The sequence below is a fragment of the Hufsiella ginkgonis genome (assembly GCF_009834915.1).
Classification (GTDB): domain Bacteria; phylum Bacteroidota; class Bacteroidia; order Sphingobacteriales; family Sphingobacteriaceae; genus Hufsiella; species Hufsiella ginkgonis.
This window is the reverse complement of the sequence record NZ_WVHS01000002.1, coordinates 1-57671: the sequence shown is the minus strand read 5'-3', so window position 1 is coordinate 57671 and position 57671 is coordinate 1. Positions and strand designations below refer to the sequence as shown.

52 protein-coding genes and 1 tRNA gene (1 of these 53 running past the window's edge) are annotated in these 57671 nt (G+C 49.6%); 23 read left to right on the top strand and 30 right to left on the bottom strand.

From position 1 onward, the window contains the following. Nucleotides 1-368: the final stretch of an alkaline phosphatase family protein gene (locus tag GS398_RS07025; RefSeq protein ID WP_160906068.1), read on the top strand. 943 nt of this gene lie to the left of the window's left edge; 368 of the gene's 1311 nt are visible here — the last part of the coding sequence; the start codon falls outside the window, past its left edge; it ends in the stop codon at nucleotides 366-368. Nucleotides 369-438: 70 nt separating this feature from the next. Here the strand turns inward: GS398_RS07025 and GS398_RS07020 are convergent, their stop codons facing one another. Further along, a complete protein-coding gene (locus GS398_RS07020) occupies nucleotides 439-1494 on the bottom strand; it encodes a ligand-binding sensor domain-containing protein (RefSeq protein ID WP_160906067.1) in 1056 nt (351 codons plus the stop codon). A gap of 152 nt (nucleotides 1495-1646) precedes the next feature. Next, the gene (locus GS398_RS07015) at nucleotides 1647-1886 is read right to left on the bottom strand and encodes a hypothetical protein (protein WP_160906066.1); all 240 of its coding nucleotides are present in this window, start codon (nucleotides 1884-1886) and stop codon (nucleotides 1647-1649) included. Nucleotides 1887-1988: 102 nt separating this feature from the next. Here GS398_RS07015 and GS398_RS07010 point away from each other — a divergent pair, with 102 nt between their 5' ends. Beyond that, nucleotides 1989-2879 carry a winged helix-turn-helix domain-containing protein gene (locus GS398_RS07010; RefSeq protein ID WP_160906065.1) on the top strand — a complete coding sequence of 297 codons (891 nt, stop codon included), beginning with the start codon at nucleotides 1989-1991 and terminating at the stop codon, nucleotides 2877-2879. A gap of 37 nt (nucleotides 2880-2916) precedes the next feature. Here the strand turns inward: GS398_RS07010 and GS398_RS07005 are convergent, their stop codons facing one another. Together GS398_RS07005 and GS398_RS07000 are read right to left on the bottom strand one after the other, a co-directional pair. Continuing rightward, nucleotides 2917-3684: an SDR family oxidoreductase gene (locus GS398_RS07005; RefSeq protein WP_160906064.1), complete on the bottom strand. Its 768-nt coding sequence runs from the start codon at nucleotides 3682-3684 to the stop codon at nucleotides 2917-2919. 10 nt (nucleotides 3685-3694) lie between these two features. Next, nucleotides 3695-4120, bottom strand: a complete 426-nt coding sequence (locus tag GS398_RS07000; RefSeq protein ID WP_160906063.1) for a helix-turn-helix domain-containing protein — start codon at nucleotides 4118-4120, stop codon at nucleotides 3695-3697. A gap of 850 nt (nucleotides 4121-4970) precedes the next feature. Here GS398_RS07000 and GS398_RS06995 point away from each other — a divergent pair. The 3 genes from GS398_RS06995 to GS398_RS06985 all read left to right on the top strand — a co-directional run bounded on the left by GS398_RS06995 (nucleotide 4971) and on the right by GS398_RS06985 (nucleotide 9010). Next, entirely contained in the window at nucleotides 4971-6416 is a 1446-nt protein-coding gene (locus GS398_RS06995) for a TlpA family protein disulfide reductase (RefSeq protein ID WP_160906062.1), read from the top strand. 261 nt (nucleotides 6417-6677) lie between these two features. Then, nucleotides 6678-8261: a sensor histidine kinase gene (locus GS398_RS06990; protein ID WP_160906061.1), complete on the top strand. Its 1584-nt coding sequence runs from the start codon at nucleotides 6678-6680 to the stop codon at nucleotides 8259-8261. Continuing rightward, entirely contained in the window at nucleotides 8258-9010 is a 753-nt protein-coding gene (locus GS398_RS06985; RefSeq protein ID WP_160906060.1) for a LytR/AlgR family response regulator transcription factor, read from the top strand. Before GS398_RS06990 ends, GS398_RS06985 begins: the two co-directional genes overlap by 4 nt. Here GS398_RS06985 and GS398_RS06980 read toward each other — a convergent pair. The 13 genes from GS398_RS06980 to GS398_RS06920 all read right to left on the bottom strand — a co-directional run bounded on the left by GS398_RS06980 (nucleotide 9007) and on the right by GS398_RS06920 (nucleotide 23471). After that, nucleotides 9007-10494 carry a TlpA family protein disulfide reductase gene (locus tag GS398_RS06980; protein ID WP_160906059.1) on the bottom strand — a complete coding sequence of 496 codons (1488 nt, stop codon included), beginning with the start codon at nucleotides 10492-10494 and terminating at the stop codon, nucleotides 9007-9009. The two genes, GS398_RS06985 and GS398_RS06980, sit on opposite strands and share 4 nt — an antisense overlap. A gap of 631 nt (nucleotides 10495-11125) precedes the next feature. Beyond that, a tRNA-Leu gene (locus GS398_RS06975) sits at nucleotides 11126-11205 on the bottom strand. 6 nt (nucleotides 11206-11211) lie between these two features. Next, nucleotides 11212-11742 (bottom strand): Fe-S protein assembly co-chaperone HscB, encoded by a 531-nt coding sequence (gene hscB / locus GS398_RS06970; protein ID WP_369410237.1) that lies wholly within the window; start codon nucleotides 11740-11742, stop codon nucleotides 11212-11214. Nucleotides 11743-11765: 23 nt separating this feature from the next. Beyond that, nucleotides 11766-13094 carry an RIP metalloprotease RseP gene (gene rseP / locus GS398_RS06965; RefSeq protein WP_160906058.1) on the bottom strand — a complete coding sequence of 443 codons (1329 nt, stop codon included), beginning with the start codon at nucleotides 13092-13094 and terminating at the stop codon, nucleotides 11766-11768. A gap of 20 nt (nucleotides 13095-13114) precedes the next feature. Next, a complete protein-coding gene (locus GS398_RS06960) occupies nucleotides 13115-14290 on the bottom strand; it encodes a 1-deoxy-D-xylulose-5-phosphate reductoisomerase (RefSeq protein ID WP_160906057.1) in 1176 nt (391 codons plus the stop codon). A gap of 2 nt (nucleotides 14291-14292) precedes the next feature. Beyond that, on the bottom strand, nucleotides 14293-15792 hold the full coding sequence (locus tag GS398_RS06955; protein WP_160906056.1) for a GH3 auxin-responsive promoter family protein: 1500 nt from the start codon (nucleotides 15790-15792) through the stop codon (nucleotides 14293-14295). Between the two features lie 95 nt (nucleotides 15793-15887). Next, nucleotides 15888-16889 (bottom strand): hypothetical protein, encoded by a 1002-nt coding sequence (locus tag GS398_RS06950; protein ID WP_160906055.1) that lies wholly within the window; start codon nucleotides 16887-16889, stop codon nucleotides 15888-15890. After that, nucleotides 16886-17854: a glycosyltransferase family 2 protein gene (locus GS398_RS06945; protein WP_160906054.1), complete on the bottom strand. Its 969-nt coding sequence runs from the start codon at nucleotides 17852-17854 to the stop codon at nucleotides 16886-16888. The genes GS398_RS06950 and GS398_RS06945 overlap by 4 nt, the downstream gene beginning before the upstream one ends. Nucleotides 17855-17929: 75 nt before the next feature. Continuing rightward, a complete protein-coding gene (locus tag GS398_RS06940) occupies nucleotides 17930-18880 on the bottom strand; it encodes a glycosyltransferase family 2 protein (protein ID WP_160906053.1) in 951 nt (316 codons plus the stop codon). A 14-nt stretch (nucleotides 18881-18894) separates the two neighbouring features. Continuing rightward, nucleotides 18895-19470, bottom strand: a complete 576-nt coding sequence (locus GS398_RS06935) for a DUF4199 domain-containing protein (protein WP_160906052.1) — start codon at nucleotides 19468-19470, stop codon at nucleotides 18895-18897. A 12-nt stretch (nucleotides 19471-19482) separates the two neighbouring features. After that, a complete protein-coding gene (locus GS398_RS06930) occupies nucleotides 19483-20151 on the bottom strand; it encodes a hypothetical protein (protein ID WP_160906051.1) in 669 nt (222 codons plus the stop codon). A gap of 3 nt (nucleotides 20152-20154) precedes the next feature. Further along, on the bottom strand, nucleotides 20155-21417 hold the full coding sequence (locus GS398_RS06925; RefSeq protein ID WP_160906050.1) for a dihydroorotase: 1263 nt from the start codon (nucleotides 21415-21417) through the stop codon (nucleotides 20155-20157). Further along, nucleotides 21417-23471: a BatA domain-containing protein gene (locus GS398_RS06920; RefSeq protein ID WP_160906049.1), complete on the bottom strand. Its 2055-nt coding sequence runs from the start codon at nucleotides 23469-23471 to the stop codon at nucleotides 21417-21419. The genes GS398_RS06925 and GS398_RS06920 overlap by 1 nt, the downstream gene beginning before the upstream one ends. A 237-nt stretch (nucleotides 23472-23708) precedes the next feature. On the opposite strand from GS398_RS06920, the gene mnmA reads away from it, so the two are divergent. The 3 genes from mnmA to GS398_RS06905 all read left to right on the top strand — a co-directional run bounded on the left by mnmA (nucleotide 23709) and on the right by GS398_RS06905 (nucleotide 27817). Next, on the top strand, nucleotides 23709-24797 hold the full coding sequence (gene mnmA / locus GS398_RS06915) for a tRNA 2-thiouridine(34) synthase MnmA (protein WP_160906048.1): 1089 nt from the start codon (nucleotides 23709-23711) through the stop codon (nucleotides 24795-24797). A 178-nt stretch (nucleotides 24798-24975) separates the two neighbouring features. Further along, entirely contained in the window at nucleotides 24976-27396 is a 2421-nt protein-coding gene (gene topA, locus GS398_RS06910) for a type I DNA topoisomerase (protein ID WP_160906047.1), read from the top strand. 16 nt (nucleotides 27397-27412) lie between these two features. Beyond that, nucleotides 27413-27817, top strand: a complete 405-nt coding sequence (locus GS398_RS06905; protein ID WP_160906046.1) for a hypothetical protein — start codon at nucleotides 27413-27415, stop codon at nucleotides 27815-27817. Nucleotides 27818-27831: 14 nt separating this feature from the next. Here the strand turns inward: GS398_RS06905 and hemF are convergent, their stop codons facing one another. Both hemF and GS398_RS06895 read right to left on the bottom strand, forming a co-directional pair. Next, entirely contained in the window at nucleotides 27832-28728 is an 897-nt protein-coding gene (gene hemF / locus GS398_RS06900) for an oxygen-dependent coproporphyrinogen oxidase (RefSeq protein WP_160906045.1), read from the bottom strand. A gap of 19 nt (nucleotides 28729-28747) precedes the next feature. After that, nucleotides 28748-29995, bottom strand: a complete 1248-nt coding sequence (locus GS398_RS06895) for an MFS transporter (RefSeq protein ID WP_160906044.1) — start codon at nucleotides 29993-29995, stop codon at nucleotides 28748-28750. A 294-nt stretch (nucleotides 29996-30289) separates the two neighbouring features. Between GS398_RS06895 and GS398_RS06890 the strand changes: the two genes are divergently transcribed. The 4 genes from GS398_RS06890 (at nucleotide 30290) to GS398_RS06875 (ending at nucleotide 32566) form a co-directional block, all read left to right on the top strand. Then, nucleotides 30290-30745: a DUF4442 domain-containing protein gene (locus tag GS398_RS06890; protein WP_160906043.1), complete on the top strand. Its 456-nt coding sequence runs from the start codon at nucleotides 30290-30292 to the stop codon at nucleotides 30743-30745. A 30-nt stretch (nucleotides 30746-30775) separates the two neighbouring features. Next, nucleotides 30776-31399 (top strand): AlbA family DNA-binding domain-containing protein, encoded by a 624-nt coding sequence (locus tag GS398_RS06885; RefSeq protein ID WP_160906042.1) that lies wholly within the window; start codon nucleotides 30776-30778, stop codon nucleotides 31397-31399. Nucleotides 31400-31534: 135 nt separating this feature from the next. Further along, nucleotides 31535-31900 (top strand): hypothetical protein, encoded by a 366-nt coding sequence (locus GS398_RS06880; RefSeq protein ID WP_237488127.1) that lies wholly within the window; start codon nucleotides 31535-31537, stop codon nucleotides 31898-31900. 135 nt (nucleotides 31901-32035) lie between these two features. Beyond that, on the top strand, nucleotides 32036-32566 hold the full coding sequence (locus GS398_RS06875) for a ferritin (protein ID WP_160906041.1): 531 nt from the start codon (nucleotides 32036-32038) through the stop codon (nucleotides 32564-32566). On the opposite strand, the gene GS398_RS06870 is transcribed toward GS398_RS06875, so the two are convergent. From GS398_RS06870 to GS398_RS06860, 3 genes are all read right to left on the bottom strand, one after another. Beyond that, entirely contained in the window at nucleotides 32567-32833 is a 267-nt protein-coding gene (locus GS398_RS06870) for a (2Fe-2S) ferredoxin domain-containing protein (RefSeq protein ID WP_160906040.1), read from the bottom strand. A 70-nt stretch (nucleotides 32834-32903) separates the two neighbouring features. After that, the gene (locus GS398_RS06865) at nucleotides 32904-34157 is read right to left on the bottom strand and encodes a DUF2130 domain-containing protein (protein WP_237488126.1); all 1254 of its coding nucleotides are present in this window, start codon (nucleotides 34155-34157) and stop codon (nucleotides 32904-32906) included. Nucleotides 34158-34192: 35 nt separating this feature from the next. Then, nucleotides 34193-34561, bottom strand: a complete 369-nt coding sequence (locus tag GS398_RS06860; protein WP_160906039.1) for an MmcQ/YjbR family DNA-binding protein — start codon at nucleotides 34559-34561, stop codon at nucleotides 34193-34195. A gap of 122 nt (nucleotides 34562-34683) precedes the next feature. Here GS398_RS06860 and GS398_RS06855 point away from each other — a divergent pair, with 122 nt between their 5' ends. Further along, nucleotides 34684-35886, top strand: coding sequence for a DUF763 domain-containing protein (locus GS398_RS06855; protein WP_160906038.1), 1203 nt, complete (start codon nucleotides 34684-34686; stop codon nucleotides 35884-35886). Nucleotides 35887-35912: 26 nt separating this feature from the next. Here the strand turns inward: GS398_RS06855 and GS398_RS06850 are convergent, their stop codons facing one another. From GS398_RS06850 to holA, 3 genes are all read right to left on the bottom strand, one after another. Then, nucleotides 35913-36176, bottom strand: a complete 264-nt coding sequence (locus tag GS398_RS06850) for a hypothetical protein (RefSeq protein WP_160906037.1) — start codon at nucleotides 36174-36176, stop codon at nucleotides 35913-35915. 90 nt (nucleotides 36177-36266) lie between these two features. Continuing rightward, nucleotides 36267-36866 carry a DNA-3-methyladenine glycosylase gene (locus GS398_RS06845; RefSeq protein WP_160906036.1) on the bottom strand — a complete coding sequence of 200 codons (600 nt, stop codon included), beginning with the start codon at nucleotides 36864-36866 and terminating at the stop codon, nucleotides 36267-36269. Further along, entirely contained in the window at nucleotides 36863-37879 is a 1017-nt protein-coding gene (gene holA / locus GS398_RS06840; RefSeq protein WP_160906035.1) for a DNA polymerase III subunit delta, read from the bottom strand. Before holA ends, GS398_RS06845 begins: the two co-directional genes overlap by 4 nt. A gap of 91 nt (nucleotides 37880-37970) precedes the next feature. On the opposite strand from holA, the gene GS398_RS06835 reads away from it, so the two are divergent. Beyond that, nucleotides 37971-38432 (top strand): type I restriction enzyme HsdR N-terminal domain-containing protein, encoded by a 462-nt coding sequence (locus GS398_RS06835; RefSeq protein WP_160906034.1) that lies wholly within the window; start codon nucleotides 37971-37973, stop codon nucleotides 38430-38432. A gap of 7 nt (nucleotides 38433-38439) precedes the next feature. On the opposite strand, the gene GS398_RS06830 is transcribed toward GS398_RS06835, so the two are convergent. Beyond that, the gene (locus GS398_RS06830) at nucleotides 38440-39102 is read right to left on the bottom strand and encodes a hypothetical protein (protein ID WP_160906033.1); all 663 of its coding nucleotides are present in this window, start codon (nucleotides 39100-39102) and stop codon (nucleotides 38440-38442) included. Nucleotides 39103-39223: 121 nt separating this feature from the next. After that, nucleotides 39224-41938: a valine--tRNA ligase gene (locus GS398_RS06825; RefSeq protein WP_160906032.1), complete on the bottom strand. Its 2715-nt coding sequence runs from the start codon at nucleotides 41936-41938 to the stop codon at nucleotides 39224-39226. 416 nt (nucleotides 41939-42354) lie between these two features. Between GS398_RS06825 and GS398_RS06820 the strand changes: the two genes are divergently transcribed. The 4 genes from GS398_RS06820 (at nucleotide 42355) to mnmC2 (ending at nucleotide 47342) form a co-directional block, all read left to right on the top strand. After that, a complete protein-coding gene (locus GS398_RS06820) occupies nucleotides 42355-44403 on the top strand; it encodes a M13 family metallopeptidase (protein WP_160906031.1) in 2049 nt (682 codons plus the stop codon). Nucleotides 44404-44514: 111 nt separating this feature from the next. Beyond that, nucleotides 44515-45264, top strand: a complete 750-nt coding sequence (locus GS398_RS06815; protein ID WP_160906030.1) for a DNA-formamidopyrimidine glycosylase family protein — start codon at nucleotides 44515-44517, stop codon at nucleotides 45262-45264. 24 nt (nucleotides 45265-45288) lie between these two features. Continuing rightward, a complete protein-coding gene (locus GS398_RS06810; RefSeq protein ID WP_160906029.1) occupies nucleotides 45289-46656 on the top strand; it encodes an MBL fold metallo-hydrolase in 1368 nt (455 codons plus the stop codon). Continuing rightward, nucleotides 46653-47342: a tRNA (5-methylaminomethyl-2-thiouridine)(34)-methyltransferase MnmC2 gene (gene mnmC2, locus GS398_RS06805; RefSeq protein ID WP_202405986.1), complete on the top strand. Its 690-nt coding sequence runs from the start codon at nucleotides 46653-46655 to the stop codon at nucleotides 47340-47342. Before GS398_RS06810 ends, mnmC2 begins: the two co-directional genes overlap by 4 nt. A gap of 60 nt (nucleotides 47343-47402) precedes the next feature. On the opposite strand, the gene GS398_RS06800 is transcribed toward mnmC2, so the two are convergent. Beyond that, nucleotides 47403-49820 (bottom strand): alpha-ketoacid dehydrogenase subunit alpha/beta, encoded by a 2418-nt coding sequence (locus GS398_RS06800; protein ID WP_160906028.1) that lies wholly within the window; start codon nucleotides 49818-49820, stop codon nucleotides 47403-47405. Between the two features lie 283 nt (nucleotides 49821-50103). On the opposite strand from GS398_RS06800, the gene GS398_RS06795 reads away from it, so the two are divergent. Together GS398_RS06795 and GS398_RS06790 are read left to right on the top strand one after the other, a co-directional pair. After that, nucleotides 50104-50508 (top strand): DUF1573 domain-containing protein, encoded by a 405-nt coding sequence (locus GS398_RS06795; RefSeq protein ID WP_160906027.1) that lies wholly within the window; start codon nucleotides 50104-50106, stop codon nucleotides 50506-50508. A 67-nt stretch (nucleotides 50509-50575) separates the two neighbouring features. Next, nucleotides 50576-51772, top strand: coding sequence for a pyridoxal phosphate-dependent aminotransferase (locus tag GS398_RS06790; protein ID WP_160906026.1), 1197 nt, complete (start codon nucleotides 50576-50578; stop codon nucleotides 51770-51772). Between the two features lie 10 nt (nucleotides 51773-51782). Here the strand turns inward: GS398_RS06790 and GS398_RS06785 are convergent, their stop codons facing one another. Both GS398_RS06785 and GS398_RS06780 read right to left on the bottom strand, forming a co-directional pair. Next, complete coding sequence (locus GS398_RS06785; protein ID WP_160906025.1) at nucleotides 51783-53150, bottom strand: sensor histidine kinase; 1368 nt, start codon at nucleotides 53148-53150, stop codon at nucleotides 51783-51785. Beyond that, the gene (locus tag GS398_RS06780; protein WP_160906024.1) at nucleotides 53147-53830 is read right to left on the bottom strand and encodes a response regulator transcription factor; all 684 of its coding nucleotides are present in this window, start codon (nucleotides 53828-53830) and stop codon (nucleotides 53147-53149) included. The genes GS398_RS06785 and GS398_RS06780 overlap by 4 nt, the downstream gene beginning before the upstream one ends. A 160-nt stretch (nucleotides 53831-53990) precedes the next feature. On the opposite strand from GS398_RS06780, the gene GS398_RS06775 reads away from it, so the two are divergent. From GS398_RS06775 to GS398_RS06765, 3 genes are all read left to right on the top strand, one after another. After that, a complete protein-coding gene (locus GS398_RS06775; protein ID WP_160906023.1) occupies nucleotides 53991-54185 on the top strand; it encodes a hypothetical protein in 195 nt (64 codons plus the stop codon). A gap of 9 nt (nucleotides 54186-54194) precedes the next feature. Then, nucleotides 54195-54473 (top strand): hypothetical protein, encoded by a 279-nt coding sequence (locus tag GS398_RS06770; protein WP_160906022.1) that lies wholly within the window; start codon nucleotides 54195-54197, stop codon nucleotides 54471-54473. Between the two features lie 342 nt (nucleotides 54474-54815). After that, a partial coding sequence (locus tag GS398_RS06765; protein WP_160906021.1) for a cadherin-like beta sandwich domain-containing protein occupies nucleotides 54816-57671 on the top strand: 2856 nt, incomplete at its 3' end.

Sequence of the window (57671 nt, the reverse complement as noted above, 5' to 3'; positions counted from 1 at the left end):
TAAAAGCACTGCTGGAAGCACAGCCAGACAGTGTGAAGCAATATTACCGCATCATCAGCAAGGAACAGCTAGACAAAGGCGGCTACAACCCCAATGTTGCGTTCGCGCTTACCGGGGAGCATGACGCCTCATTCAGCGCGGCCGGCACCGGCGATGCCGTGAAACCCGGCAAGGGCGGTACCCACGGGCATTTTCCCGACACCAGGAATATTCGCACCGGCCTGGTAGCGCATGGCCCGGGTATCCGCAAAGGCGCCGTAATAGAAGAAATGAACCTGCGCGACATGACGCCCATCATGGTGAAACTTCTTGGTATCGCATTTCCGAAAACAGACGGGAAAATACCGGCAGGATTAATGGACAACTAAATACAAGAGTGTCATCCGGGATCTGTTAGAGCGACTAAACCAGGTGCTGAAGTAGATTCGCTAATTTAAATTATTGGCTATAAAAGTTATTTCCTAACCTCTTACTTTTATAGTCACTAATGGCATTACCATCATAACTATACACACCATTCAGAGTGCCAAACCAAATACTTCCGTCATAAGCTTCTAAGATCCCAAAAATCATTCCTTCATTTGACTTTATTTCGGTTACAGCGGGCTTTTTATCAGACAAGGACTTTCCCTCATACCGGGAAAGCGCCCAGGCACGGCTATTATCCCCTTCTGAACTAGTCCAAATATTGCCCTTTTTATCTTCGATGATGTAGCCAATGAATTTCTGCGTGAAATTGGTAAATGTATTGCCATCATAGCGCCAAAGACCATCAGGTCCACCAAGCCAGATATTGCCTTTATTATCTTCGATAATAGAACGAACATTCTTAAATGGTTTATCCTCATGGGTAAAAACGGTAAATGCTTTTCCGTCGTATACGAAGGTATTGCCCCTCGTAGCAAACCAAAATTTGCCAGTGCCGTCTTCTATAATAGAATTAACTTCATAAGGGGGTCTATACGGAAAAGTTTTCCCTGTCCGATCTTCACTCATCCCATCTCCATTTATGATATAATTATGGAAGGATTTTCCATCGTACCGGCTTGCTCCTCCAAAAACACCGAACCAGATATCGCCTTTTTTATCTTCATAAATACTACCGACATCATTATTAAGAAGTCCGTCCCTGGTAGTGAAGTTTTGAAAGGATTTCCCATCGTAATAATAAACACCTGAACCGATGGAGCCGAACCACAAGTTGCCTTTGCTATCTTCTAAAACAGAAAAAAAACGGGCCGAGCTCACTTTACCGGTAATATTGGTAAAAGATCTTCCGTCATATCGAAAAATACCCTCCCATGAAGCGATCCAAATATCGCCTTTTTTATCTTGCTTGATTGTACGAACGATCCTATTGGGCCCATAGGAAGTGGTTACCTCCTTGGTTTCAGACCTGGTATTTCCTTTCGGGGGACCTGTTTTGTTTTGCCCTTTACAGGAAGCGCAAAAAACAAAGATCAAGAACAGCGTATATACATGTACGTATTTCATAATTTATTTAATTTTTACCGGGTAAGGGCTTCACCGTTCGATAGCGGACAATTCAGCCGTTCGGATCATTTCTTAGTAAACACTTAGCTTGTCGTCAACCTTTTTTCTCCCGGTGGCTGTAGATTCATCAGTACTCCTCATGCTGTTCATATTTATACTGAAGATGCCACGGGTCGGGCTGCCGGCGTTAAAGTTGCTAAGGGTGCCCAGATTAAATAATATAAACCCGTTATGCTTGTTTCCAGGCGCCTTCCAAAACAGTTTGCTTTTTTAAGATCGAGCTGGTAAACTACATCCCGGGCTTCATTTTTCTGCTGAGCCCGGACAGGAACGTAAAGCACCCCTGACAGTATAATAATCAGGCTGTACAAAACATTTTTTTTATCTTTCATATCATATCAAAATTGATTCGACGAATCTACTTTGATATTTTTCGGCCGGTAAAATCAGGATTGTAAATTAAAATGTAAACTTTGTAAATAAATCACAATACTATGTTTGAAAAGCAAAAACTGCTTAAGGGGAAAGGCAGGTACCTGTACGGGCTGATGCTGCTGTTGCTTATCTCCGTAATCTGCGGGGCTTTCAGCATGTCCGGCGGTAACGATTTTGATTCCGCGAAAAAAGAAGTTTTGCTCCGCAGGATCGGACATGAGCTGCTATTACAGTCGGGCGACAGTACATCAAGAGTCCTTCCGGTGAAAAAAACCGCCGAAAATGAATACCAGATCAGCTTTGAGAACAATTTCACCTTCCAGCCGGACTCCCTGGTGAATACTACCAGGCGTTTGTTAGCCAAAGATCCGCTGGCAAGTGATTATATCGTTAACGTCCGGAATTGCGGCAGCAACGGTGTAATGTTCGGTTACGCCATATCCGGAAATGAAAAAGATAATATTATAGCATGTTCAGGAAGAGTGCAGCCCAAAGCCTGTTACGTTATAAACATTAGATTTAAGCCGACGGGCATAATTACCGCGAAGAATGGATATCTGCTGGGCGGCCTACCATTTTTAGCATTTGTCGGTTTTATTTTTTTGAGATCCGTTAAACCGCGGAAAGTCTTACCTAACGCTCAGCCTACCAGGATATTCACTTTGGGCTCGGTCTTGTTTGATGCGCAGGAACGGCGGCTGACAATAAATAAAAAGATCATAGACCTGACCGGCACCGAAACGCGTCTGCTGCTTATTTTCGCAATATCACCTAACGAGATTATAGAGAGAACCCGGCTTCAAAAAGAGATATGGGAAGATGAAGGCGTTATTGTGGGGCGTAGCCTGGATGTGTTCATATCAAAACTCAGAAAAAAAATAGAATTTGATCCGAATATCAAAATTACCGTGATCCGCGGCAAAGGATATAAGCTCGAGATCAGCTCTTAAAAAGAATCGCCCCGGCCCTAATTGATTAAACCAACATTCATCTGTTCTTATAGGTCTTAACGGGAAATCTCCCGGAAAACGCAGTGAACAATTCATTCAGCGGCTTTCCTGAAATTTCCACGGAGATGTTTTCAGTAGTTTTGTAGCCCACTTCGATTTCATCTTCGATAAACAAATTATTAAAGGTATCGGCAAATGCCTCCAAAGCTGCGCCATGAGCGGTATTTCCTCCCGCCAAACCTGTTTGTACTGCAGGCGGGATAAGTTCGGCGACACGGCATGCTGTGCCTGCCAGGGAGTGGCGAAGTGTACCTGTATAGCTATGCAATGCTGCTTTACATGCACTATATACAGGAGCAAATACTTGCGGGATATATGCGCCGCCGGATGTAACATTTACGATCAGCGAAGGCGCTCCATTAGCAAGGATAACCGGAATAAGTAAATGGTTAAGATGTACGGGTGCTGATAATAAGATATCGATTTCTGCCTGCCGCTCGGCCCATGGCGCCGTATCGGCGGCAAGTTCAACCCGTCTCTGGATACCTGCGTTATTAACAAGAATATTAATACCGGGCATAAGCTGTTTGATATGTTCCGCTAATTTTTCCCGTTCATCAGGGTTTCCAATGTCATTTGCAAAAATTTCCAGGCCGGGAATCTCACCAGCTGCTTGTCTTAATCTCTCTTCGCCGCGCCCTGTCGCAATAACCCTGCTTCCTGCTTCAATAAATCTCTTTGCCAGACTTTTTCCTATACCATCACTACCACCCGTAATAAGGACATTACTTACAGATAAATTCATTACCATGCATTTAAAAGCACAAAGGTATATCGCTATATCTTTTTAAAATGGTCATGGTTTCAGAATTTACCCGCATCGGGCCTAATGAGGATAACTTTAAACGATACTGTTTCGGCGTTAAGTTGATTATGCGCTTAAACCATTTGGTAAATTGAGAAGGCTCATAAGTAAGCAGCAATGCGATGTCTTTTATGGATAAAGAAGTGTCGGCCAATAAACGCAGTGCCATCTCCATGATCTTCAGCTGATAAATTCCACATGCCGAGGTACCGGTTGCTTCCTTTATGGTATTGCTCAAATGTGTGGGATGAACGAACAGCATCCTGGAAAAATCTTCTATCCCGAACATTTTACCGGCCTTGTTCCGTATCAGTTCATCCAGGTGCCTTTCTATCAAGTGAATATATTCCCTTTTTATTTCTTCCGGTCTCTTCATTGTTGTTAAGTGTTCAGCTTTCGGATTCTATATTAACGCTATAAGCCAATTTTGAGTTTCCTGAACTCAGATGAAAGCTGCCCGCTAAATTTTTAAAGTATTTGACAAAATTAGTAGGCTCATCAAAACCTGTTTTGTATCAAGATTCCTTGATGTTAAGATCGGTAGTGGTAAGCAGTCTTTTAACCTGGAGTATAAGATGCCGGTAATAAAATCTCTGGCTGCTTTATTAACCGCGTGACGGGTTATATGATTAAGTTTTTTTCAGAAAAACCAAGTTTTCGATCATAATGGATGGGCGACACCGCCCTGAAATCGTTCATATGTTGCCTCCGCTAACCAGCAAAAGCAGGTAAAATTGAACCTGTCCGATGCCTCGATTGAAGATGCAAACTATCCCGGGAGCAGACGAGCTATTCGCCAAATTGATCAGGATAAAAGTGCCTGGTCCCGGTATTGCCGTGTAGAATGATGCCTACGGTTATCAACAGGTTTGCGACGGATTGCTGTTCCGGATTTTCATTTCCGAAATAACTACAATTGTAGTTTTTAAATTACAAAAATAGTTTATATTTGTTCCATGAAACGCCTGAGGAAAAGGCCGAAATCTTATATCTTAAGCAGCATTGGTTAAGCGGACTGACGTCGTTTATGTCGCCTACAAAGTATATCACAGAAATAAAACAGGCGAACGCGGCTATTTACACGGAGATCCAATGGTCACCTCGCCAGAAATGCCGCCACGCCTTGCATCGATAATTATTTTCTAATTATGAAAACTAAAATAACCGCACATCTATTTTGCATAATCAGCCTTTTGTTTTTATTATCATGTAAACAGCCTGTTCACATGGCTACAGATACACCTACTATAGTAGCAGGTACATGTAAAATAACAGGAAGAATTATAAGCCCACATGACACTAACAAGAATAATATTCTTATAGTTATTACTGTTTTACATCCAATTTCAGGAGAGAATGTCCGGCATAAAGTGCTTGTCGACCGATCAGGGAAGTTCTCTATCGACGTTGAGGTTGAAACAGCTACTTCCCTGGTTGGATTATATATAAGTTTAAAATTGGAAAATACCTTTCTTGTTAAATTGACAAGCGGTGGTGTCACCAACATCGATATTACTTATAATTCGGATTATGAAATCAAAAATATCGACGTTACGCCTGCTGGTATGACTCAAAATGATATGACCCAGGGCCTGGAGGTCATGAGTAAAATGATTGGTCATCGATCGGGCAGGACACCGGAACCTCTGCATGAAAAAAGTACGGATTATTTTCTGAATTACGCTAAGACTATCTTATCGGAAAGATTAGCGATCGTAAATAATGACACACTGATATCAAAGGAGCTAAAAGGGGTTCTGTCAAGAGATTTTTGTTTATTCCTTTATAATGCACATGTCTTTGATTATGAAGAATACATGATGCTTAATTACCGAAATCTAAAGGACAATAAAGGCAAAAAGCCTGAGATAAAAAAGATTGATAGATCGTATTATCATTTTTTGAAAGACTTTAATCTCAATGATCCACAATATCTGTATTGTTTTACATTCCCGGAATTTCAAAAGACAATTCTTCAGAATGAAATATTAGGGCTTCCTGTAATCGGTGAAAGCGATATTCCTGCCTGGTTGGCAAAGGCGAAAGTTATTTTATCTGACTTAGTCGGATTCGAAGATGGTCTATACTATGATATTTTGGCGGCTAATGCCTATGGCAGACAGCTAAATGAAGAAATAAAACCGCTAACCGAAAAGCAAAAAGAGCATATAGTGAATTATTGGAAGAATGGAGAAATTGCAAAGATATTATTTCGAAAAAATCTACAGGTTATTGAATTAAACAAATTAAAATCGCCCACTATTATAAATGATATCTCCCTGGTTTCGAATGATAAAGTTATAGAAACAATCGTCGCTAAACACAAGGGTAAAGTTATCTTTATCGACCTTTGGGCAACATGGTGTGCTCCCTGCCTGGAGGCAATGCAAGAATTCAGAGGTGCAAAGGGTGAATTTCGGGATAAAAAGGTTGCATTTGTGTATTTAACAAACGGTTCCTCTCCGCGCAAGCTATGGGAAGAAAAAATTAAAGGAATAGGTAATGAACATTATTATCTTACAGCCTCGCAGTGGGAATATATCATGAACCATTTTGAGTTCGAAGGTATTCCGTCATATCTATTATATAACAAAAAAGGGGTGCTCACCAATAAATTTACAGCCTTTCCCGGGAACAAGGAAGTAAAAGAGATGATTAGCGGCCTGTTATAGAATGGGCAAAACACATCCGAAAGTTCGCATCTTTCAAAGGGGCACACCCCGGGGATTTCCTATCATTTTCACAGACACAGCGTTTTAATTCACATTCCGGTTTTGATTAGTTACCTGGTCTGTTTACATTGCACCAAAGTCGCCGGTATCATTAAATTTACCTGGCGGTATCTCTGTATGTAATGAATGGAGGCTTGACTGAGTTCCGGGTGTATGTTGACTGACGGCAAACTCGCCGGCAATTAAACTAATAGAATCAACATGCATTTTCAATCATTCCGATATCCCATGCTGCTTATGCTCCTGGCCCGGGTGCTTCCTGTTACGGGGCAAACGTACTTCCCAACCGGTGGAGTTCCGCTTAAGATAACCGTAAACGGATTTAGACAGGATACTTCATTAACGGCCCGCTATTATGCTGATCCAGCTATAACCGGGGGAGTATACCGCGGGAAAACTTCGGTTATGATCTTTTCTGGCCCCCGGATTTCTATGACGCTTACCGATCGCGACGGCGCCAGGGATAAGGTCATGCGCGCCTCGACAGACGTTCAGTTAGCGCGCTCAGAAGATTCGCGCTACTATTACCGTGTTTTCGATAAATTTAACAGGGAACTAACCGGCAGTACGGTCTCAAACTTCACAAATCGCAAAGATAAGGCGCGAATTATTCGCCAGCGTGGGCTGATCGTAGACACATCCATACAGGAAAATGAACCTCTCCGCGTGAATTTTTACCGTTCGGCTACTGATACGCTCGTGAGCAGTTACTATCTGGAACGAATACGTTTACCCTTACTGGTCAAAGGTTACCGCACGTACCGCCCCGGAGAGGTGATCGCTGAAAAAGACACTTCCAGCTTTGTACCGGTGAAAGAGGAGCAAGAAATCGTGGTCTCTCCCGGCGAGCCAGTACGCCTGTTCTTTCGAAAGCCTGCCGGGTTATGGGATGACCTCTTGCTGTCCTATCACTTAACGCAAAACGGCACGAACGGCACGATTGACGGTAAGGGCCGCAATGACGTTGTGCTTCAAAATCTGGAACCGAACTCAGCGTATACACTTTTGATATGGTATACTTTTCAAAAGAACGTGAAAGTGAACCTGTATGTGCGCGTAAAACCGTACTGGTATCAAACCACGCTTTTTTACGTGATACTTGGCGGAGCGATACTGGCTTTACTTATCGGAGCGCTCCTTGCAGCAACGGTATATCGCCTGCGCGCGGCTCAAACCCGGCAGCTGAAAACGGAGCAGCAGCTGTTCTCCCTGCAGGCCCAACTTAATCCTCACTTTGTTTTCAACGCGCTTGGTTCCATCCAGGGGCTTATTAATGCCGGAAATGCCGATCGTGCCAACCACTACTTAACAGAGTTCAGCTCCCTGTTACGGAGTACGTTAAGAACCAGCGGACGTCTCTATAATCCCCTCGACCTCGAACTGGAGATTCTGCGGACTTACCTTGAACTGGAACAGCTCCGCTTCGGTTTCAAGTGGGCTATTATCACTGACCCTGCTTTATCCGTGTCTGAAATCGATGTCCCCAACTTATTCATGCAGCCGTTGGTAGAAAATGCGGTGAAACACGGTATTTCGGTCAACGGATCAGAGGGAACGTTAACCATCGCTATTTCGCGGCAGGGCGCCACCTTATCCGTCGCAATAAGCGATAACGGCCTGGGCTTTACCGAAGAAGTTTACCCGGGTTACGGTATTCGTCTCACGCGCGATCGGATCAGGTTGATCAACCAACTAGAAAAAGAAAGATCGGTAAGCCTTACCTTCGTGAACAGGGAAGGAACGCACGCATTGCTTACCTTCGCAAATTGGATCGCCAGCTCATGAACATTCGTGCCATCCTTATCGACGACGAACTTCCGAATCTTGATAACCTCGGGGCGATGCTAGCGGCACATTGCCCAGAGGTAGAAATAACCGCTACCGCCCGGAACGCTGCCGACGGCGCCAGGCTGATCACACTCCATCGCCCGGATCTGTTGTTCCTGGATATCCAGATGCCGGGAAAAAATGGATTCGACCTTTTGCGGGAGCTCCCCGACCGCGATGTGGAGGTGATCTTTGTAACAGCCTACGATCAACACGGAATACAGGCGATAAAATTTTCGGCTATCGATTACCTGTTAAAACCGGTAAACAGCGCGGAACTGAAAGAGGCGGTGAACAAAGCGGTTATCCGCCTGGACCACAAGCAAAAGAACCGCCAACTCGAAAACCTGCTTGCGCTAATCGATGGACGACGCGACCGCAACAGTCACCGCATTGCCTTGCCTTCTCAAAAAGATACCCGGTTTGTGCCTGTCCGGGACATTGTCAGATGCGAATCATCAAACAACTACACCACATTCTACCTGTTAACGGGTGAGGAAATACTTGTTTCGCGCGCGATCTATGAATACGAGGAACTGCTTGTCGACTACGGATTCGTTCGCTGTCATCAATCGCACCTGGTTAACCTGGATCACGTACTTTCTCTGGTGAAGGAGGATAACGGGTATTTACTCATGGAAGGCGGGAGAAAAGTGCCCTTATCCAGGCAGAAACGGGATGGTATAAAAAAAAGACTGGGCATTTAAAGGTAAGCCGCGATCTGGTCGTACAGTTCCTGCCTGCTGCCGGGTCTTTTTGCATTATGTTCTACCATCGTGCCATCGCGGAAGATCAGGTATTGCGGTATGGAATACCCATCGCCGGTTTTACTGTTCCAGATCTTTTCCGAAAGGTCTTTACGAAGTGAGTCGGATACGCGGATATGTGTACCTGAAAGATCATAATATTTGATCATATCTTTCCATTGCTGGTCGCGGTCGGCGTCATCCATGGAGATGTAAAGCATCTCCACGTTTTTTTCTTTTAGAAATCGCTTGAGCTCCGGGTTATATTGAAACTCTTCTTTACAGGGCGCGCACCACGTGGCCCACATATCCACAAAAACCACTTTACCCTTAAATCGTGCCATTAGTTCGGCCAGCGAATTGATTTTTGCATAATTAGTCAAAAATACCTGGGTTGAATCCGCCTTCATTCTTGCTTTAATGTGGAAGGCGAGCACTTTATCTATTTCCGGTTTCAAAAAAGGAAGATATATGCTTTTGGGATAAGTGGCTTTATAGCGGTCATATAGCGTAACCAGCTCTTGCTCGTACTTCCGTTGCGATGCCGCCTGGTGCAGGTATTGGAACAGTAAATATTCCCTGGCTTCTCCTTTAAAGTGTTTAGTATAGGCATTGTAGCGGGCGGTATGGGTGTAGGGTTTCATGGTCCAATACGCTCCGCGATGATACAGGGCGTCGCCAAGAAATTGTAATTGATAGGCCCCAATAAAATTATCGGCGAACGCAAAGAATTTCCTGGACCCCAGGGCATACGTGCCGCTTAACTTATAGGTGTCGTACATTCCGGACCACGATTTATCAAGCTCTGCCTTCGACATCATAAAATGTACTTTTCCCTGCCAGTCAGATTTATTTTGCCTGTATGCGTTCATCATCACTGAGGCCGTCGCTTCGGCGTAATAGTAAGTAAGCTCGCTGGCGGCGAGACCATAAAACGCCCTGCTGATCTTTCCTGCGCTTAGCAGGCTGTCAAAAGGACGAATACTTCGATCTTTTTCTCTTTCTATGGCACGGGTTATCGTAGTCAGCGAGCTATCGCTGTCAATCCAGGAATCTGTTTGATTCCTGAGAGCTGATGGCTTAAATTTATTCAGCTGGTACTGACCGTCCGCCCCTGCTCCCGAAAACCGGAAAGGCTGCCTGCTATCGCTAAGATCGATACTTATCGAATAGTCCTTTCCCGGCTCGATATAGAATCTGAAGCTGGAGGGTCCATAGGCGATGTCTATGATCCCGGCCCGTGTAAGCCTGTTGGGGAGGGATAACTTATTGTCCGCGTTAAGCGAATACGACGTAAAATTACCCCAGAAGTAGGCCCCGTTTAAAGGCTCGGTTATTTTGATGTCTTGCTTTTTTGGTGCTATAACCGTTATAGACAGGGTTGCCGCGAAAACCGTCGTACCGTTTAATAAAGAGAAAAAAAGAACCAAACTAATGGGTTTCATACGTATTGCTAATTAAGTGGCCACATACCCGGCGCTATAAAACACCTTTAAAGGCCGTGACGATATAAAGATAACGCCACCTCGTTTGCAAACTTTCCCGGATGTGAATTCAGCCCGTGCGCCTGTGAAAATGACGATTTTCCGGACATGTTGATTTCGTTTTAGATGAGGAAGAAACACTTGTTACCGCGCGAACTTATTTTACTTGCTATTAGTGAACGATTCTCTATCGTATCGAAAAATACCATTCCATGAGGCGATCAAAATATTTCCGTTTCTAACTTGTTATTCCGAACCATACTGTCAGGCACCTGGGAAGTGATGACTCTTTAGTTTCGGACCTGATATTTTCTTTTGGGGGCCTGGTTTGTTTGGATCAAGCTGAATTTCCGGGGAGTATTTGGCTGTCAGCTATCAGCATTCAGCCTGTGAGTATACTTTATAAGATAAGTAATTGATGTTGAGCTATTCCTGAGTAGTATTCCAGGCTTGACAGTGTAATCAAGGCTGATAGCTGACAGCTAATAGCTCCCAAACTTTAAGCCTGATCTCTTACTCCATTTTCATTTTTAAAACTCCAGGCAGGTTTTTAACAGAAAACCCCTCTTTACTTGCGTAAAAAGGGGCTCGGTACCCAGCGCCGGAGTCGAACCGGCACGGTTTCCCACAGGTGTTTGAGACCAGCGCGTCTACCAATTCCGCCAGCTGGGCATTATTCTAACGGGCTGCAAACTTACTCAACGTATCCCTTATTCGCAAGAGATATTTTTGCCGGTAATACAGGTCCTTGATTTGCAATAAGGTAGCTCCCTTATCGGCTGTATTTTCATCAAAATGCTGCATCAGCAGTGCCAACTCCCCGGCAATATTGGCTTCAATATCGCCTACCTGAACGGTAATGGCGACCAGGCCCGCATCGTCGGGGTCCATTTCGAGTTCCATCAGCGCCTCGTTCACCTCCATCATTTCCATCAGGAAGGCGGGGGGCAACTGGTACTTCTCCCCTTCTTCCAGCAGGCCGTTCACCTCCAGGATATAAGCCAGCCGCTTCCGCGGATCGGAAAGTACCTGGTAGGCGCGGTTATTCAGGGTAGAAAGTTCGAGGATCTCCTGTTGTTTCTCTGCCGGCTCGTTGATATAAAAATCCGGGTGATATACTTTGCTCAGCTCGTAAAACTTCCGCTTTACATAAGCAACATCCGGGTTAAACGACACCGGGAGATCATAAAAAGAAAAGTAATCCATCATCGGTCGGGTGCTGGCGTTCAACTTTACTTACCTACTACAGCTTTCAGCACGTCGTTACCCATTACGAACACCATCAGCACCACCAGGATGCAGAAGCCTACCATTTGCGCGCGTTCCATAAATTTATCGCTCAGCGGCTTGCCTTTTATCATCTCCACCAGGAGAAAAACGGCATGACCGCCATCCAGCGCAGGGATCGGCAACAGGTTCATCAGCGCCAGCGCCATAGACAACAGGCCGGTAATTCCCCAGAACTTCTCGGCGGTAAATGTGCCTCCGTAGAACTTCCTGGCGATCTCCATGGGGCCGGAAAATGCCTTGGTGGCTTTGATCTTGCCGGATACTACTTTCCACAGCCCCTTTGCATTGTCGGTAAGAGAGCCCCAGGCTTTAGAGGCGCCTACCGGAAGGGCGGTAAAAAATCCATAGTGAAGGGTATCTTCTTTTATTTCATCGAAGTTAGGGCCATAACCCAGCTCCCCATACTTGTTGATATACACCCAGCGGCGTTCGGCTTTCCCGTTGCGGGTAAATTTAACGACGATCCATTTGTTCTTTACTTTTTGCAGCTCCTGTTTCACCTCATCCTGGTACCGTACCGGGTGAAAATTCACATCGGTTAACCGGTCGCCTTTTTGCAGGCCGGCCCTGATGGCGCCCTTTTTGGGAAAGACCGTATCGATAACCGACGAGTATCTTGGCAATACGAATTGCGCGATACCGTGGTCTGAAACCATCTCCAGCACATTATCGGGGATCTTAATGGTTCTAGGCTGACCGTTCCGCTCGATGCCCAGCTCCGAGTTGCCCAGCAACACCTTCGAGCTGGCGATCTCCTCGAAGCTTTTAACCGGCAGCCCGTTCACGGTAACGATCTTATCGCCCGGGAGCAAGCCTACCTCTTTCCCGATAATGCCGGGCGTAATGCCGTTCACCAGGTTCTCTGTAGGGATGTAAGTATCGCCATAGCGAACCACCAGCATCCAAAAAATAAGAATACCCAGTATCACGTTCACGGTAACGCCGCCGAGCATGACAATCAGTCGCTGCCAGGCCGGTTTCGAACGGAACTCCCAGGGTTGCGGCGGACCGCTCATCTGCTCGGTATCCATCGATTCGTCGATCATCCCCGAAATCTTTACATAGCCACCCAGCGGCAGCCAACCGATGCCGTATTCGCATCCTTTAAACTTAAAGCTTACCAGCTTATATCCCCAGGCATCAAAGAACAGGTAGAACTTCTCTACCCTGATGCCGAAGGCCCTGGCCGCCAGGAAGTGCCCCAACTCGTGTAATATGATTAATATCGATAATCCCAGCAGCAGCTGGCCGGCCATGATCAATCCATCCATCGTTTCGTTTCTTTATTTTATTAAGATAAGTTTATCGTACTTTTTGTTACTAAGCGCCTGGTGAGCAGCCGGGTTTCCCGGTCGGTTTCGAGGTAATCCTCCAGCGAAGGGTTGTTTACAAAAGCGATCGATGACATACAGGTTTCTATCAGGTCGCTCATTTCCAGGAACCCTACCCGGTTGTTCAAAAACTCTGCCACGACGATTTCGTTGGCGGCATTGATGACACATGGCATATTCCCGCCCTGTTTTAATGCCGAAAAGGCGAGGCCGAGGTTCCGGAAGGTGTCAGTATCTGCGCGCTCGAACGTAAGCGTGGGATAATTCATGAAATCAAAACGCGGGAAGTTATTCCTCGTCCTCCCCGGGTGGGTAAGCGCATATTGGATAGGAAGCTTCATATCGGGCAGGCCCATTTGCGCCTTCATAGATCCATCTTCAAATTGCACGATCGAGTGGATCACCGATTGCGGGTGTACCACTACCTCGATCTGCGGAAGGTCCAGCCCGAAGAGCCATTTAGCTTCGATCACTTCAAGCCCTTTATTCATCAGCGAAGCTGAATCGACGGTGATCTTAGCGCCCATCACCCAATTTGGATGGCGCAGCGCATCTTCACGGCTCACGCCGGAAAGGTAGGCGCGGTCTCGTCCCCGGAACGGGCCTCCCGAAGCCGTAAGGTAGATCTTTTCTATTGCGTTCGCCTCTTCCCCGGCAAGGCACTGAAAAATGGCCGAATGCTCTGAATCCACCGGGAGAATGTGCACGCCGTGTTGCCTGGCGAGGTTCATTACCAGCTCGCCTGCCACCACCAGCGTTTCCTTGTTGGCCAGGGCGATGTCTTTGCCCGCGCGGATGGCCGCCAGGGTCGGTTTCAGGCCTGAAAAGCCTACAAGCGCCGTAAGCACGATATCTACCTGGCCGAGGGTGACTACTTCGGCCAATGCCACCTCTCCCGCAAGCACTTCAATGCCGGTCCCCGCCAATGCATCGTGTACTTCCTTGTACCGGTTCTCATCGGCAATCACCACCTTCTCCGGCATAAACTCCAGCGCCTGGTTAACCAGCATCGCGGCGTTTTGCTGCACGGTAAGCACGGTAACATTAAAACGGTCCCTATTCTCCCTGATCACCTCGAGGGCTTGTGTACCTATGCTCCCCGAAGAGCCCAATATGGCAATGTTCTTTACGGTCACTTTTACCTGATAAAATTTTGTAACGCCGCGGCAATCTTCCTGTCGTTAGCCAATCGCGGCACCTTATTTTGCCCTCCCAATTTACCCTCCTGCTTCATATAGCTTGCAAACCCTCCGGCTGCCACGCTGTGGATCACCAGCGGCTGCAGGATCTTGCCTACGATCAGGTCGGCATAATAAACGTTTTTCTTTTGCAGCGTCTCATCAATTGCCAGCCCGAATTTTTCCATATCCGCCGGTTCCTTGGAAAACTCGATGAACCATTCGTGGTAAGGCAACGCCCCCGCCGGCGGATTTACCTGCGGCGCCACCGTGAACTCCGTTACCCCTGCGCCAAAACGACCGGCAGCGTCCATCAGGGCAGCCTCCACCTCCTCACCGATCACATGCTCGCCAAAAGCGGAAATATAATGCTTGATCCTCCCGGTTACCACGATGCGGTAAGGGTTTTTGGAAACGAACTTCACGGTATCGCCGATACTGTACCCCCACAGGCCGGCGTTGGTGTTAAGCACGAGCGCGTAATTTTTGCCGGTCTCTACCTCTTTTAACGAAAGCCGCGAAGGATTTTCGTTGTAATACTCCTCGGTGGGTATAAACTCGTAAAACATGCCTGCATCAGCCAGCAGCAGGAGCCCCTTTTCCGTCTGCGAGTCCTGGTAAGCGATAAACCCCTCGGAGGCGGGATAGATCTCGATCGAGTCGACACGTTTCCCAATGGTTTCTTCGAGCCTGGCACGGTAAGGCTCAAAGTTCACCCCTCCGTATACGAAAAGGCCGAAGTTCCTGAAAATATCCTTGATCTTTTTATTGCCGGCCCGGGCAGAAAGCCGTTCGAAATACATCTGCACCCAGGGCGGGATCCCGGAAATGAGGCGCAGGTCTTCGTGCAATGTTTCTTTGGCGATGGTTTCCACCTTAGTTTCCCAATCTTCGATACAATTGGTTTCGTAAGAAGGAAGGCGGTTAGTTTGCAGGTAACCTGGTACGTGATGTGCCACGATGCCCGATAAACGCCCCACGGAAATTCCCGCTTTTTGTTGTAATATGGGGCTCCCCTGCAAAAAAATCATCTTCCCGTCTACAAAATCCGCTTTGCCGGTTTCGTGTATATAGGTAAGTAACGCGTTCCTGGCCCCTTTAATGTGCTCCGGAAGCGATTCTTTTGTTAGCGGGATATATTTGGTGCCGGAAGTGGTGCCGGAGGTCTTGGCGAGGTAAGCGGGCTTGCCGGGCCACAATATATCGGGATCGCCATGCACCATTTTATCGATATAGGGTTTCAGGTCTTCATAATCGCGCACCGGTACCTGGCGCTTAAAATCATCGTACGTGTTGATGGAAGAGAACCGGTGGTCGCGCCCAAACTGCGTACCGGCGGCCGCAGCGATCAGCTGCCTGAATACCTGTTCCTGCGCTGCAACTGCGTTCTTCTTCCACTTGCTGATCCGCCACACGGTCCACGCGGCAAACGGCTTGCTTAGCACGGCTTTTATTCCCATGTCTTATCGCTGAAAGGTAAAAGCAGGAAGACCGAAGCGGTTTGCCGGTACGCCGGGCATTATGCCCCCGGCGGTATGCTTATTATATTTCATTGTTAAATAATATGGTGTATCAGGTCCGGGTCTTCATCGCCCTTATACTCTCCAATCATCTGCCGGTAGGCTACCGAAGTAGTGATAGACGACAAAGGAACGATAAAAAAGGAGCTTACCACGCTTACAGCAAATAACAATATTTCGTATTCCTTCACCAGGAAATATAACGACAAAAAGTGAAACAGGGCCAGGAACCCCAGCAGCAGCAGCAGCCTGGTGAAGTTGCCGCGGGTAATGGCCAGGCTGAAACGGATAGATTTCCAGGCACTGCAATTGCGGTCCATAATAAAGAGCGGGAAAAACGAGATGCGGATAAGCACGATGATTGCCAGCACCAGCCCCAGTGAAACGGCCAGTTCCGCCACTACTTCTTTGCGGATGTGCAGGTAAATAAAGGGAAGGAATACCACCGCCATTACGATAAACGCGAGGAACAGCAGCACCACCGAGTAAATGGTGGCCACCAGGAAATTAAGCATTTGTTTTCCCCGCGGCCAGTTATTCTTAATCACCACCACGAACGGGTAGAGGCGCTTGCGGTTCCAGATGAGCGAACAAATGATCCCGAGCGAAATGATAGACTGCACCGACAGGATCACATAAACCCCCGACAGGATGCATACAAACACGATAATGGCGATGATCACCGAAAAGACAAACGCCGCACCCAGCAGGTATAACAGCACACGCAGGTAGTTATAGGTGCGCACCTTGGTCGATTCCTCATCCAGGTTGCCTTTTTTATCGATCAGCCGGATCGTAAAATTAAAAAGGGTGAGCTGCAGGCCAAAGTAGATCAGGATAAAGCAAAACATGATGGGCACCCGCAGCACAAGGTTATCACCGCTCAGGTACTGCGCCATCGACCCGGAAATATTCAGCGTCTCGAACATCAGGAAACAAAGCCCCGCGATCAGGAAATACTGCTCTTTCAACAACCTCCAGGAGGTGTGGATAATATCATTAACGGCAAAGGTACTTTCCTTTAAAAATTCGATCATGCGTGTTTAAAAATAACTCTTTTAACAAAATCCTGAATAAAACCCAGTCCGTAGGCAACCAGCTGGATAAAAGCCGCGAATATGCTCAAAAATGCAACTTTTGCAGATTTGTTTACCATCCATGAATGAAAAAATATCAACAAAATGAATAAGACCAGCACGGCATCACCCAGTATACCCATGAATGATCCAAAGATATTGGCAACAATGGTAACAAAAAGAAAGAGGGTAAATGCAGCAGGAAATGCATGTACCGGCTTAAGCTGCGAGGGAAAGAACCGATAAATATTGATCCTGGCGCGACCAAAAAAATGGATCTGCTTATAAAACTGCAAAAAGCTGGTACGTCGTTTATGGTATACCAGCGCCCCCGGGATGAGCGCCGTTTTAAAGCCCAACGACTGGATGCGGATGCTCAGTTCGATATCTTCACCAAGACGGGTGAGAATAAACCCACCTGTTTTTTCCCATACCTGCCGTGACAGCCCCATGTTAAAGCTCCTGGGATGATAAGGCCCCAGGTGTTTTTTATTTCCCCGGATGCCCCCCGTAGTAAATGGCGAGGTCATCGAATAGCTGATCGCTTTCTGCACCGGGGTAAAAGAAGCGTGCGCACCGTCGGGCCCGCCAAAAGCATCCACGTAACTGCTCGTTAAAAACGAATACACGTTCTGCAGGTAACCCGGTGGGATCAGGCAATCGGAGTCAAACACGATAAAGTAATCGCCCTTCGCTCTTGCGAATCCGTAGTTACGGGAAAACCCCTGTCCTTCGTTGGGCTTAAAATAGTACCGCACGTTGAGGCGGTCGCGATAACTTTCCACGATCTCTTTTGCGTCTCTCACCGATCCGTCCTCGATAATAAGCACCTCGAAATTCCGGTAAGCCTGCAGCGTAAGGGTATGCAGCAGTTCATTGATCTCGTCGGGGCGATTATAGAGGGGGATGATAATGGAGAAGAACATGGAAATCATTTGAGTTCTCTATGACCAGTTGTCAGTGATCAGTTTCTGGTAAGCGCCGTAGCTGATCACCGATCACTATACCGTTTTTTCAATCTGGTAAGAATTTCTTTCAGGAGCGCTTCGTGAAACCAGCTCGGCCACGAAACCGGTCAGAAACAATTGGAAGCCTACGATGATCGCTACCAGGGCGAAGTAAAACAATGGCTGATCGGTCGCGTTCCGGTACTGCTGGTTATTTGAAATGAGTACCAGTTTATCGATCACGATCCAGAGTGCGCAAATAGATCCCCCGATAAAGCTCAGCGCGCCCATTGTGCCGAAGAAATGCATAGGGCGTTTAGCGAACTTGCCTACGAAAAATATCGACAGCAGGTCCAGCAGCCCGTTGATGAACCGGCTAAGCCCAAATTTTGTAGTCCCGTACTTACGGGCCCGGTGCTCAACCACCTGCTCGCCTATGCGGGTGAAGCCGGCCCATTTGGCTATTACGGGAATATAACGATGCATTTCGCCATAAACCTCGATGCTTTTGACCACTTCTTTGCGGTATGCTTTCAGCCCGCAGTTAAAATCGTGCAGGTTTTTAATGCCCGACATCCGGCGCGTAGCCGCATTATACAACTTGGTGGGAATGGTTTTGCTCAGCGGATCATGCCGTTTTTGCTTCCAGCCAGACACCAGGTCAAATTTTTCCTGCGTTATCCGGCGATACAATTCCGGGATCTCATCCGGGCTATCCTGAAGGTCGGCATCCATAGTGATCACCACATCGCCTTTGGCCGCTTCAAAACCGATATTTAAAGCTGCCGATTTCCCGTAATTGCGACGGAACTTGATCCCGGCGATCTCCGGGTGCGATCGTTTCAGGTGCTCGATAACCTCCCAGGAAGTATCCGTACTGCCATCGTCAACCAACAGGATCTCGTACGAAAAAGCGTTCTCCAGCATCACTTTCCTGATCCATTCGGTCAGTTCGGGCAGCGACTCGTCTTCGTTATATAGGGGAACTACTACGGAAATATTCAACTGTGCGTACTTAATTAACTTTCGTCATCCGAAATAACGATCGGACGCTCCTTTTTAAAGATAGCCGCAAATATAAGCGCGCAAATAAACATTACGATAACAGAAGTCAAAAGGTTTTTAACGTAGTCCATCGCCGTCGGGTGCAGCTTGCCTGCCATATCCACGTCCATCTCCGACATTTTCTGATCGATCGTAGCCTGGTCTACCCCCTGGTTACTCATAAAGTTTGAAGTAGCCGTTTTGATGTTCTCCACCATTTTAACGGTGAGATCTTTCTCGATGAATTGGGTAAAAATGTAATTACCGATGGTAGAAACGATGGTCGCCACCAGGAACATAATAAAGATGCCCGACACCGCCTGGCGGAACGACCAAAAACCGCCGACCTTTTTACGCAGGTCGATGGAAAAGAAAATAGCGCATAAAATGTATACGACGAACGTGAGGCCGCCGCTTACCGCCAGCGCCATCATAGATACCCAGGATGACATTAGATAGAGCAATACGATGCTCATAACCAGGATAATTATCCCGATGATTACGCCGTTCGACAGCGCGTTTTTACGAATTTCTTTGTTGATATCTTCCATTGTTAATAAGGTTTAGTTTCTGAATGCTAAGAGAACAGCATACACCGCAGCATCGAAGCCAGGGTCATTGCTGGTACGAATATAGGATTCTATTTGTTGCTCGGTAGGTTTTTGCTCATAAAAAAAACTCATCACCGGGTAGAAGAGCTCCGCCATTTCCGATTCTGCGGGAAGTGCCTGTGCGGCAGCGGCGATTTCGGTTATCGAGCTTTCCATCAGTGCCTGGTTGTCGATCACGTCTTCATAGATCCGGTATTCATCCTGGAACTCATCCTCGTCCACCAGCAGGAACTCTTTCAGGTAGTCTTCAAGCGAAGGGGCTATCTGTTCGTCTTCGCATTCCTTCAGGTACAATAACACGTTCAGGATTTCGGTACCACGGTCGAGCGTTTCTTCTTCGATGGCTTCCCATTCTGGCGAATCCAGGTAATCCTCTTCCAGCTTCTTTACGTCTTCTGTAAAGAAATTGATCATCAGCAGGTCGAAATATACTTCGCGAAGCGCGGATGCCTTTGGTGCGTCGTCAAAAGCGGCGTCAAGTGCGTCCACCTTTTCGAGAAACGGGAGATCGCTGTTAAAAACTGTTATCAACGCCTGTTCCAACGGTCCGGCATCCATTTGTGTTGCATTGCCGAACCGTTTCAGTCCGGCGGTTAACGCTTGTTTTACCCGCTTGTCCATATCTTAAAATGTGAAGTACTGGCCGTTATTTGCTACGAGATGCACTTTACCCGTAAGCTGCTGACCCATAAAGGGAGAATTTGATGATTTAGAGCGATTGGTACCCTCATTAAGCTCCCAATGGGTGTCTGTGTCAAAAAGCACGAAATTGGCGGCGTCGCCTTCCGCGAGCGCGGGAACCGGCAGCCCTACGATGTTCCGGGGGTTTACGGAAAGCTTCTCCGCGATCAGTTCGGGACTGAGCCCGGCGCACACCGCCAGCGGCAGCACGGTTTGCAGGCCGAGGATGCCGTAAGAGGCTATTTCGAATTCGATGTTCTTATATTCTATTTCATGCGGCGTATGCTGCGAAACAATAGCGTCGATAGTGCCGTCCATGAGCCCGGCGCGTAGCGCGGCCACATCCTCATGGGTGCGGAGCGGCGGCTTCACCTTAAAATTGCTATCGAAACCCGTGAGCGCTTCCTCGGTAAGCGCCAGGTGATGTGCAGCCACATCACAGCTAACCTGCAGCCCCTGTTCTTTTGCTTTGCGGATCAGCTCCACGCTATGTGCAGTAGAGATCGTCGTAAAATGCACTTTGGTGTCGTTGTACTCCGCCAGGTAAATATCGCGGGCCACCATGATCTCTTCGGCAAGCGATGGGATCCCTTTCATGCCGAGGTAGGTGCTGGTAGTGCCTTCGTTCATCTTGCCGGCGCCGGCTAGTGAAGGGTCTTCTGCATACGAAAAAACAAGACCGTTAAATGCTTTCACATAGAGCATGGCGCGGCTCATCAACCCCGAATCGGCCACCGGCTTATTACCGTCGCTAAACGCAATGGCGCCCGATTGATGCATATCATACAGTTCGGCGAGGTCCTTCCCTGCCCGTTCCTGGCTGATGGCGCCTAACGGGAACACATCCACCAGCAGCTCCCTGCTCCTGTTAACGAGGTACGCCACCTCGCTCCGCGATTGTACCGGGGGCCGGGTATTCGGCATCAGTGAAACGCCCGTAAAGCCACCGGCGGCGGCGGCGGCGGCGCCTGTTTCAAGGTCTTCTTTGGTCTCCAGGCCCGGCTCACCGAAATTGGCATGCAGGTCAAAAAAACCGGGCGCGAGGTATTTGCCGGAACCATCCGCCTCTCCGGCGCCTTCCGGCAGGATAATGCCCGTACCGATCGAGGTGATCTTGCCGTTTTCGACAAGCACATCCGCAACGCGACCGTAGAGAGAGGAACCCGGGAATAAGATGGTAGCAGACTTAACGAGTAATGATTTCATCAACTTGCAATGGGTTTGGGCGCCGCAGTGTCGTAAAACCTGATTAACAATACTTCGGCCGCCAGGAAAATTAACGCCAAAATTATACAAACTTTCCAGAGATGCATGCCGTCGTTCACTTCCTTTATTTCATTTTGTATCGAAGCCTTCGAGGTATTGAAGATATTTACCTTCCTGCCGGGAAACATACTTTCAAGGTTCTTGTCATCCAGGTATGAAAGATCCGACTCCCCGCGGTTGTCGTTAAACCCGGCTGCGGCAATAATACTGTCACCTTTTACCAGGTTGTAGTTCCCTTCCTGTTTCACCTGGTCGGCAATGTATACGCGGGTGCTGTTGGCGGCTTGCTGTACATCCGGGATCACCTCGAAGTTATCTTTCTTAAGCTTTAACACCTGGTTAGCCTGCAGGGTGATCTTATTTATTTCGAGAAACTGGTCGCGGCCCAGCGTATAAAATAATTTGCCGTCGCGCAGGCTCAGCAACGCCGACTGGTACATGATCGGCACAAATACCGAGTGGCGCGCAAAATTGCTCACTTCGTCGTCGAGCGGCACCGCCGAAAGGTACACGTTACCCAGGCCGGACCGGTACTGGCTGAAAAAGCTGCGTCCGCCAGGAAAATCCAGTATCGGCTGCCGGCTGGTGCGGCTTTGTGTGCTGTACCTGATGTAGGCCTTCGCCACCGGCAAATCCATGTTCTGTGGCACTTTTTCGAACACACCGCCAAACAGCGGGTGCCTCACGTTCATGGCCGTAACCTTGGTCTCCTGGTCCACCACTTCTTCGGGAATATCAGTGCCCAAACCTTGTAAAAAGCTGCCGAGGCTGGAAAGGTCGGCATCGAGCGAGGGAAATATCACCAGCGTGCCGCCGTTATCGGCGTATTTCTTCAGCTGCTGCGAGGTGGCGGGCGGAATCGACGCCAGTTCATTCAGGATGATCATCGGGTAACCGCCCAGGCCGGAATAGTTCAGGTTACCGGAACTTACGTTAACCAGGCTAAAGAACGGGTCGGAACGGTAAACCGCGTTGAGGTAAGGACTAAAGCCTTTGTCGCTGATCACCAGCACCGGCAGGCTCTTTTTCACGTAGAATGAAAAAAAGAATTTATCGTCGAACACCACCGGGTAGTCCGTGATCTGGATCTCGCCTTGCTGCCAGCCGCCGGTAAGCCCGCTGAAAGACAACGTATCGCTCCTAACAGATCTTGGCGGAATACTCAGGCTGGCCACCGCTTTCTGCTGTTTATTGATGTTTAGTTTTACGGGAATATTCTCCGCCTGTTTATCGGAGTTGTTGCGCAGCTGTACGATGAGGCGCTCGGTCTCACCCGGTTTATGTATGGGAGATGCAAACCATGCCGAATCAACGGAGATGTTAGGCAGCGGGTTCGAGCCGATCTTTACGAACCGCAGGGCAACGGTACTGTCGGGAACAAAAGCTTCATCAGGCACCATGTTCACCTGGAAATCCGAAAGCAGGTAACTGGTTTTCGGCGCATTTGGCTCACCGGTAAAAATATCCTGCTGGCGTTTCAGCACCTGCGGAATGGTACGGGTAACACCGCTGATCTTTACTTCATCGAGCGCAGAAATAAACTCTTCTCGGCTGAGCAGCCGTTGGTGCCTTCCCTCGAAATCGTTGGTCAATAGCTGGAACTTGTCATTCAGGGTATAAGCCGATACGATCTCGCGTGCCCGCCTTCTCGCTTCATCCAGGAGGGTGCCGTCTTTATTCACGGCTTCCATGCTGTAGGAGTTATCAAGGTATATGCTGATCACCTGATTACCTGCCTGTTTAAGGCTGGCATTATCCGGGATGAAAGGTTTCGCGAAAGCGAGGACAAGGAAAATGATCGCCAGGATCCTGGCAAACAGGATGAGCAGCCTGCGCAGGTTCTTGCTCGAAGAGGTCCGCACCTCGATATCCTTTAGAAAACGGACATTGCTGAAATAGACTTTCTTAAACCTCCGGAAATTAAAAAGATGGATGAGGATGGGTATGGCGACCGCTGATAAGGCAAACAGAAATGCGGGATAGAGGAAGCTCATTAAGTTTCAAATGTAACAGATTTTTCGGTTATGGCAAATGTAATACGGGACCGTTTACCGGGTATCTATCTGTTACCTAAAACTAACATATTCATTTAGATAAATATTATAATAAACTGATTATAAGATATGATTAACTATAAATTAACTGGCATAGATGACCTTATCCTGACGAAATGACATACCGTACAGCTTTCTAAAAAGCCTATCTTTGCATAATAATTTTACAAAATACACATGAGCAAACACGGAAAGATCCTGGTAGCGATGAGCGGCGGTGTCGACAGTTCTGTCGCAGCCGTAATGCTGCATGAGCAGGGTTACGAGGTGATCGGGTTAACGATGAAAACATGGGACTACGCTTCTTCCGGCAGCTCTTCAAAAGAAACCGGCTGCTGCAGCCTCGACAGTATTAACGATGCACGTGCCCTGGCGGTCGGCTACGGCTTCCCCCACTACATCCTCGACATACGGGATGAATTCGGAGATTTCGTGATCGATAATTTCGTGGATGAATACCTGGCCGGTCGCACTCCTAACCCCTGTGTGCTCTGCAATACGCACATCAAGTGGGAGGCTTTGCTTAAACGGGCCGATAAGCTCGGGTGTGAATTTATCGCAACCGGCCATTATGCCGACATCCGGCTGCAGGACAACGGCCGCTACGTGATCTCGAAAGGAAAAGATGAAAATAAAGACCAATCCTACGTCCTGTGGGGGGTGTCGCAGAAGAACCTCGCCCGTACGCAATTCCCGTTAGGCAGGTTTGCCAAGTCAGAGATCCGCCAGATGGCAAGAGACATGGGTCAGCTGGAACTCGCCAATAAAAGCGAGAGCTACGAGATCTGCTTTGTACCGGATAACGATTACCGCGCTTTTTTACGTCATAAAGTGGAAGATCTCGACGACCGGATCGGCGAAGGAAATTTCGTACTTACCGACGGCACCATCGTGGGAAAACACCAGGGATACCCTTTCTATACGATCGGGCAGCGTAAAGGACTGGGTATTGCGCTGGGGCACCCGATGTTTGTAAGCCGGATCATTCCCGAAACAAATACCGTGGTACTTGGCACGCAGGACGAGCTCCAACGCTCGCATGCCCTGGTACGCAACCTCAACCTGGTTAAATACGCATCCATCACCGAGCCGCTGGAAGCCGTTACCAAGATCCGCTACAAGGATGCGGGAACGCTCAGCACCGTCGTACAGCACGGCGACCTGATGAAAGTTGACTTTTCAAACGCGGTAGCCGGTATCGCCCCGGGCCAGTCGGCGGTGTTTTATGAGGGGAATGATCTGCTGGGTGGCGGGTTTCTTATGTAATATCGCAACTACCACCATCCCGAAATAAGCATCGGACACGGAACGTCGAACGTACCACGTCACACGTTCAACCCACCAACCATGTTCGTTTGCACATGCCAAGTCCCCCTTGGCTAAATCATCTTTAATACCTGACTTTAGAAATTATTGGTTTTATTTGCAAAAAAGGGACAGCTGAATGGCCAAAAACTTATTGATCGTAGAATCTCCTGCAAAGGCAAAAACAATTGAAGGATACCTGGGGAAAGACTTCATGGTTAGGTCCAGTTATGGACATATCCGTGATCTCGTAAAAACAGATGACGCGATTGACACCAAGAATAAGTTCGCACAAAAATATGAGGTGCCGGCTGATAAAAAGTCGGTAGTGAGCGAGTTAAAGAAGCTGGCAAAAGAGTGTGAGCTGGTTTGGCTGGCGTCTGACGAGGACCGGGAGGGTGAAGCGATCTCCTGGCACTTATTCGAAACCCTTGGCCTGAAAGAAGACAAAACCCGCAGGATCGTTTTTCACGAGATCACCAAACCTGCTATTTTAAAAGCGATCGAAACGCCGCGCGGCATTGATTACAACCTGGTAAACGCGCAGCAGGCACGCCGGGTGCTCGACCGGCTGGTGGGTTTCGAGCTGTCTCCCGTTCTTTGGAAAAAAATAAAACCGTCGCTTTCCGCTGGACGCGTACAGTCTGTCGCCGTACGCCTGATCGTGGACCGCGAACGTGAGATCAATAAGTTTACCGCCGCCGCCGCCTTTAAGGTGGTGGCTATTTTTACCACCGGTAAACAGAAAGAATCGTTCCGGGCCGAGCTTTCGCGGAGGTTCGATGGCGCCGGGGAGGCGGAAAAGTTCCTGCAGGATTGCGTAAATGCCGCCTTCACCGTAAAAAGCCTGGAGACCAAACCTTCCAAAAGAAGCCCCGCCCCTCCTTTTACCACGTCGACGCTCCAGCAGGAAGCCAGCAGGAAGCTGGGATTCTCGGTTTCCCGGACGATGTCTGTTGCGCAAAAACTGTACGAATCCGGAAAGATCACGTATATGCGTACCGATTCAGTGAACTTATCGGATACCGCACTAAATGCAGCCTCGGAGCAGATCCGCTCCGCTTATGGACCGGTGTACCACCAGGTAAGAAAATATAAAACAAAATCGGCGGGCGCACAGGAAGCCCACGAGGCCATCCGCCCTACTTATTTCGACCTTCATACCGTAGAGGGCGATAACAGCGAAAAAAGACTGTACGAATTGATCTGGAAACGTGCCATCGCCTCGCAGATGAGCGAAGCATTGTTTGAAAGAACCACCGCAAAGATTTCCGTATCCACACGCGGAGAAGAATTTATCGCAAACGGCGAGGTGATGAAGTTTGATGGTTTCCTGAAAGTGTACATCGAATCGAACGATGAAGAACAGGAAGTAAGCGCAGACGAAAATGCTGAGAATGCCATTCTTCCGCCGCTGCACCAGGCGCAAGCTCTTACCGCCCGGGAGATCGTCGCTACGGAAAGATACTCACGCCCGCCATCACGGTATACCGAGGCAAGCCTGGTAAAGAAACTGGAAGAGCTTGGCATCGGCCGCCCGTCTACTTACGCGCCTACCATCTCCACTATCCAGAACCGTGGTTACGTGGTAAAAGAAGACCGCGACGGCAAACAACGCAATTACCAGGTGGTCACCCTGAAGGACGGACAGGTACAGAGCGCCGTCAAATCGGAGATGACCGGGGCCGAACGCTCTAAGTTGTTCCCTACTGATATCGGCGCGGTAGTTAACGACTTTTTAGTTTCTCATTTTAAGGGTATTGTAGATTTTAACTTCACCGCTTCTGTAGAAAAGCAATTTGACGAGATCGCCCAGGGACTGAAAGAATGGACCGCAATGATCGACTCGTTCTATAACCCTTTCCACCTGGAAGTGGAAATGACCATCCAGAATGCCGACCGCGCACGCGGTGAGCGCGACCTGGGAACGGATCCCGCCACAGGCAAGAAGGTCTCGGTCCGCATCGGGCGATTCGGACCGTTCGTGCAGATCGGGGAAGCGGTAGAAGGAGAAGAGGAAAAACCGCGGTTCGCCAGTCTCCGCAGCGGGCAGATGATCGAGACGATCTCCCTGGAAGACGCGCTGGAGCTGTTTAAACTCCCCAAAAAGGTTGGCTTGTTCGAGGACAAAGAAATGACGGTGGCCATCGGCAAGTTCGGCCCGTATATCCGCCACAACAATGCATTTTACTCCCTGCCGAAAGATGCCGATCCGCATGCGGTAACAGAACCGCAGGCGATAGAGATCATCCAGGCCAAACGTATTAAGGACATCGAAAAGCTGATCAAAACGTTTGAGGAGAACCCGGATGCGAAGATCGAAAACGGCCGGTGGGGGCCATACATCAAGTTCGGCAAGCTGAACATTAAGATCCCGAAAGGAAAAACGCCCGAAGAGATCACCTACGAGGATGTACTAAAGCTCGCCGGACCCGCTGCCGCACCGGCAAAGAAGGGAACAGCGGCGGCTAAAAAAGCCGTGCCGGCAAAAAAAGCGACACCCGCAAAAGCAGCGGCGACTAAGAAGGCATCACCGGCAAAAAAGGCACCAAAAAAATAATACCCGCAGATCAGCCATGATTAAAGATTTGCCCGAAAACCACGTTGAAGAGATCTCCATCGCAGTAGTGCTGGAAGGTGAAACTCCAGAGAGCAAGAACTGGAACGTATACCTGGTAAACCTGAAAAATGAAACCATCAGCACGGTGCTGATCACTTCGAAGGGCTACGGGACGAAAGATGGCGAAGATGTAAAAACATCCGTATTGAGGCATTCCATAGGTGATGTAGAGAGCCGCTCTTACGCGGTAGTAGAGGCGATCGACGAACAGGTTTTCGGCCTTACCAACGAATACTGGCTTAGCTATTACGTCGGCAACGTGATTTACGACAAGAAGTTCATATTCTTACCCGAATCTATCGTGGATTCGAACCTGATCAAGATCCCACTTGTGAATAAGCCGGGCGTGATGATCGGCTAGCAACGCGTTGAGCGTCAAACCCAACTAACTCCCTTCTTCAACCTCCCCATCGTCCTCTCCTCTTCGCTTCCCGGTATGGGATGGAAATCGTATACCCAGTTCGCCTGCGGCGGAAGGCTCATTAAGATCGATTCTATACGTCCGTTAGTTTCAAGTCCGAATTTCGTACCGGCATCGTATACCAGGTTGAACTCCACATACCGGCTACGGCGCTGGTACTGCCACTGCTTGTTGGCATCGGTAAAGGGCTTTGACGCATTCTTGCGCATGAGTTCCGTATAAGTAGGCGCAAAGGTGCGGCCAACGGATTGCGAAAAGCTGAACAACTGCTCCCAGTCAAGACCTGTCTTAACCGGCGAAAGCTTGTCGTAGAATATACCGCCGATACCGCGGGTCTCCTCCCGGTGTTTGATGTAGAAATAATTGTCGGCCCAGGTTTTAAATTCAGGGTAGAATGCCTGGCTATATTGATCACAAACGGCTTTAAGCTTCCCGTGAAAGAACTGTGCATCCTCGTCGACGACGTAATGCGGTGTAAGATCGATCCCGCCGCCAAACCAGCGGACGTCCCCGTTCATCTCGAAGTAACGGATGTTCATGTGTATGATGGGCACCCACGGGTTTAGGGGGTGAATAACGATGGATACTCCCGTGGCGAAAAACTCGTCCCCGGTAACACCAAGCGACTTCTTCATTAATTCGGGCAGCCTGCCATGGACCGCAGAAAAGTTAACTCCTCCCCGTTCTATCACGTTGCCCTGCTGCAGGATGCGGGTACGTCCGCCGCCGCCGCCTTCCCGCTCCCAGGCTTCCTCTTTAAATTTACCGGCGCCGTCTGCCAGTTCCAGGGCATGGCATATCTCATCCTGTATTTTCCCGAATGCCGTTGCTACCTCCGCTTTGCTGATCATGCGGCAAAGGTAATCAAGATTAGCTGATCTCTAATTCCTCGCCCTCCATATAGTCGAGGTCTTTGCCAAATGTTTCTTTCAACTGACTAAGTGCGAAGAGCGACAGCACCGAAAGAATCCCCATCATCAGGTAAGCGGCCGTAATGGTCCCGAAATGCGCGCGGAACGCACCAAACGCGAACGTGATAGGAATAAGCGCACCGCGAACGAAATTCGGCACGGTAGTGGTCACCGTAGCACGGATGTTTGTACCGAACTGCTCCGAGGCGATGGTAACGAAAGTAGCCCAGTATCCCACGGAAATACCCATAAAAAGACATAGCCAGCGGAACGTCTCCGGGCTCAGGCCATAACTACGGAGATAGGTGGTGACGCTTACCAGCGAGAGAAGCAGGAATACCATCATGGTCAGCTTACGCGAACGGGTAACCTGTGCAAGCAACCCGGCGAGGATATCGCCAATAGAAATGCCGATATAAGTGAACATGATCCCCTTTCCCGCGCTGAGGGGGCTGGTGGCGTTCAGCGCCTTTGCGCTGCCGAACTCCATGGCCTGCGTTACCAGGATGCCTACCACGAACCAAAGCGGTGCACCGATCAGGATGCAGCACACGTATTTATACAACCGCTTGCCGTTAAACAGCAGCAGCCTGACATCGCCGCGGGCCACCTTTTTTCCGGCGATCCCCTTAAACATGCCCGACTCGAAAGTACCTACCCGAAGCGCCAATAACAGCAAGCCCATACCGCCGCCCACAAAAAAAGCCGTTTTCCAGCTAAACATTTCGTTTACCATGTTGGCCGCTACCGCACCTAACAATCCTACGCCGGCTACGATCATCGTGCCATATCCCCTGTTCTCTTTGCTCATGGTTTCGCTTACCAGCGTGATCCCCGCACCGAGCTCACCGGCCAGCCCGATGCCGGCAATAAGGCGGATAAAAGCATAGGTATTGATGTCCGCCACCATCCCGTTCGCAAAGTTTGCCAGTGAGTACAGCAGGATCGAACCGAAAAGTACCCTTACACGACCGATCTTATCACCCAATACCCCCCAAAGGATGCCTCCAAGCAGTAATCCGCCCATCTGCATGTTCAAAACGAACTCGCCGTTGGCGGTGATGTCTTCCGGGTTGGTGATGCCGATGTCCTTAAAACTCTGCACCCTCACGATCGAGAATAGTACCAGGTCATAGATATCCACAAAATATCCTAATGCTGCTACGATCACTAAAAATATCACATTCTTGGAAGCGGGTTTTGTCATCTGGTGAAAAGGTTTACAACGGTTTAAGCCGCTAAATTATAAAACCCCGGCAAATTTTATTTTTTTTAAAACAAAAGGCACGGATTTTGCATTCAATATATTGATTTACAGTGCAAATAGGAATACCCTTGCGTCCCGCGAGGTTAAACATTTGTTGTAATTTTTACCCCTGCTTGCTGTTCTGTTAGCAGGGGTTTTTTATTTATAAATATGCCGGCCGCTAGCGCTGGGGATCTATATAATCACTTCCCGCCGTCACTACTACTTAACATATTTTTCCTCATATTTACCGTCATGGTAGTTTCCGAGAATGTGTTGAAGTGGGCGATGCGGTTTTACCCTCCTCTTTTTTTTCAACGTATCTGGGTGGCCAGGTTTGGCAAGGATTTCAGAAGTGCCGAGGTACACATCACAAAAAGTATCCTTAACCTTAATTATAACCGTTCGGTCTTCGGGGGGACGATCTTCAGCGCGGCAGATCCCTTTTATTCCGTGCTGCTCGACCAGGTGATGCAGCGAAACGGTTTCAAGGTACGGGTCTGGTTAAAAAGTGCTTCGATCAGCTACCTTAAGCCCGGCCGTTCGCGGATGCATTTTAAGATCCAGCTGGAAGATAAGGATGTGGAAGATGCCATCGCAGTATTAAATTCGGAAGGAAAATTTGTACGGACCTTTTCACTCCAGATCCTTAACCGGCAGGGTGAGGTGTGCGCCAACGTACAAAATGAGGTTTACATCAGGCGGTTGTAAGGCAGGCCGCCGGCTAACTTATTTAAAGAGATGAATATAAAGAAGTTAATCCTGGAGGGTGAAAGCGCAACTTTAGATTTCAAGAAAACGATAAACAATTGCGAGAAGATCGCAAAAACACTGGTCGCTTTTGCCAACAACAAAGGCGGCAGACTGCTGATCGGCGTGCGCGATGACGGCAGCATTAACGGCGTAAAATCTGAGGACGAGGAGAGATACATGCTCACCCGTGCTGGCCTGTCCTATTGCAGGCCCACCATCGATCCCATCTTTGAAGAAGTATACATAGACGATAAAATCGTGCTGGTAGCCGAAATAAAAGAGAGCGATACCAAGCCGCATTATGCGCTGGGCGATGATCATCGCTGGTGGGTATATATCCGGGTGAAAGACAAGAGCCTGTTGGCCAGCAAGATCGTGGTAGACGTATTAAAACGCAGCAACAGCGATGAGGGTGTACTTATCGAATACTCCGCCAAAGAAAAGGAGCTGCTCGAATACCTGGAAAACAACCAGCGCATTACCTCCGGCGAATATGGCAGGCTGATGAAATTGTCGCGCCGCAGGGCGCAGCGCATCCTGGTGAACCTGGTGCTCTCTGGTGTAGTGAAATTGCACACTACCGAGAAAGAAGAGTACTATACCGCATCATGATCACCCGCTACCCAAGTATCACACCCTATTTTCTATTCTCTATTTTCTATTCCCTATTCTCCCCTCTCCCCCAAAATTTCCTTTCACTTTTATTTGGATCAGTTCTAAATAATTGCAATCTTTGTGGGTAATAACATGATGATCGAAACGGGCAGTGCTTCCTCCTCTTTAACAGAAGTGTTTCACACAAAACATGGCTCTGTCCAGCAATGCGACAAATCGCATCAATGGCTCATAGAATTTGCGGGTAAGAGTGCAAAGTTCGATTACCGCTGCCTCCTGAAACTTAAAAAAGCCGTTTACAGCATTGACATTGAGCGCGCGTTATTGGATACCGCCGCTGTTCCCGATGTAGAAATCATTTTTCTCTGCGCCTGCGAACATTGTTATGTGCTTTCTGTAGCTGAAGTGATCGCTTTAAAGGAACTGTTACAGGGCACTTTTGTCATGCTCGAATTAAACCACCTAATCACTGATTGCCTCAACAGGCTTGTATATTAAGCTGCTAATTCCCTGGCAATTACTACTTTACAGGCTTTTAGCCTATATTTAGACTCATTTTATATTGCGCAAATATTCAGGCGTTGCTATTATTAGCATTATTATTGCGTTGTCAATGTTATTAATATCAGCTTTATGAAAGATCTTATCCGCGTACGAAGCCTGATCTCTGCCGAGATCGAGGCCGTATTAAACCAGCAAATAAAAAAAGAAGCGTATTCTTCCTCTATCTACCTTTCTATGGCATCGTGGTGTGACCGCAATGGATTTGACGGATCGGCCGACTATTTCTTCAAACAAGCGGAAGAAGAGCGCCACCACCAGATGAAATTGTATAAATACGTATTGGATATGGGTGGCACCGCCATTTCTCCCGAGATCACCAATATCAAGATCGAATACAATTCTTTCAGGGAAGTATTTGAAGATGCACTCGACCAGGAAGTGGCCATTACCCAATCATTCAAGAACATCGCTGCAAAATGCCATAAAGAACAGGATTTTGTAACCATGGAATTCCTGAACTGGTTCCTGAAAGAACAGCGTGAAGAAGAATACAAGGCCCGTCGTGCACTCGAGCTCTTCGAAGTGATCGGCGAAGAAGGCACCGGTCGCTGGCAGATCGACAAACACGTTGGCAGCATCAAATACGACAGCGAAGCGTAGTTAATCTTGCTCAAGGCGTTCAACCTGCTTAAAAACCTGTTTTTCCGTATACTCATTCAGCCAGATATTATCTGGCTGAATGGTTAATACAGGGGCGAATTTGCACCTGTCCGTACAATCCACCTCCATCACTTCCAGTTTATCCCTCATTCCCTTTTGTTTCAGGTAAGCCTTCAGGGACTTATACAGATATTTACTTCCGCGTTTTTCGCACTTGCTCCCGGTACACACGAAGATCACCCGCTCAGGTATTTCAAATTTGCTCATGCGAAGGAAATTTACCAATTATAAGTGACAGGCCATAATTTGTTTGGGATCGATCGGGTTGATGCTTTGTTTACCCGATCAGCAGGGGGTCTTCTTCTTCGTCAGAGAGGCTCAGGCTGATGTTATCGCTCCCGGCGATCCCTTCAATAGATCCGCGAATGTGCGCAGCATTCAGTAACACTTTTTCCAGTTGCTTTTCACGGGCCTTCCATAGCTTCTCCATGACGTCGCGCTCGCGCTGGATAGACAGCTTCATGCTCATAAATCCTTCCCGTATGGCTTTCCACTGTTCAGAGAACTCCGTTCCGGTAAGATAATGGTACAACATATGCATCTTTTCTCCTTTATTTTCCTGCGAACGGGAAACATTCGCCAGCCTGATCACGGTATCTCTCAGCACATAGGCCACGGCTTTCACCTCTTCGAAAGAGCAGATCCAAACCCCGTCGCGTTCACCGAAACAGTCCATCCCCCTTGGGTAGCATTGCGTTACGATCACGGCGATGTCTACGCCAAGGCCGCGCATATCCTTCTTCAGCTTTTCGATCCAGTCCTGCGAAAAATCCTTGGTGCGTTTACTTTCATAAATGATCTTGCCGCATTCCTGCCCGAACTGGTTACGGATGGTCTGCACGCAATCGGCTCCCCTGACGCCTTTCCCGACTTCGGTCACCATATCGAACGGGAAGGTCGCCCTGAGCAGTTCCTCCAGGATCAGCTCCTGTACTTCGCCCTGCAGTTGTGTAGATCCCTGTTCCGCCTTACGCTTCATTTCCTCGGCCAGCTTTTTCTGGTCGTCGAGCTGTTTCTCGAGTTCTTTTACCCGGAGCTGGTGCTCCGTATCTTTTTGCAGCGAGCGGTCATGTTCCTGCTTGCGGATCTGCTCGGTCAGTTCGCCGCGCTGTTGGTGCAGCTTACGCTGCACTTCCAGTTCCAGCTCCGCTTCCCGGGATTTCAATACCTGTTCCTGCTGCAGGAACGCCATTTCTTTTTCCCGCGCCAGTTGCAGACGGGTTTCGTTCTCTTTATTAGCGGTTTCGAGCAGCTGGATCTGGTAAGTATAATCAGCAGAAATGCTTTTTCGCAAACTTTCTTCCAATTGAGCCTGGAGGCGTTTCCGTTCTTCCGCCAGCTGGTGCTCGTATGCCTGGGCCTGGGCCCTTTCACGCCGGTTAAATTCTTCCAGCTTCCGCGAATACTCCTCGTCCTTCTCCTTTTTAAAGGAATTCATTTTCTCCCGGAGCTCTTTCTTGTATTCCTCGGTCATTACCTCCTCGATGGGAAAGGTATGTCCGCATCCCGGACACTTTACTTCTGTCGACATCTTGTGTGAATTACAATGTATAACTTTTGGTCAGCTTATTCAGGCAGCCATGTGCCGTCAGCGATCTCATGCTGCAGTTTCTTCGTCAATTTCCGGTAAACAAGATCGTAGGAATGGTCAACGAGCTCCCTGATCAGGCCATTTGGTAAGTTTCCTGTAAGGTCCACCGTATTCCATTGCTGCTTATTCATATGGTAGCCCGGGACGATCTCCGGGTAGCGTTCCCTCAGCTCTACCGCCCGGTCCGGGTCGCACTTGGCATTCATCGTTAACCGGCCCTCTACCGGCGCCAGCAGGAACATTTTACCGCCTACTTTAAACACCAGCACCTCTTCACCGAAAGGAAACCCCTCGGTGGTGCCTTTTTTATCGAGGCAATAGTCGCGCAGCTCTTCTATATTCATCCGTTCACAATTTTACCAAACCCGGAAGGGCTAAAAACAGGGATCTTCATATCGCCCATGAAAGTAAGAAAGTCCCCCTTTACCTGCAATAGTTGCAGAAAATATTTACTAATTTTGTTAGCATGAAACATTCCGGGTCAGCAGATCTCCCCTTACATTACGGGTACGTGCCCAGGTGGCTTGCCGAGCGGATGGCCAGGCTTGGGTTAGCCATTACCGAGTCGATCATTACCGAATTCGGGAGGAACGAGGTAATACGCCGCTTAAGCGATCCGTTTTGGTTCCAGAGCTTTGGCGCGGTACTGGGCATGGATTGGCATTCATCGGGCATCACTACTTCCGTGATGGGGGCTTTAAAGGCAGCCATCAACCCGCGATCGCAGGAACTTGGCATTTACATTTGTGGCGGTAAAGGCAAACACTCCCGGCTGGCGCCCCGCGAACTCCTGGCGGCGGGTGAACGCACCGGTCTCGACGGCGCCCACCTCGTTAAATGCAGTAAGCTCAGCGCAAAGGTTGATAATACGGCTATCCAAGACGGTTTCCAGCTATACACCCATAACTTCGTGGTGAGCAGCGAAGGGCAATGGGCGGTGGTGCAGCAGGGCATGAACCATGTAAACGTTACCGCGCGCCGCTATCACTGGCATTCGCCGGAACTGGCATCTTTCATCGACGATCCGCACACCGGTATCTTTGGCCCGAACCAGGGAACCATCCTGAACCTCGCCACGAGCCGTTCTGCGCCCGCCCGGAACGCCATGCTCGAAATCATGGGCGAACACCCCGATAAGATGATCGCGGAAACGCGAAAGCTGGTGATGCCGGCCCGCCATGACGTACAGGCGAAAGATGTAGACCTGAAACGGCTCGGCGCCGTATTATGGCTCGCCCACGAGCGCAAACCTGCAGACTTCGAGGAACTGCTGCTGCTTGAAGGCCTGGGGCCGCGCACCCTGCAATCGCTGGCGCTGGTAAGCGAAGTGATCTATGGTACTCCTTCCCGGTTCAAAGACCCGGCGCGCTTTTCCTTCGCCCATGGCGGAAAAGACGGGCACCCGTTCCCTGTTCCGCTAAAGGTTTATGACGAAACGATCGGCACGCTGGAGAAAGCGGTTCAGCGGGCTAAGATCGACCAGGGCGATAAACTGCGCGCGATCCAGAAACTGGGCGAAATCGCACGTAATGCCGAACGGGGCTTCACCCCAAATGCCAATTTTGACCAGGTGATCCGGAAAGAACGTTACGAATCATGGAAATACGGCGGACGAACCGTACTTGGAAAGGCAAACCCGCCGTCAACTGCGCAGCTTAGCCTGTTCTGAGACACCCGTTCCCGGAGGTATTCCTGTTAGTTTTTCCCGGGTACGGGCTTCCTGGTGGTATCTCTCCGCGTAGTGTCACGGGGCGTTGGCGGCGCCGAAGTTTTAATGGTATCCCGCGTAGACCGCGTCTCTTTTCTTGCTACCGTATCGCGCCTTACCGGTGCAGGAGCCGCAGTCCTGATAGTGTCCCTTGTGGATTTGGTTTCCTTTGCCGGCGGATTTTGTGCCAGCGCGATACCGCTCACTGCCGTGAAAGCGATGGCTGCTATCATTGATCTGGTTGTTTTCATAACCTTGTTCTTAAGGGTTTGGTAGAATCCTTTCAGGTTGAACAAGTTACAGCAGGGCCGGTTTTATTTTTTTACAGCAAACTTGAGTTACTACGTTTTATTCCTGCTTACGTAGCGGTTGCCGCGCACATAAAAACGCCAGGGAATGTCACGGTAGATCCCGGGGAAATTGAGGCCGATCCGGGCGGAGGAAGCGATCTCTAACGGTTCCGGGGAAGGATTATCCGTTATCCAGATCTCATCGCCGGCCAGGGAAGCACCGTTATGTATCTTATTCAGGCCCAAGGCTTTTGCAAGGGCGCCAGGTCCCTGGCACAGGCGCACATCCGCATGATGGACATTTCTCCGGTCCCGCATAACCTCAAGCCCGGTTAATGGCTCTATGGCACGGATAAGAATGGCGTGCGATGAGCCCTCGTCGCCGGTCACGATGTTCAGCATATCGTGTATTCCGTAACAGATATACATGTATACTACGCCCCCGGCAGCATACATCATTTCGTTGCGGGGCGTGCGGCGGTCGTTCCAGGCATGAGAGCCACGGTCATCCGGCCCGCGATAGGCTTCGGTTTCTACGATCATACCGCCGGTAAGTAACCCGTCTACACAGGTATACAGGCACTTCCCGTTCAGCTCCCGGGCAATCGCGAGCACATCGTCCCGCTGGTAAAATGAAAGCGGCAGTTTCAATGGATGATCTTAAATACCAGTTCCTTCATCAGTTCGCCCTGCGTGGTGTTACCGGTAGAATCTACTCCCTTGGTTTTCAGGTCATAATCTCTCAGGTAGCTGATCACGTTAAAGATCTTGCCAACAGGATAATTGCGTCCGGCCATTTCGTAATCTTTCACAAAATAGGGATTTACGCCGAGCTCACGTGCCAGGCCCTGCGGCGAGCGGTCGGCTACGTAATGGTATTTCAGGACTTTGCCGAAATACGTATTCAGGTTGCCAAGCACCAGTACCGCCGGGTTCGACTTTGGGTTGGCGGCGAAATAGTCAATCACCTGGTTTGCTTTAAAGATGTCGCGTTTGGCGATCGCGGCCTGCAGCTCGAATACATTATATTCTTTGCTGATGCCGATGTTGTTCTGCACGTCATCCGGGGAGATCTCCTGTCCTTTGGGTATGTTCAGCATCAGCTTCTCCAGTTCATTGGCAATTTTAGACAGGTCGTTACCCAGGTACCCGGCTATCATAGCAGCAGCGCGTGCGTGAACCCGGTACCCTTTTGCGGCCACGGCTTCTTCAATCCATGCCGGAAGCTTGCTTTCATAGATCGGGGCAGATTCGAGCACCACACCACTTTTCTCGAAGGCCTTGTACAGTTTTTTTCGCTTATCGAACCTGGCATATTTAAAACAGATCACCAGGATAGTGCTCCGCAACGGGTTTTCTACATAGCCGGCAAAAGGATCACCGACCCCTTCTTTCCCCCATTTAAGCTCCTGGGCTTCCTTGACGATCACTACCTGGTAATCGCTCATCATGGGGTAGCGCTTTGCGGCGTTCAGGATCGTTTGCACGTCCGTGTCTCTTCCGTACAACACGGTCTGGTTGAAGCCCTTTTCCCCGTCAGACAGTACGTTTTTTTCGATGTAGTCGCTTACCAGGTCGACATAATACGGCTCCTCCCCATGCAGCAGGTAAACAGGCTTATATTTCCCGGCCTTTAGATCAGACAGAATATTGGCGACAGACACGATGCGAATTTAGCTAATCGCGGCAATAAACACGGCGTTTCCTGTGGCATTTAGGAAATATTTACCTGGCCATTTCATTATCTTTGCCTGCGTGTTCAATCCTACCCCGCTTAACCTGCCGCAGTTCCCGTTCAGGCTGAAAGAAGAGTCGGGCACTATCTTCATCTTTGATGAGGTACGCAGGAAATTCCTGGTGCTTACACCCGAAGAGTGGGTAAGGCAACATTTTGTACAGTTCCTGATCAGGCAAAAGAATTACCCCAAAGGGCTGATCGGCCTGGAAGGCGGATTGAAGCTCAATAGCCTGCAAAAGCGAAGCGATATCGTATTATTTAACGCGGCGGGGAATAAAACGCTGCTGGTGGAATGCAAGGCGCCGTCGGTTAAGATCAGCCAGGCGACTTTCGACCAGGTAGCACGCTACAACGTGGTACACCAGGTGAGCTTCCTGGCGGTTACTAACGGGCTGCAGCACTATTTTTGTGAAGTGGATTTCGGGCGGCGCTCCTACAAGTTTATAGAAGAGCTCCCGATGTATACCAACGGGAGCTGATCCGTTGTTACTTATTGGCGAGACGGAAATTCGCAAAGATCACGTCCATGCGCCCGCCCATGATGAGCTTGTGGGTCGACTCTACCGATTTCTCACCGGTAAACGCCGCCAGTACTTTGGCATCAATATTACGGGTCTTGGTTACCTCTACATGGCCCGAAAGGCAGGGATCGGCAATAGCCAGCTCACCGTTATTAAAGCTGGTGATGAGGCCGGGATCCTGGTTCGCGTAAGGATTTACAAAGGTTAACGGCATGTCGGAATTAATCTTCTGCACATCCACCATCAGCATCCCCACCTTTAAGCCCTTTTGTGTGGTGTACGGTGCGTCGGGTGATACGGTTTCCATAAAATCGATGTGTGTATATGGCGCGGCCTTTTCTTTCCAGTAGATATTAACCTGTTCGGGTTTCTGGTCCCAGATAGCGGTGAACTTGCCAAGCACGTTGTTATCATGTTCTGTCAGGTTGGCCTTGCCAAATTTCTTCTCAAGGTCCTGGTAACTGTCTGTCAGCTTCACTTCCCCGATGCCGGTACATGATACGAGGTCTTTCGCAGCAACGGCCGGTTCTTTGTTTTCTGATACAGGTTTAGACTGCTGGCAGGCGCCAAAACTTAATAAAGCAACGGCAGCCGGGAATAAAAATGTGATTCTTCGGGTGGAAAACATACGGTTTGGTTTGTTGGCAAATATAAAAATGGCGTATAAAGAGTCGTATAAAATTGTAGTTACGTTACATGTTCCTGTCCCGCGTTCAAACAGCGCAGCTATGCGTCATCATTATAACGTCTCACGTCAAACGTATAACGTTTTCCTCCAATATCCTGATCTTCGCTTCCGCATCCGCTTTCTTATTGCGTTCGTTCTCCACCACTTCCGGCTTGGCATTGGCCACGAAGCGCTCATTGGAGAGTTTGGCGTCCACTGATTTCAGGAATCCCCGCAGGTATCCAATCTCTTTGGTGATTCGTTCGCGCTCTGATTCCGCATCGATCAACCCGGTGGGGATCGAAACAAAGAACTCGTCGCGTCCCACCAGGAACGACGCCGCGCCTGTTACCTTCTCTTCGGAAATCGCCACTTCGCTGACATTGGCCAGCTTTACGATGATGTCTTTGTACACCTGGTAGTCCGTATCAGAACCTGATTTAACGGTAAGCGGTAATGCTTCTTTCGGGGATAATTGTTTACTGTTTCGCAGGTTCCGGATCTCGGATATCAGCTGTTTCACGGCCTGGATCTCCGAAAGCAGCACCTCGTTGGTCGGATGGCCCAATACAGGATATTCGGCAACGATACAACAGTCGCTTTCCGCCCGTTCACCAAAAACGTCGTCGTGCCATAGCTCTTCAGACAGGAAAGGCATAAAAGGGTGCAGCAAACGAATAACCTGGCTAAAAAATGCCTTGGTGTGGTTAAAGGTTTCCCGGTCTACCGGCTGCTGGTACGCGGGTTTGATCATCTCCAGGTACCAGGCACAAAAATCGTCCCATACCAGTTTATAGGTCGCCATTAAAGCTTCCGACAGGCGGTATCCATCAAAATGCTGGTCGATCTCTTCCAACGCTTCCGCAAACCGGTTGCCGAACCACGCTACCGGCACAGCGTTAGCAAACGGCATCGAATCATCTATCTCCCAGCCCTTCAGCAGGCGGAAGGCGTTCCACACCTTATTGGCAAAGTTCCTGCCCTGCTCGCAATACGATTCATCGAACATCAGGTCGTTACCTGCGGGCGAGCAAAGAAGCATCCCCACGCGAACGCCATCAGCGCCGTATTTCCCGATCAGGCCGATCGGGTCGGGCGAGTTGCCCAACGATTTCGACATCTTCCTGCCCAGCTTATCCCTGACGATCCCGGTAAGGTATACGTTCTTAAACGGCGCCTCCCCTTTAAATTCGTGTCCGGCCATCACCATGCGGGCCACCCAGAAGAAGAGGATCTCGGGCGCCGTTACCAGGTCGTTGGTAGGGTAATAATATTGCAGGTCGGCGTTTCCCGGGTTGGCCGGATCTCCAAATACGCTCGTATCGAACACCGAGATCGGCCATAGCCAGGAAGAGAACCAGGTATCTACCACATCGTCGTCCTGTTTAAGGAACGGATCCAATTGCGCTTTAAACCCGCGCGCGGCGTTTTCAGAAAACTTCCTGTCGGGATCCGCTTTCTCCAGGAAACCGTCAAGGGCTTCTTCGCGCGTTTTGGCAACCACCCAGTCTCCGTGCTGGTTGTACCACGCCGGGATCTGCTGCCCCCACCAGAGCTGGCGGCTGATACACCAGTCCTTTACATTCTCCATCCAGTGGCGATAGGTGTTTACGAACTTATCGGGAATGAGCTTTATTTCGCCATCCAGCACATAATCCAATGCCGGGCCGGCCATCTCTCCCATTTTGCAAAACCACTGCATCGAAAGACGGGGCTCGATCGCGGCATCGGTGCGTTCCGAAAACCCGACCTGCGATTTGTAGTCTTCTACTTTCTCGAGATGGTGATGAAGATCGAGAAGCTCTGCGATTTTTTTTCGTGCGGCGAACCGGTCCTCTCCCACCAGTATCCCGGCTTTTTCGTTTAGCGTACCATCGTCATTTAAAATGTCGATCACGCTAAGGCGGTGTTTTACGCCCAACTCATAGTCGTTCAGGTCATGCGCCGGCGTTACTTTTAAGCAACCCGTACCGAATTCCATAGTCACATACTCGTCTTCAATGATGGGGATCTCCCTGTTTATCAACGGGACATATACCGATTTACCTTTCAAGTGTTTATACCGCCCGTCATTCGGGTTTATACAAACGGCAGCATCTGCCATGATGGTTTCCGGCCTGGTAGTCGCAATAACAACATAACTGTTTACCGATGGCTGGTGGCTGCCGGTTGGCTGCTGATCAATTAAGGCGTATTTTATATAATAGAGCTTCTGATTTACTTCTTTACGTACCACCTCCTCATCGGAAACAGCGGTTTTTCCTTTCGGGTCCCAGTTCACCATTCTTATGCCGCGGTAGATCCAGCCCTTTTTATATAGGTGAACGAACGTATCCACCACCGCTTCTGAAAGATCTTGGTCCATGGTGAATTTAGTGCGGTCCCAATCGCAGGACGCACCGAGTTTTTTCAGCTGCTCGAGGATGATGCCGCCATATTTCTCTTTCCATTCCCAGGCGTACTCCATAAAAGCCTCCCGGCTAAGGTCTTTTTTTTCAATACCGCGCTCACGCAGCATGGCTACCACCTTGGCCTCCGTAGCAATAGAAGCATGGTCTGTTCCAGGTACCCAGCAGGCATTTTTACCCTGCATGCGTGCACGGCGGATGAGCACATCCTGGATGGTATTGTTCAGCATATGCCCCATATGCAGCACACCGGTCACGTTAGGCGGCGGGATCACAATGGTGTAAGGCTCACGATCGTCGGGCACCGAGCGGAAAAACCGTTTTTCCATCCAGTAATTGTACCATTTATCTTCTGCTTCTCGGGGACTATATGTCTTTGAAATACTCATGCTTCGGGCTCCCGGGTTAAGGGAGGTGCAAAAATAAGATTTTTTTGGCTGTCAACTATCAGCCGTCAGCTCTCAGCTCCTTTTTGGCCTTACAAAAAGCTGGCGGCGGGTGGCTGACGGCAACAAAAAAATGGAGCCCGGAACAATATTCTTAATTATCTACAGTTATATTACCTGAAGATGAACTTACTATGAAATTCTTTCCTAATCTTAAAATTTCAAGCTTAATTTTTCATTCTACTCACGTCAGGCGGATCCTCGGCTGGTTCAATAAGTGATCTTCGCTTACTGTCAATTTCTTATTTATGGTGGAATCGGATATATTTACACCCTAACGTAACCCGCAGCGTACGGTGATCTCTCATTAACGTTAGTATTTCTTGAAGCGTATGACTTTCGCGGTTAAAAAAAACACTATGGAAAAAAACATTTACAAACTTTTAATTCCCGGTATGATGCTGGTGACCCTGCAGGCTACCGCGCAGCACAACTCCCCGCGATCGGTTAAGCCCAAATTTCTTGACCAGTCTAACATGGACGTAACGGTACCTCCCGGCGACGATTTTTACACGTATGCCAGCGGGAACTGGATCAAAAAAAACCCGGTTCCTGCCAAAGAAACCCGTTGGGGCAGCTTTAACCAGCTTCGCGACTTCAACATCAACGCCGTAAAAACCATTTTGAACGATGCCGCCAACAATAAGAAAGCGCCCGCCGGCTCGATCGAGCGCCGCGTAGGCGATTTTTACACGGCAGGAATGGATAGTGTGGCCATCGAAAAGCTTGGGTACACGCCCATCAAGCCCGAGCTGGCAAAAGCGGCCGCAGTGAAAAGCGGCGCCGAAGCCGTAAACCTGGCTGCCGAAATGCGTACCTTCGGCGCAGGCGCTCCCCTTTTTGGATTTGGCGTGGCGCAGGACCGTAAAAATGTTAAGAACATGGTGCCGCAGCTTGCGCAGGGAGGCACGACACTCCCAGATCGTGATTATTACCTCAAAAGCGACGCACCGACCTTAAAGATCCAACAGGCTTATAAAACATACATTACCCGGCTGTTTGCTCTCACCGGCGTACCACAGGCCGAAGCGGAGAAAAAAGCAGAAACGGTTTTCCAGCTGGAGAAAAAACTGGCCGCTTCACAAATGAGCCGCGTGGAAATGCGCGACCCGTATAAGACCTACAATAAGTTTTCTGTAGCCGATTTTAGCAAAACTACGCCCAACCTGGATTGGAAATCGCTGATGGCGAAAATGAAAGTGACCGGCCAGGATACCGTACTGGTTGGCAATCCCAAGTTCTTTAAAGATCTCGATAACCTGGTTTCTACCACTCCTGCGGCGGATTTCCAGGACTACCTGCAATGGAACGTACTTAAAAGCGCCGCACCTTACCTCAGCTCCGAATTCGTAAAAGCGAACTTCGCGTACAGCCAGGTAATGACCGGGCAGAAAGTGCAAACTCCGAGATGGCAGCGCATGTCGCAACTTACCGATGGCACTGTGGGCGAATTGCTCGGCCAGCTGTATGTGCAGAAGCATTTTAAGCCCGAAGCAAAGGCCCGCATGAGCACCATGATCCAGAACCTGGTGAAAGCATACGAGATCCGCATCAACAACCTCGACTGGATGAGCCCCGCCACCAAACAGAAGGCGCTGGCTAAGCTTCACGCTTTTACGCCGAAGATCGCTTATCCCGATAAATGGAAAAACTATGACGGCATGGAGATCAGCAAGAAAGCGTTCTTCGCGAACCTGCGTAATTCAAGCGAGTACCAGTATGACGAGATGGTAAACCAGCTCGGCAAACCGGTAGACAAAAGCCGTTGGGGCATGACCGCTCCTACCGTAAACGCTTATTACAATGCGGTAAATAACGAGATCGTATTCCCCGCGGGTATCCTCCAGTTCCCTTTCTTTGACCCCAACGCGGATGACGCCGTAAACTATGGCGGCATCGGGGCAGTGATCGGGCACGAGATCTCCCATGGATTCGACGATTCGGGAAGCCAGTATGATGCCGACGGGACCCTGCGCAACTGGTGGACCGACGAGGACCGTACCAAGTTTAAAGCAAAGGCGGAAGCGCTCCAGAAACAATACGATGCGTATACCGTACTGGATACCATCCATGTGAACGGAAAGCTGACACTCGGTGAAAATATCGGCGATCTCGGCGGACTGAACGCGGCTTACGAAGCATTTAAAATGACCAAACAAGGCCAGTCGAACGAACTGATAGACGGCTTTACGCCCGATCAGCGCTTCTTCCTGGCATGGGCACAGGTTTGGCGCGGAAATATCCTTAACGAAACCGCCGCACAACTGATCGTTACGGATTCGCATTCACCCGGCCCGTACCGCACCATCGGCGCTCCCGTAAACATGGACGCCTGGTATAAAGCGTTTAATGTACAGCCCGGCAACAAGCTGTACAAAAAGCCTGAAGACAGGATCAGGCTCTGGTAGAAATCAGAAGATCTAAAAACAAAAGCCGTCTCATAAGCCGTTTATGAGACGGCTTTTTTTGTGAAGAGGTTTTATTGGCTCAATAGTTGTTTTACTCCCCGTAAAAACGATATGCCCGAAGGTCCTACCATCATCATTCTCAAAGAAGCGGTCCAGGCATTTAAAGGCCAAAAAGTGCTTCGTGCAGAAGGCACCACAAAAAAGCTCGATCCCGCCTTACTAAACAACCGGGTGATCACCGACTTTAAAAGCTGGGGAAAACACTTCCTCATCTGCTTCGATACCATTACCGTCAGGATCCATTTTATGCTATTCGGGTCTTACCTCATCAATGAGCGAAAGGCAGCTATTCCCCGGTTAAGTTTACAGTTCGACGATGGCGAGCTCAACTTGTACGCCTGCGCCGTGCAGCTGATCGAAAAACCGATCGACGAGGTTTATGACTGGACCGCCGATGTAATGAGCCCCGCTTGGGACGGCAATAGCGCCATCCGCAAACTTCGCGAAAACCCGGCAATGCTGGCCTGCGATGCGTTACTGAACCAAGAGATTTTCGCCGGAGTTGGCAATATCATTAAGAATGAAGTCTTGTTTCGCATCCATGTGCACCCCGGAAACCTGGTAGGGAACATTCCCGAAAACAAACTCGCAGAGATGACGGAGGAGGCCGTTAATTACAGTTTCGATTTTCTCAGGTGGAAGAAGGAGTTCACGCTTAAGAAACACTGGCTGGCACATACCAAAAAGACCTGCCCGAGAGACCATATCCCTTTTCACAAAGAATATATGGGGAAGACCAACAGGCGTACGTTCTACTGCCCGGTTTGCCAGGAGCTTTACCAGGATAACGAAGCACCGTAAGGTTTTTTTATCTTTGCGCCAGATATGGTAATTGAACAGTTTTACGACAAAGGATTAGCTCATAGTTCCTACGCGGTGATCAGCAGCGGCGAAATGGTAGTGATCGATCCCGCACGCGATCCGCAGCCCTACCTCGATTGGGCCATTGCAAACCAGGCCGTATTAACAGGTGTAATTGAAACTCATCCCCATGCCGACTTCGTGAGTTCGCACCTGGAGCTGCATCAGCAGACCGGTGCACCCATTTATGCCAGTAAACTGGTGGATGCAGGCTACCCGCATATTACTTTTGATGAAGGCGATGAGATCAGGCTTGGGACGGTGCTGCTTCGTGCCATCAATACTCCCGGCCATTCGCCAGACAGCATCTGTATTCTCGTGATCGGCGAATCAGGGAAAGAACATGCCATTTTTACCGGCGACACGCTCTTTGCCGGGGACGTCGGTCGCCCGGACCTTCGCGAAAACGCGGGAAGCATCACTGCCAGGAAGGAGGAGCTTGCCAAAGACATGTACCATTCAACCCGCGAAAAGCTGCTTACGCTGCCTGACGAAGTACTTGTATACCCTTCACATGGTCCTGGTTCGCTTTGCGGCAAAAACATGAGCCCGGAGTTGTTCAGCACCATCGGGAAGGAACGGGTGTCTAATTACGCGCTCCAGGATATGACCGAAACGGCGTTCGTGCAGCTGATCACCGCAGATCAGCCATTCACACCTGCTTATTTCGAGTTCGATGTAACTATAAACCGGAACGGGGCCGCTCCTTTCAAACAGAGTATTTCGGCCATTCCCCAGGTTGCCGTTGAAGACCTGCCGCCCGGCGCGCTGGAAATAGATACCCGTCCCGGCGGTGATTACAAGGCGCGGCACCGTGCTGGTTCGTTCAATATCCCGGATGGCAATTCGTTCGAAACCTGGCTCGGCTCAGTGGTCGCTCCCAATGAGCCATTCTACCTGCTGGCCGGATCAGTGAATGCCCTGCAAACGGCGTTAACAAGGGCGGCGAAGATCGGTTATGAGAAGCAGGTAACGGGAACGGTAGTTGCTGCGGCACCAGGCACAACGACCAGCCCCCTGCTCGACCTGGATCATTTTAAGAAACACATGGACGATTACACCATCGTTGACGTCAGGAACAGCGGTGAACATTCAGCGGGTAAGATTTTCGAAAACGCGCTGCTCCTGCCGCTCCCGGATCTTCGCAAGCACCTGGACCGCATCCCGGCGGGTAAACCGGTGATCGTGCACTGCGCGGGCGGCTACCGCTCGGCCATCGGTTCATCCATTATTGCGGAAGCCCTGGCAGAGACGGCGGTGTACGACCTGGGGGAAGCCGTCACCGGGTTTACCGGTACAGTCGCTAAAGCATCTTCGCCGGCGGTAACATGATCACACTCGTACTTACCTCCGATGGCTCCAACACCCTTTTTAATTCCGAGGTTGGCGAGCATTATCATTCGCGGCACGGCGCCCTGCAGGAGAGTAAACATGTTTTCCTTGAAGCCGGGTTAAAACATTTCACGGGAAAAAACCATCCAGGGTCTGTTGCGGTGCTCGAAGCCGGATTTGGCACGGGCCTGAACTTTATGCTTAGCGCCGACTGGTGCCTGCAGCAGGATATCGCGCTTGACTATACCGGCATCGAGGCTTTCCCGGTAACAGACGAGCTGTTCAAAAGCACCGGCTATGATGCATATATCTCCGGGAACACGTGGCAATCGCTGGCCGCAAAATACCTGGTGGCATTAAGCGGGCCGGTAATGATCAGCGACACTTGTAAATTAGCGATCGACACAAGCACATTTGCCGATTTTGATACCGATGCGGCGTACGATGTACTTTACTTCGACGCATTTGCCGCCGTCCACCAGCCGGAATTATGGACACATGACGCCATCGCTCACCTGTGCAGCTTCCTGAAACCCGGCGGAGTATTTGTTACTTATGCCATTACAGGCAACCTGAAAAGAACGATGAAAGCGCTGGGATTTACAGTCGAAAAGCTCCCGGGCGCGCCGGGGAAGAGGGAGATGCTGAGAGCGGTAAAAGGCCCCTCGCCAATACGTCTTAGCTGAATATCCGTCACCTCCGGGGCCCCGTTCTTTTCAACACCTGGGAGGCTACAAAAGCCGCAGCTACCACATCTTAGGGAACTTACCCGGGTTCGATTCAGAAAGAATATGGTACACCTTTTCGATCACATCATCTACAGAAGGTTTGGAGAAATAGTCGCCGTCGGAACCATAAGGCGGCCTATGATCAACTGCCGTTAATGTTTGCGGCTGGGAGTCGAGATAATAATAGCCGTTTTGCACTTCAAGTATTTGCTGAAGGATAAAAGCAGATGCTGCCCCGGGGAGATCTTCATCTACCACCAGCAGCTTATTGGTTTTCCTGAGCGATGCGAGGCAAACCTGTTCCGTATCAAAAGGAAGCAGCGTCTGCGGATCGATGATCTCGATGCGGATGTCCAATTTCTCAAGCTCCACGGCCGCCTCCTGCACTACGCGAAGGGTGGAACCGTACGACACCACGGTGATGTCGTTCCCTTCAAGCACCACTTCGGCCTTGCCAAGCGGCACCGTAAAATCACCCACGTTAGCGGGTAGTTTCTCTTTCAGGCGATAGCCGTTGAGGGATTCGATCACCAATGCCGGTTCGTCGCCGCGAAGCAATGTATTGTAGAGGCCCGCTGCCTGCGTCATGTTACGTGGTACGCAAATATGCATGCCGCGCAGCGATCCCAGGATCATACCCAACGGCGACCCTGAATGCCAGATACCTTCCAGCCTGTGACCACGTGTGCGCACGATCACGGGAGACTTCTGCCCTGCTTTGGTGCGGTAGCTCAGGCTTGCCAGGTCGTCGGTTAACACGGTAAGCGCATATACCAGGTAGTCGAGGTACTGGATCTCGGCAATGGGTTTTAACCCGCGCATGGCCAGACCGATACCTTGCCCGGCGATGGTGTTCTCGCGGATCCCGGTATCGAAGATGCGGTTAGTTCCGAATTTGACTTGTAGCCCCGCAAATCCCTGGTTTACGTCACCGATGGCACCCACGTCTTCGCCAAAGGCGACGATCCGCGGATCGCGCATAAAGTTGGCGTCGAAACAGGCGTTCAGCACTTCGCGGCCGTCCACCAGGCGTGCATCCGGCTCGTATTCGGGCGCTACCACGGGAACACGCAACGGCGAATCCACTCCATCCGTAAACAGCTTGGAGTTGTAACGTTCGCGGTTAACCGCCAGCTGCTCCTGGTACCAGGCAACGAGCTGTGTTTTTGCGTCATACTGGTCGTTGCGCAATATCCGGATCGCCCTGCGTGCGGTAACCATCACATCGCGGCGCGACGGATCTACGGTGCTGTCCAGGGCACGCGAAAGCGCCTGCACCTCATCGTTACCGGTTGCAGACAGCAACTTGTTCAGCTGGTCTGTTTCCGCTTTAATGGCGATGTTGAAGTCGGCCCAGGCTTTTTTCTGGCAATGGCGGACGTATATTTTTGCATCGTCTTCTATTTCGTCCAGCTGCTCATCGGTCGCTATGGCCGATTCAATCATCCATTTGCGCATCTGGAGCAGGCAGTCGTATTCTTTTTCCCATTCCAGGCGGTGGGCGGCTTTATAGCGTTCGTGCGAGCCGGAGGTAGAATGCCCTTGTGGCTGGGTCATTTCCACTACGTGGATCATCACGGGGACATGTTTTGTGCGGCAGATCTGGATGGCTGTTTCATAAGTTTCGCAAAGGCCCGGGTAGTCCCAGCCCTTTACCTTGAAGATCTCGTAACCCTCGCCCTTCTCATCACGCTGGAAGCCTTTCAGGATTTCTGAAATATCCTGTTTGGTAGTTTGCAGCTCGGCCGGTACGGAGATCGCGTAGGCATCGTCCCAGATCGAGATCGCCATGGGCACCTGCATTACCCCGGCGGCATTGATCGCTTCGAAAAACACACCTTCTGACGTAGAGCCGTTACCGATGGTGCCAAACGCTACTTCATTCCCGTTTACGGAGAAATTCCGGAGATATTCCAGCTCCGGGTTATTACGGAATAATTTGGAGGCCTGTGCCAGCCCTACGAGCCGGGCCATCTGTCCGCCGGTGGTAGAAATATCAGAAGAGCAGTTTTTCATCTCCGCAAGATTTTTCCAGGTGCCGTCGTCGTTCAGGCTGCGCGTAGCGTAATGACAGTTCATTTGCCTTCCGGCGGATGCGGGGTCAAAATCAGTATCAGGATTTGCGTATAACTGTGCAAAAAACTCCAGGATTGTCGACATCCCTGTAGCGAACATAAAAGTCTGGTCGCGGTAATAACCCGCCCGCCAGTCGCCGTTCTTAAAAGCTTTCGCCATGGCGATCTGCGCGATCTCCTTGCCATCGCCAAAGATGCCGAACTTGGCTTTTCCGGTAAGCACTTCCCTTCGCCCAAGCAAACTCGCCTGGCGACTTTCACAGGCGATCTTGTAATCGTTGATCACAATCTCCTTAAAAGCGTCGAAACTTAATGCCGACACACCAAACTGGTTTGTAACTTTTACTTCGCTTTCAATCATATTCACCGGTTAGCAGAATTCCAAAAGTAATATTTTGATCGGGAATAAAGAAGGTGGCTTGGTTGTCTGTGATCAGTTACCGTTAATCAGTTCCATATATTGCGCTTCATAGAAACCGATTGCTGGTAACCGGTCACCGATACCCGTTTAATTTACAGTATTTTTACACTGCAGGTGATTACTGGAATGCTTTTTGAATAGTAAATTATTATATTTGTGTAAGCTGAGCCCAAATTAAAAAGGCACAGAAAAGCGAGATCACCATTTAACAAAATCAAACACGATGAAAAAATTAATCATCTTCTGTGCAGTTATTTTAGGCTTTACTGCGATGACTGCCATGCAGGTTGAATCTACTGCCGAGTTCAAATTTGAGAAAGAAACCCATGATTTTGGCAAGATCCCCCAAAACAAACCGGTAACAGTGGATTTTAAGTTCACCAATATCGGTGATGAGCCGCTGATCATAAGCGCGGTAGAACCGCAGTGCGGATGTACCGTAGCAAAATTCACTTCCACTCCTATTAAAAAAGGCGGTGAAGGCGTGATCACGCTTACCTACAACGCAGCAACCGTATCTACTTTCACCAAGCTGGCTACGGTGAAGTCAAATGCCCGCACCCCTGTAAAATATCTTTATATTAAGGGTGAAGTAGTGGCTGCGGCAACTTCGTCAAGCTCGAAATAGTCACAACTCTAAACATTATTCAGGAACCTCTCCTTAAACCGGGGAGGTTTTTTTATTTTTGCACCTTATGCCGAAAATCTCCAGCAAAGGTACACGGATGCCTGCCTCTCCTATCCGTAAACTCACTCCTTATGCCGACCAGGCAAAACGGGATGGAAAAAAAGTATATCACCTGAACATCGGCCAGCCCGACATACAGACGCCCGACGTGATGCTCGACGCTATTAAAAACATCAGTTTTAAGGTGTGGGCATACACCCCGTCGGAAGGCACTCTTTCTTACCGAACCAGGCTTACCGGCTATTATAACGACCTCGGCTACCACATACAGCCGCAAGATGTCATTGTTACCAACGGCGGCTCTGAGGCCATTACGATCGCGATGCAAACCTGCCTGGATGCCGGCGACGAGGTGATCATCCCCGAGCCCTTTTATGCCAACTACAACGGGTTCGCCTGCATGGGCGATGTGGTGGTAAAGCCTATCCTTTCGCACATAGAAAACGGTTTTGCTCTTCCGCCGGTGGCCGAGTTTGAGAAGGTGATCACCGAACGCACCCGTGCGATCATGATCTGTAACCCGAACAACCCGACCGGCTACTTATATTCCCGGCGCGAGCTCGAAGACCTGAAGGCCTTATGCCTTAAATATGATCTCTATCTTTTCTCGGATGAAGCGTACCGGGAATTCTGTTATGACGGCCGGCAGTTTGAATCGCCGATGCACCTGGAAGGAATGGAAGAAAACGTGATCGTGCTCGATACCGTCTCCAAACGTTACAGCGCCTGCGGCGCAAGGCTGGGCTGTATCATTACAAAAAACAAGGCCGTGATCGCCTCGGCGCTCAAGTTCGCACAGGCGAGGTTAAGCCCCGGGATGGTGGCGCAGATCGCCGGCGAAGCGGCGGTAGACACGCCCGCTTCGTATTTCGAAACCGTTAACAGGGAGTATACCGAACGCCGTGACCTCATCGTAAGTTCATTGAACCGTATTCCCGGTGTATTTTGTCCCAACCCGGGCGGCGCTTTCTACGTGGTGGCCAGGTTCCCCATAGATGACGCCGATAAATTCTGTCAATGGATACTCGAATCATTCAGCTACAAAAACCAAACAGTGATGATGGCGCCGGCAACGGGCTTCTACAGCACTCCCGGCGCGGGCAGGAACGAAGTGCGGCTGGCCTATGTACTCAATAAAGAGGATATTGCCGCCGCCATGCTTTGTCTTGAAAAGGCATTGACGGAATACCCCGGAAAGGCTTAGGAGAAGCACATCACCCTTCGCTATTAGGAAACTGCAGCGTAATAACCGTGCCGGAGCCGGCAATTGACAATACCCCGATCTCCCCTTTTAACATGCGGACGATCTTATTGGTTACATACAGGCCGATGCCGTTCCCCGGGTAGTCTGCCGCCGTTTCTGAACGGTAAAAGGCATCGAAGATCCGTTCACGGTCTTCGTGGATAATTCCGATTCCTTTATCCTGGATCTTTATTTTAACCAGCCCGTTGCCCGTTTCAAGCGTAAAGCTTACCGGCTTATTGTTTGAGAATTTAAAGGCATTGCCGACCAGGTTATTCAGGGCAATAGACAACAAGGCCTTATTTGCCTGTATGATCAGCGATGCTTCGTCGCTGGACACCCGGTCCATTTTAACACGTAGCGCATGCCGGAACAACTTCTTTGACCAGTACTCTTCCAGCTCCCATACCAGGTCGTCGACCCGGATAGGCACCAGCTGCGCGCGACCAAACGTAACGTCTACTTCCGCAAGGTCGATGAGGCCGGTGATGGTCTCGTTCAGCTTTTCTGACTCCGCGAGGGTCGAACGGATCACCGCGCGGTATTCGCCGGCACTGCGTTCCTGTTTGAGTGCGATCTCTGCTTCCCCGATCATGCTCGTGATGGGTGTGCGCAGCTCATGGGAAGCGTTGGCAACAAATGTTTTCTGCAGCTCGAAAGAGTGCTGAAGCTGTTCGAGCAGGTGGTTAAAATTCCTGGCAAGGAGGCCGATCTCGTCATTCTCTTGCGTAACGTTTACGCGCGTGTCCAGGTTGGTAGCGCTGATCTTCTGCAACTGTGCTACAAGCCCGTTAATTGGCGACAGCGCTTTCTCTGCGAACCACCGTCCGATACTAAAAACCAGGATGATGGAAAGGAAAAAAACAGAAGCCATAATGAACTTGAAACGGTTAAGCTGCCCGATACGACCGGGATCCTGCGCAGAAGCGAGGATTACAAAATCACCATGTTCATCTTTATAATGCATGCCAACGGCATAACGTCCCCGCTCCGAGTATTCGATGTCACCGTTCTCTCTTACTTCGTTGATGATATTATCCGGCCAGTATTGTTTGTCGTCGGGAATGAACGCAGCATCGTTTCCCCCATCGTAGATCCGGATCACTTCGCCCGGGATCTTTTCCTGGTATTTTTCGCGGACACGGGTAAGGTCGGCGCGCGATTGCTCGTCGGCTTCGATATATAGCCGCGTAGCGATGCTGATCCTGTCTTTCAAGCGGTTAAAGAAATCGATCTGGAGGAATTTATAAAAAGAAAGGTAGATCACCGTCATGACGATCAGCAAGATGGTGGAGCTCACTAAAGTAAAGTAAAGGGAAAGCCGGTTCTTTATTTTCATAAGTTCCTTTTCAGGATATAGCCCATGCCCACCATGGTATGGATCAGCTTGACATCGTACTCTTTGTCTATTTTGTTCCTGAGATAATTAACGTATACATCGATCACGTTAGTGCCTGTATCAAACCCGATGCCCCACACCTTTTCCGCAATGTACTGGCGGGTAAGCAGTTTGTCGGGATTGCGCATAAAGAGCTCGAGCAGGGCATATTCTTTGGCCGTAAGTGTGATCTTCTTATGTTCGCGTTCGGCGGTTTTCTCCCAGGTATTTAAGGTAAGACCTTCAAAGGTGATGGACTCATTGGCCTGCCGGAACATGTTTTGCCGGCGGATAAGCGCCTCCATGCGGGCCAGCAGCTCGTCGAAGCGAAATGGTTTTACCAGGTAATCATCGGCGCCAGCCTTCAGCCCGCTCACTTTATCATCGATGGTCCCCAGGGCAGTGAGCATCAGTACCGGGATGTGTAAGCTTTTCTCGCGCAGCCTGCGGCAAAACTCCGCACCGCTGATCCCGGGAAGCATGATATCAAGGATTAGAAGGTCAAATTTGCCGGCGAACAGGGAATCGCTGGCCTTGCTGGTTTCCTTGTACCGCTCCACCCGGTACCCGTTCTCCTCCAGTCCCTTCTTGATAAAAGCACCAACTTTTTCTTCGTCTTCAATCAAACAGATCCGGGTCATTTAAGCAGAATATACCGATAAAATTACCTACTTATCGGGTTCCTTTAGTGACAAGATCGTTACTATTTAAAATTCTAATCCCATTCTAATCCGTCAGACAGCCGTTTGAGATAATTTTACATCCAGTAAAAAACGAATTGCATCTTGTTAATTCATCGCAATGAACTGGGAACTGGCTGATAAATTACTCAAGCACATGACTGCTACCTACACGGCCGACAACCTGCGAAAAGTAACCTTTAACAAAGCTATATTTCCCCTCTTGCTGCGGTATGAGAACGGCGAACGCTCACCCGATCTATACAACTTTATAGTGCATACCGAACAGGCGTTAATGAGGGACATTTACCACTAACGAAGCTTTATGGAGCAGGAATTAATTTCAAGGGAAGATGCCTTTGGACTGATCATGGCTAAAATCGACGGCAGCCTCTTACCCGATGAGCTCGAACAACTGAACAAATGGGTAAAGGCAAGCGCCGAAAACAGGGAGATCTACCAGGGTTTCTACCGGCTTAACCGGGAGTTCGATGAGTTCTCGGAAAGCTTGCTGCCTGAAGCCGCCTACAAAAGATACCTCACTTCCGCGGATATCCTGTTTGCAATGCTGGCGATCTGCCTGTTCATTTATATATTGTGGTAGGATGTACCGCGAAAGGTGATTTCCAGACGCTGTGGATGGGATTGCAAGATGTATAAACTCATCCGGCTCGCTTCATAACCGTTATTGGCCGCCCTGTCCCGCGTGCGACCGCACCAGCTTTATCCCGCAGCCTTCGATACAAGGCGGATTCAGCACCAGCGTATCACCTGCAAACCGGTAAAGGTAAACGGTACATATTGTTATTATATTGTCGTTGTTTTCTTATCCGTGCGTCCGCTGCAGACGACCCGCAACACGAATACCCGCCTAATGTCATAAATGACCGGCAATTCGTTGCAATCGACGATTTATTTGTTATTTTGCTCTGTGGTAACCGATTAAATGCATTTGGGTATTTTTAAAAACGTATTCTCGCTAATTGTTTGCGTCCTGTTATTTGCTGGTTTTTCTGCGACCGCGATTCCTGTTAAATCATCGTCCCACCGGGCGGGGCCGGAATTATCCGGGCTTACGGCGACAGGCGCTACTTTATCAACTCTCTTTAGCAGTACGGTATTTGAATATACGGCCACCGTGCCGAATACCACTACCAGCATCCAGCTCACGCCCTCAGTAGCTAACTCTTCAACTACCTTTATTACTATTGGCGACGATCCGACCCCGGTTACCAGCGGGCGACCGAAGACCATTCCACTGCCCCTTATCGGCGATAATATCATTATCCTGGAAGTCCATGATGTCAATAATACTACCACGCAGTACCGGGTTACCATCGACAGGCTTCCAAATAATAATCCCGGGCTTACCGCGATCGGTTTGTCCACGGGGACATTAAGCCCGGAATTTAACATCAATACCACCGATTATACTGTTGCGGTACCTTACGAGGTATCAAGCATCACCATGTCGGCAACCGCATTTAATGTTTCGAGTGCCATCTTCCTTCATAGTAAGAATACCGCTTCCGGCGAACAGGTTACGGTACCGCTGACCAGCGGCTCGAACTTCGTTACGATCCGCGTTACTGCCCAGGGCGGGGCTACGAGAGACTATAACATAATAGTTAACAGGGCGTTGTCCGGTAATCCCCGGCTAACGGGCCTGGCCAGCAGCGCCGGCACGCTCAGTCCTGGTTTTAACCCGGCAACCCATACCTACAGCCTTGTGGTTCCTGCAGGCACCGGTAGTGTTTCTTTAACCCCTACGGGGAGCCCCGGATCGATACTGAACCTGGTCGCTGACAACCACACCACTTCTATTGTGAGCGGCGCGCCTTTCACCCGGTCATTGAATCCGGGAAACAATATTTTGGTGATCGATGTGATCACGGAAGATAACAGCGATGCTACTTATACGGTAAATATATTCAGGGAGTTCTCTGACAATAAGAACCTGGCGTCCATCACTTTTGATAAAGGGACACTGAATATTCCGTTTAACCCGGCTACGCTTAACTACCAGGTAGATGTGCCCCGCGACCAGAATAAGATCTCGATCACCGCTATCCCGGCGGATGCCTTAGCGATCGTTTCGATCCAGGACATTCGTACGGTGAACAATGCGCCGGTAACCTTGCCGCTTACCATAGGTACGAATACAATATCCATTAATGTGCTGGCGAAAAATGGCACTGAGAAGAACTATATACTTGCCATTAACAGGATCTCCAGGGATGCCGCTTTCCGTTCCCTGCTGCTTAGTACTGGCATTATTAATACTCCTCCATTAGTAGACGGCATAAACCTGGTCACGGTGCCGGTAGGAACGACTAGTATTACATTGACACCTGTAATAGAAGAACACGCCACCATGTGGGCCGATGAGGTAGAACTTACCCTTTCCGGAAAGCCCATTACCTACCAGATACCGGGCAAGTCGATTACAAGATTGATAGAGGTCACCGCAGAAGACAACGCATATGTAACCAGGTATAACCTGCGCTTCAAGTTCCAGCAGACCATCACGTTCAATTCATTGTCTAAAAACTATGGTGATGCTGATTTTGTAGCAGCGACGGTAAGCACCTCTGCGCCACTCACCTACACGTCTGATAATCCCGCTGTAGCCACCATCGTATCAGGCAAGGTACACATTGCAGGACCAGGAACCGCGAATATCACCGCCAGCCAGTCGGGACTTGCCGATTATAGCCCTGCCAGTTTAACTCAAACGCTAACCGTTGCAAGGCGCCCGCTCACCATTACGGCCCTTGAACAACCGAAAACATACGGTGCAGTATTGACCATGGGCTCTTCAACCAGCAAATTTACCGCGGTTGGTACCGTTACCGGGCAAACTATCACCAGCGTAACACTTACGCCCGATGCAACCGGTTTGTCCCCGACCGCCAATGCCGGTGCTTCTTATACCATCATGCCATCTGCCCCAAGCGGTAGCGGAGGCTTTAACGTGAATAACTACGATATTACATTCAAACCATACAATGGCACCGTGGCAAAACAGCCGCTTACCATTACGGCCAATAATGTAAATAAGGAATATGGCACCGTATTAACGGAAGATGCCGTATTCACCAACATTTCTGTACCGGCAGCCAGCCTGAAAAACGGCAACACGATCAGCTCGGTACAGGTGAGCTTCGGGAATGGTGCCGCCCAGGACGATCCCGTCGGCACGTACCCCGGCTCAGTGGTGCCTACTCAGGCGGTCGGAGCAAACGGCTTTTTAACCGACAACTATGACATCACTTATGTGAACAGCAACTTGGTGGTAACCGCGGGACGCCCGATCTTAACCATCACTGCGAAAGCTGCAAACAAGCTATATGGCACAGCTATTTCAGGTGGCAGCAGTACTACGGAATTTACGGCAACCGGTTTAGCCCCGGGCGAAACCATCGGCAGCATAACGGTGAGCTACGGTACTGGATCTGCAGCTGCAGACTTGCCAGCCGCCTATAATAGACAGGTCACCGTCAGCGCCGCTACTGGCGGAACTTTCAACCCCTCGGCCTATGTGATCCACTATGTGCCCGGTAACCTCGTGGTCTCGCCCGTTCCGGTTACCGTAACCGCTGACCGGGGAACCAGGGTGTACGGGGACGCAGACCCTGCCCTTTCTTACACCATTACCTCTGGCGCATTGGTGGGAAATGATCAATTAACAGGTTCGCCTGCGCGTGCACCCGGAGACGATGCAGGTGAATATGTGATCAGTCAGGGAACCATAACCGGGGGAATCAAATACGCGATTACTTTTCTAGAGGCGAAGTTCACG

Excerpts from the sequence above, each read along its gene's own strand:
- GS398_RS07020 (WP_160906067.1), bottom strand. The coding sequence starts at position 1,494 with ATGAAATACGTACATGTATATACGCTGTTCTTGATCTTTGTTTTTTGC.
- GS398_RS07015 (WP_160906066.1), bottom strand. The coding sequence starts at position 1,886 with ATGAAAGATAAAAAAAATGTTTTGTACAGCCTGATTATTATACTGTCA.
- GS398_RS07010 (WP_160906065.1), top strand. The coding sequence starts at position 1,989 with ATGTTTGAAAAGCAAAAACTGCTTAAGGGGAAAGGCAGGTACCTGTAC.
- GS398_RS07005 (WP_160906064.1), bottom strand. The coding sequence starts at position 3,684 with ATGAATTTATCTGTAAGTAATGTCCTTATTACGGGTGGTAGTGATGGT.
- GS398_RS07000 (WP_160906063.1), bottom strand. The coding sequence starts at position 4,120 with ATGAAGAGACCGGAAGAAATAAAAAGGGAATATATTCACTTGATAGAA.
- GS398_RS06995 (WP_160906062.1), top strand. The coding sequence starts at position 4,971 with ATGGCTACAGATACACCTACTATAGTAGCAGGTACATGTAAAATAACA.
- GS398_RS06990 (WP_160906061.1), top strand. The coding sequence starts at position 6,678 with ATGCATTTTCAATCATTCCGATATCCCATGCTGCTTATGCTCCTGGCC.
- GS398_RS06985 (WP_160906060.1), top strand. The coding sequence starts at position 8,258 with ATGAACATTCGTGCCATCCTTATCGACGACGAACTTCCGAATCTTGAT.
- GS398_RS06980 (WP_160906059.1), bottom strand. The coding sequence starts at position 10,494 with ATGAAACCCATTAGTTTGGTTCTTTTTTTCTCTTTATTAAACGGTACG.
- hscB (WP_369410237.1), bottom strand. The coding sequence starts at position 11,742 with ATGATGGATTACTTTTCTTTTTATGATCTCCCGGTGTCGTTTAACCCG.
- rseP (WP_160906058.1), bottom strand. The coding sequence starts at position 13,094 with ATGGATGGATTGATCATGGCCGGCCAGCTGCTGCTGGGATTATCGATA.
- GS398_RS06955 (WP_160906056.1), bottom strand. The coding sequence starts at position 15,792 with ATGGGAATAAAAGCCGTGCTAAGCAAGCCGTTTGCCGCGTGGACCGTG.
- GS398_RS06950 (WP_160906055.1), bottom strand. The coding sequence starts at position 16,889 with ATGATCGAATTTTTAAAGGAAAGTACCTTTGCCGTTAATGATATTATC.
- GS398_RS06945 (WP_160906054.1), bottom strand. The coding sequence starts at position 17,854 with ATGTTCTTCTCCATTATCATCCCCCTCTATAATCGCCCCGACGAGATC.
- GS398_RS06935 (WP_160906052.1), bottom strand. The coding sequence starts at position 19,470 with ATGGAAGATATCAACAAAGAAATTCGTAAAAACGCGCTGTCGAACGGC.
- GS398_RS06930 (WP_160906051.1), bottom strand. The coding sequence starts at position 20,151 with ATGGACAAGCGGGTAAAACAAGCGTTAACCGCCGGACTGAAACGGTTC.
- GS398_RS06925 (WP_160906050.1), bottom strand. The coding sequence starts at position 21,417 with ATGAAATCATTACTCGTTAAGTCTGCTACCATCTTATTCCCGGGTTCC.
- GS398_RS06920 (WP_160906049.1), bottom strand. The coding sequence starts at position 23,471 with ATGAGCTTCCTCTATCCCGCATTTCTGTTTGCCTTATCAGCGGTCGCC.
- mnmA (WP_160906048.1), top strand. The coding sequence starts at position 23,709 with ATGAGCAAACACGGAAAGATCCTGGTAGCGATGAGCGGCGGTGTCGAC.
- topA (WP_160906047.1), top strand. The coding sequence starts at position 24,976 with ATGGCCAAAAACTTATTGATCGTAGAATCTCCTGCAAAGGCAAAAACA.
- GS398_RS06905 (WP_160906046.1), top strand. The coding sequence starts at position 27,413 with ATGATTAAAGATTTGCCCGAAAACCACGTTGAAGAGATCTCCATCGCA.
- hemF (WP_160906045.1), bottom strand. The coding sequence starts at position 28,728 with ATGATCAGCAAAGCGGAGGTAGCAACGGCATTCGGGAAAATACAGGAT.
- GS398_RS06895 (WP_160906044.1), bottom strand. The coding sequence starts at position 29,995 with ATGACAAAACCCGCTTCCAAGAATGTGATATTTTTAGTGATCGTAGCA.
- GS398_RS06890 (WP_160906043.1), top strand. The coding sequence starts at position 30,290 with ATGGTAGTTTCCGAGAATGTGTTGAAGTGGGCGATGCGGTTTTACCCT.
- GS398_RS06885 (WP_160906042.1), top strand. The coding sequence starts at position 30,776 with ATGAATATAAAGAAGTTAATCCTGGAGGGTGAAAGCGCAACTTTAGAT.
- GS398_RS06880 (WP_237488127.1), top strand. The coding sequence starts at position 31,535 with ATGATGATCGAAACGGGCAGTGCTTCCTCCTCTTTAACAGAAGTGTTT.
- GS398_RS06875 (WP_160906041.1), top strand. The coding sequence starts at position 32,036 with ATGAAAGATCTTATCCGCGTACGAAGCCTGATCTCTGCCGAGATCGAG.
- GS398_RS06870 (WP_160906040.1), bottom strand. The coding sequence starts at position 32,833 with ATGAGCAAATTTGAAATACCTGAGCGGGTGATCTTCGTGTGTACCGGG.
- GS398_RS06865 (WP_237488126.1), bottom strand. The coding sequence starts at position 34,157 with ATGTCGACAGAAGTAAAGTGTCCGGGATGCGGACATACCTTTCCCATC.
- GS398_RS06860 (WP_160906039.1), bottom strand. The coding sequence starts at position 34,561 with ATGAATATAGAAGAGCTGCGCGACTATTGCCTCGATAAAAAAGGCACC.
- GS398_RS06855 (WP_160906038.1), top strand. The coding sequence starts at position 34,684 with ATGAAACATTCCGGGTCAGCAGATCTCCCCTTACATTACGGGTACGTG.
- GS398_RS06850 (WP_160906037.1), bottom strand. The coding sequence starts at position 36,176 with ATGAAAACAACCAGATCAATGATAGCAGCCATCGCTTTCACGGCAGTG.
- GS398_RS06830 (WP_160906033.1), bottom strand. The coding sequence starts at position 39,102 with ATGTTTTCCACCCGAAGAATCACATTTTTATTCCCGGCTGCCGTTGCT.
- GS398_RS06825 (WP_160906032.1), bottom strand. The coding sequence starts at position 41,938 with ATGAGTATTTCAAAGACATATAGTCCCCGAGAAGCAGAAGATAAATGG.
- GS398_RS06820 (WP_160906031.1), top strand. The coding sequence starts at position 42,355 with ATGGAAAAAAACATTTACAAACTTTTAATTCCCGGTATGATGCTGGTG.
- GS398_RS06815 (WP_160906030.1), top strand. The coding sequence starts at position 44,515 with ATGCCCGAAGGTCCTACCATCATCATTCTCAAAGAAGCGGTCCAGGCA.
- GS398_RS06810 (WP_160906029.1), top strand. The coding sequence starts at position 45,289 with ATGGTAATTGAACAGTTTTACGACAAAGGATTAGCTCATAGTTCCTAC.
- mnmC2 (WP_202405986.1), top strand. The coding sequence starts at position 46,653 with ATGATCACACTCGTACTTACCTCCGATGGCTCCAACACCCTTTTTAAT.
- GS398_RS06800 (WP_160906028.1), bottom strand. The coding sequence starts at position 49,820 with ATGATTGAAAGCGAAGTAAAAGTTACAAACCAGTTTGGTGTGTCGGCA.
- GS398_RS06795 (WP_160906027.1), top strand. The coding sequence starts at position 50,104 with ATGAAAAAATTAATCATCTTCTGTGCAGTTATTTTAGGCTTTACTGCG.
- GS398_RS06790 (WP_160906026.1), top strand. The coding sequence starts at position 50,576 with ATGCCGAAAATCTCCAGCAAAGGTACACGGATGCCTGCCTCTCCTATC.
- GS398_RS06785 (WP_160906025.1), bottom strand. The coding sequence starts at position 53,150 with ATGAAAATAAAGAACCGGCTTTCCCTTTACTTTACTTTAGTGAGCTCC.
- GS398_RS06780 (WP_160906024.1), bottom strand. The coding sequence starts at position 53,830 with ATGACCCGGATCTGTTTGATTGAAGACGAAGAAAAAGTTGGTGCTTTT.
- GS398_RS06775 (WP_160906023.1), top strand. The coding sequence starts at position 53,991 with ATGAACTGGGAACTGGCTGATAAATTACTCAAGCACATGACTGCTACC.
- GS398_RS06770 (WP_160906022.1), top strand. The coding sequence starts at position 54,195 with ATGGAGCAGGAATTAATTTCAAGGGAAGATGCCTTTGGACTGATCATG.